Below are 57,671 nucleotides of genomic sequence, written 5' to 3'. Positions count from 1 at the left end.
ATTTATTGGGGGAGATCATTTACTTCAGCATATTAGTCCAAATCCAATCATGGAACCACCTTTAATTGGTGAGACTGAACGTCCAAAGCCTTTATTACAATATAGAAAAAACATAACAAAATGTCTTGATCTGGGTATTCGAGTGATACTACCAGGTCACGGTAAAATATTCTCTAATTTAGAAGAGGTTGTTGCTAGGCAAAGGGCGAAACAAGAGTCTCGGGCAACTAAGGTTTTAAGTCTGTTACGTAATTATTCACATACACCTTTCCAGCTATGTGAACAGATATTTCCTAGACAATATCAATTACAGCTAGATTTAACGATGTCCGAAACCATTGGACAATTGGATTATCTAGAGGATAAAGGACTAGTGACCAAAACAATAGAAGATGGGGTTTTCGTATATCATGCAATCTAAATTAACCGGAAAAAAGATAGTTGTTACAGGTGCCTCTAGTGGAATCGGAGAAATGTTAGTGAAACAAATTGCTTCTGCTGGCGGAACACCAATCATGCTTGCGCGTTCACTTGACAAGTTACGGCAACTTCAAAAGCAGTTAAAAGAGGAACACCAGATTCATGCATCATTTTATATGGTAGATTTAACAGATGAAGCAGATGTTTATAACGTAGTTAACACTGTTCTGAAGGAGCAAGGCACTATCCATGCCTTAATTAATAACGCAGGGGCAGGTGTCTTTCAATATGTTATCGATACGAGATGGGAAGATATCGAGCTTATGTACCAATTGAATGTTCTGGCAGTAATTCGGATAACAAAGCTGTTCCTACCTCACTTTATGGATAATAATGAAGGACATATTATTAACATTGCCTCTCAAGCGGGTAAGATTTCTACCCCTAAGTCTGCAGTATATGCTTCAACAAAGCATGCAATTTTGGGTTTTACAAATGCATTGAGACAGGAAGTAGCAAGGAATCAAATTCAGGTAACAGCGGTGAATTTAGGTCCAGTTCGAACTAATTTCTTTGCCCTAGCAGACCCTGAAGGTAATTATCAAAAAAATGTTGAGAAATATATGTTGGATCCAGGAAAAGTAGCAGAGAAAATTACAAAACATCTCTTAACGAATAAGCGGGAGATTAATGCGCCATTATGGATGGATATTGGAAGTAAATTTTATCAGCTATTTCCTGGTTTAACAGAAAAAGTCATGAAGAAGCAATTTAATAAAAAGTGATAAGGGGAAGAGAAGATGAGACTGTCCATTACAGATAAGGCTATGGAAAAGATATACGAAATTAATCAAAATCATGAAAACTATGTGATGTTAACGTACGATACGAAAAAGATGGGATGTGCGGTTAATGGCTTACCTACCTTTCGCTTAACAAACGCAGAAAATAGTAATCTCATCAAGATAGATAACCAACAATTTCCTACATTCATAAACGAAATGCAAGCAGTATTCTTTGCAGAAGAAATGAAGCTAGATTTTATTAATAGTATGTTTCGCCTGTCTAGTCCAGAGGGAATTCTGAATCCTTTTATCCCAGTAAATAGTGTATTAGAAAACGATTAAGAAGATAAAAGTGGCAAAGCTATGCCACTTTTATCATTAATATTTATTATTTCAATTGTACGTTTATATGTGTTCCTTGTATTCATTAGCTTTTGTTATCAATCGAAGCTCCTCATAAATGCTATCTTTGAGTTCGTAAGTTGTATCGAATGCTAGGTTTTCTTTCACTTGTTCAAGTGAACTAGCTCCAAATACTGCACTAGCTACTGCAGGGTGCTTTAGTACATATTGTAAAGCAAGCGCTTGGCGGTTTAGATAAGCGGAGAGCTTTGTATCAACCTCGACTAGTTCTTCATACGTATAATCTAAAAATCCTTCTTTTGCCTTTTTCATCATCTGATGCTTTCCATGGTTGCTCAATATGCCTTTTGCTAACGGACCACGAGCTAAAACACTTATTCCATGATTATGAAGGAGGTCAAAAATTTCCTTTTCGGGTCTGCGGTCTAAAAGACTATATTGCATCATTACACCATCAATAGAGGATTTCTCTACATATTCCCGTATGACGTTCGGTCTAATGGAGGAAATACCATAAGAACGAATAATACCTTCTTTTTTCAATGCTTCAAATGCTTCTATCGTCTCTTCAATCGGATCCTCAATTGTACCCCCGTGTAGCATATAGAAATCAATATAATCCGTTTTTAAGCGACGGAGACTTTCCTTTACTTCTTCTAGAATATACTTTTTCGATGGATCCCAAAACCAGTCCTTTTTTTCTTTATTAAAATGGTTACCAACTTTGGTCGTTATGATGATTTGGTTCCTTTTATCCTTAATTATTTCACCTACAATTTCTTCATTCATACCAAAATCATATAAATCCGCTGTATCAAGATGATTAATTCCCTTATCAAGCGCATAATCAATGATTAATCTTGCTTTTTCTATATCTGTTCCAATCGTCATGCATCCTAGTGTTAATGCACTAACTTCAAGTTCGGAATGACCTAATTTATTTTTTTTCATGTAAAAAACCTCCTACTCAGATTGTATGGTATGATAGGCTTTTATTTCAACTAAATCCCAATTCATTAACTTGTATCAATCCGTATGATATTATATTACTTAATAAAAGTAGGTGATAGTTCAATGAAAAAGTATGAGGAAAAAACGATAAAGACAGAAAAGATTTTTGAAGGTAAGGTCATAAAGCTTCAAGTAGATGATGTCCAACTTCCAAATGGAAAAAAATCAAAACGAGAACTTATTAAGCATCCTGGTGCTGTCGCTGTCATTCCAATAACAGATGAGAAAAAAATTATATTTGTCGAGCAATATAGGAAGCCGCTAGAGAAATCAATTATCGAGATTCCTGCTGGTAAATTAGAATGTGGGGAAAGCCCAGAAATTACTGCTATACGGGAATTAGAGGAGGAGACAGGCTATACAGCGAAAACATTGACGAAACTAACATCCTTCTATACTTCACCAGGATTTGCAGATGAGCTTATGCATATTTACCTAGCAACGGATTTACAAAAACTGGATCAGCCTCCTGCATTAGACGAAGATGAATTTATTGATATACTGGAATTAACTCTAGATGAAGCAAAACAGTATGTGAAGAATGAGAGAATTCATGATGCGAAGACAAATTACGCGGTATTATATCTTGAGTTGCAGGAGTTGTTATAAATGCTAAATGCTTATTTTGCAGATATGCACATCCATATCGGAAGGGATATCTTTGACAAGCCTGTTAAAATCACTGCTTCGAAAAACTTAACCATAACAAATATTTTAAAAGAATCGAGTAGAAATAAGGGGATTAATCTAATAGGTGTTATCGACTGTCAATCTCCAGCTGTACAACTGGAACTAAAAAGACTGATAAACGATGGATTAGCTTATGAATTAGAGGATGGTGGAGTTCGTTTTGAAGAGGTAACACTTCTTCTCGGTTCAGAAATAGAGGTTTATGATGACAACTGTCATGGCCCAATTCATGTATTATGTTTTCTACCAAGTCTAGTAGAGATGGAGCGTTTTTCAGAGTGGCTAGTTACAAGAATGAAAAATATTACACTCAGCTCCCAACGCTATTATGGATCCGCAAAGGATTTGCAATATAAGGTGAAGGAGCTAAGCGGATTATTTATTCCCGCTCATGTTTTTACCCCTTATAAAAGTCTTTACGGAAAGGGTGTACAACAGTCACTAAAAGAAGTGTTTGATCCAGATTTAATTGATGGTATTGAGCTAGGTTTAAGTTCGGATACCTTTATGGCAGACAAAATTCGCGAGCTACATCATTATACATTTGTAACGAATTCAGATGCTCACTCCCTTGCAAAGATTGGTAGGGAGTACCAGGAAATTCTCATGAAGGAACCATCTTTTAAGGAATTTAACTATGCATTACATCAAGTGGAAGGCAGACAGATTATCCGAAATTATGGAATGAATCCGCAGCTAGGAAAATATCACAAGACTGTATGTGACAAGTGTTTAACTCATATGGAACCAGATGTAACGGAATGTAAAAACTGTGGATCTAAAAAGGTTGTGAAAGGAGTAGCGGATAGGATTGAAGAATTAGCGGATTATACCGGAAAGGAGATTCCAAGACCACCATACTTGTACCAAGTTCCATTAGAATATTTACCAGGCTTAGGCCCAAAAACATTTAAAAAACTATTGGAACATTTTCACACAGAAATGAATATCCTTCACAACATACCATATGAGAGTCTGTTGGATGTAGTACCTGAAAAGCTTGCGAACTCTATTATTCAAATGCGAGAAGGAAAATTAGCTATCAACGCTGGCGGCGGTGGTAAATATGGTAGTGTAGCCACAACTGATTAATTATTTGATACAAAAAAGATAGATTTGATAGGAATGTTTCTATAGATATTCTCATAACGTTTACTATATAGGAATAGTGAATGGAGGATCTCTATGTTGAAACGTAGCATGCAATTAGTTGACCATCTGAAGGAATATGCAACCATCTACATTTTTATGATTATACTATTTTTATCAGGAATTATATTTGGTGCTATTATTGTTAATAGTATGGGATTTCAGCAAAAACAAGATTTGTTTTTCTATTTGGAGCGTTTTTTTGGTCATATTTCCAATGAACAGCCAATAGAAAAAACACAATTATTAAAGGAAAGTTTTTTTTATCATTTAAAATATATTCTCTTGTTATTTATTCTTGGGTTATCCGTAATTGGCTTACCAGTTGTGTGGATACTAATATTTTTAAAAGGGCTAGTGGTAGGATTTTCAGTTGGTTTTATCGTCAATCAGCTTGGAATAAATGGCTTTTTAGTAGCTACCTTTGGTATAGCACCACAGAATATAATCGTCATTCCTATCTATATCATTGCTGGAAGCATATCGATGATATTTACATTAGGCTTATTAAATAAACTATTTTCCAGAAAAACTTCTTTTTCACAGCCTGTGTTACATCCTTTCGTTAAATATGTGTCCGTTTTTGCAATATTAATTGCATTAACCGGTATACCAGCAGCAATAGAAGCATATATTGCGAACGATGCAATGGTCGGATATATCAAGTCGTTATACAAGTAAGAGAATCGTTCTTTTCAAATATTTGCTTTGACACTCCTATTCCGTGTGCATATAATAAAGGTGGGATATGAGGGAGGAGATCGCCATGGAACATCGAATTGATCGGATTAAGAAACAGCTTCATGCTCAAAGCTATAAGCTAACACCTCAACGTGAAGCAACGGTACGTGTCTTATTAGAACGGGAATCAGATCATTTAAGCGCTGAAGAAATATATCTATTAGTAAAAGAAAAAGCACCCGAGATCGGTCTTGCAACGGTGTACCGAACGTTAGAGCTGTTATCAGAACTAAAAATTGTTGATAAAATCAATTTTGGCGATGGCGTCTCCAGATACGATTTACGTAAAGAAGGGGCCGAGCACTTTCATCATCATCTTGTATGTATTGAATGCGGCTCCGTAGAGGAAATAATGGACGATCTACTCGGTGATGTAGAAAAAATAGTAGAAAATGAATGGGGATTTAAAGTACAAGATCATCGCCTTACCTTTCACGGTCTTTGCAAATCCTGTCAAAAAGCTGGAGTCGAAACGATTACTTCATAAAATTGCCTTTTCTTTTAGAGAAGGCTTTTATTATTTCATATCATTTAAACAAAAATTGGTGTAAAATAAAGGAAGCAACGCATCTATCAAATAATGGGACTAGTTTTCTAGTTATTATGTATAAAGTGATTCTTTTTTGGCATATCTTTTAATATTAACTTATTATTAAAGGAGAAATGCCGTATGAAAAGGATGGTATGGGATACTGTAAAAGTATTTATCATTTTCATAGCATGTACATTCATATTTTATTTCGGTTTGCAAATTATGCACTCCGAATATGAACAGTTCCATCGCTACGATACACCAGAGGGCCCTGCTGTCAAAGTTTTTAATAGTGAGCAAAGCTTTATGGATCGTCTAAATATATTTTTTCGATTAGGGGAGTAGAGAATGTTGAACCATGCGTATAATGATTATTTTCATTATTTGCAAATAGAGCGAGGGTTGGCTGAGAACACGTTAAAATCCTATAAGAGAGATTTAAAATCGTATATGGAATATATGCAAAAGAGTGATCATTCAACATGGAGTGAGATAACTAGAGCAGATATTTTGAAATTCTTGTATTCTGTAAAGGATGCTGGAAAGTCTTCAGCGACTATTGCTAGAATCATTACCTCTATCCGCCAGTTTCATCATTTCTTAGTTCGAGAACATATTGTTGAGCATGACCCAACATTACATATTGAAACACCAAAAAAGGAAAGAAAACTTCCTGATATCTTATCTGTTCAAGAAGTAGACAGGCTTCTTGATATTCAGGGGAATGCTCCGCTTGATATTCGAAACAAAGCGATGCTCGAATTAATTTATGCTACTGGATTACGTGTGAGTGAATTAGTTACATTAAAGGTCAGTGACTTACATTTAACGATGGGATTTGTTCGATGCCTTGGTAAGGGCTCCAAAGAACGTATTGTACCGTTAGGTGATATGGCCGAAAAGTCTATAGAGCTTTATTTACGTGATGCAAGGCGAAGTCTACTAAAGAAGAATAAAGATGAGAATATATTATTTTTAAATCAGCATGGAAGACCAATGACAAGACAGGGCTTTTGGAAAATATTAAAAAAAATAGCAAGCAGTGCCCATATAACTAAAGACATAACACCGCATACATTAAGACACTCCTTTGCAACCCATTTATTAGAAAATGGTGCTGATTTAAGGGCAGTTCAGGAGATGCTAGGCCATGCAGATATCTCTACAACACAAATTTATACACATGTAACAAAAACGCGACTAAAGGATATGTATAAATCATATCATCCAAGAGCATAGCTCTTGTTTTTTACTTTAAGTTGTCTGACATCCTACAACATTATGAAATAGACATAGAATCGGGGATTTAAGCCAACATAGACTTTAGGAGGTATTATCATGCGAAAATTTAACAGAGTATTTTTAATCGTGATGGATTCAGTTGGAATTGGGGAAGCACCGGATGCGGAGCAATTTAATGATAAGGGTGCAGACACGTTAGGACACATTGCTGAACAAATGGATGGCTTAAAAATGCCGAATATGGGGGCACTTGGACTGAGCAATATTCGTGAGCTAAAAGGTATTTCAAAGGCTGATAAGCCCATGGCGCATTATACAAAAATGCAAGAGGCTTCGAATGGAAAGGATACTATGACTGGCCATTGGGAGATCATGGGGCTTCGTATTGAACAGCCATTCCAAACATTTCCAGATGGTTTCCCAGATGAATTAATTCAAGAGCTAGAGAAAAGGTCAGGTCGTAAGGTCATCGGGAATAAACCAGCTTCGGGAACAGCTATATTAGATGAACTAGGTCCTCAGCATATGGAAACCGGTGCACTTATAGTTTATACCTCAGCAGATTCAGTACTACAAATTGCAGCACATGAAGAAGTGGTACCACTTGATGAGCTCTATAAAATATGTGAAATTGCTCGTGAGCTGACATTAGATGAGAAGTATATGGTTGGAAGGATTATTGCTAGACCATTTGTTGGTAAACCAGGTGCCTTTGAACGCACATCTAACCGCCATGACTATGCATTAAAGCCATTTGGAAAAACTGTAATGAATACCTTACAGGATAATAATTTTGATGTGATTGCACTTGGGAAAATTTCCGATATATACGATGGTGAAGGTGTGACCAAGGCGATTCGTACAAAAGATAATGATGATGGAATGACAAAGATTGTAGAGTCGATGGATGAGGACTTTACAGGAATTAGCTTCTTAAATTTAGTTGACTTTGATGCGAAATATGGTCACCGTAGAGATCCTATCGGCTATGGAAAAGCCCTTGAAGCATACGATGCACGTTTACCTGAAGTATTGGATAAGTTAAAGGATGATGATTTACTCATCATAACGGCAGACCACGGAAATGACCCTGTACATCACGGTACAGATCATACACGAGAATTTGTACCATTACTTGTATACTACAAAGGCATTGAGGAAGGTAGAGAGCTACAATTACGTAAAACCTTTTCCGATATTGGTGCAACAATTGCTGATAACTTCGAAGTGGAAATGCCAGAGCACGGTGTCAGCTTTTTACATGAAATTTAATTAGGGGGAAACGTTAATGGATTACGGAAAAATTAAGGAAGCCAGTAATTATATAGAAAATAAAATTAATGTAAAACCAGAGATGGGGCTTGTTTTGGGATCAGGGTTAGGGGTTTTAGCTGAAGAGTTAACAGATACTACTGTTATCCCTTATCAAGAAATTCCATACTTTCCTGAGTCAACCGTGTTTGGCCATAAGGGACAATTAGTCATTGGAATGTTAGAAGGAAGACAAGTTCTTGTCATGCAAGGTCGCTTTCATTATTATGAAGGCTATTCGATGCAGCAGGTAACCTTTCCAATGCGGGTTATGAAGGAGCTAGGTATAAAATCCCTATTAGTAACTAATGCTGCAGGAGGAATTAATGAATCCTTTCATCCAGGGGATTTAATGATTATATCTGACCATATTAATAATATGGGAACTAGTCCACTAATCGGTCCAAATGATGAAAAGCTAGGTGCAAGGTTTCCTGATATGTCGGAAAGCTATGACAAGGAATATATTCGTTATGCTTTGGAATGTGCTAAAGAAATCGGAATTCAAGTACAAACGGGTGTATATGTTGGAAATACTGGGCCAGCATATGAAACTCCGGCAGAAATTAGAATGCTAAGAACCTTAGGGGGAGATGCAGTAGGAATGTCTACTGTTCCAGAAGTCATCGTAGCAAATCATGCAGGAATGAGAGTACTTGGGATATCTTGTATTTCTAATATGGCAGCAGGTATTTTGGATCAGCCATTAACGCATGATGAAGTTATAGAGACTACGAATAAAGTGAAGCAGGACTTTTTAAATTTCGTGAAAAGGATTGTTCGTTCATTACCAACTACTAACTAGGAGGTGGAAACAATGAGGATGTATGACATAATTGAGAAAAAACGTGACGGTCATGAATTAAACGAGGAAGAAATTCGCTTTTTTATTGATGGATATACGAACGGGGATATTCCAGATTATCAAGTAAGTGCTCTTTTAATGTCGATCTATTTTCAAGATATGACAGAGAGAGAAAGAGCTACTCTGACAAAAGCGATGGTAGATTCCGGTGATAAAATTGATCTCTCGGGTATTTCTGGTATAAAGGTTGATAAGCATTCAACTGGTGGTGTTGGAGACACTACCACTTTAGTATTAGCGCCATTAGTAGCATCGGTAGGTGCTCCAGTTGCTAAAATGAGTGGACGTGGCCTTGGGCATACTGGTGGAACTATTGATAAGCTGGAGTCTGTACCTGGTTTCCATACAGAAATAAGCAATCAGGAATTCATCGATCTAGTTAATCAAAACAAAGTATCTGTCATTGGTCAAACCGGAAACCTAACGCCAGCAGATAAAAAATTGTATAGCCTTCGGGATGTGACAGCAACTGTTAATTCCATTCCGTTAATTGCCAGCTCTATTATGAGTAAGAAAATTGCTGCTGGCGCCGATGCTATTGTTCTAGATGTAAAAACCGGTGCTGGTGCATTTATGAAAAATTTGGATGATGCAAAGGAATTAGCTAAAGCAATGGTTTCGATAGGAAATCAAGTTGGGCGAAAAACGATGGCAGTAATCTCGGATATGAGTCAACCTCTTGGCTATGCAATAGGTAATGCGTTAGAGGTAAAGGAAGCTATTGAAACACTTCAAGGAAAAGGCCCGGAGGATTTAACAGAATTATGTTTAGTTCTAGGTAGTAAGATGGTATTACTAGCTGAAAAGGCAACCTCTCTTGAAGAAGCTAGAAAGAAATTAGAAGAGAATCTATCGAACGGAGCAGCCCTAGAACAGTTTAAAGTTTTCTTGGCCTCACAGGGAGGAGATACTTCGGTTGTGGATAATCCAGAACTTCTACCGAAGGCCTCTAAAGTAATAGATGTACCCGCCGGTAAGTCTGGTACAATTCAGACATTGATTGCTGATAATATTGGGACTGCTGCCATGATGCTAGGTGCTGGTAGAGCAACAAAAGAATCAGAAATTGATCTTTCAGCTGGTATCCTATTACATAAAAAAGTTGGGGATGCCGTACAAAAGGGCGAGCCTCTTTTAACGCTGCACACCAATATTGATTCTGTAGATGCCGTTTTAGATCTAATTGGAAATAGTATCGTTATTACAGAAGAAGAAGTTGATGCACCAGTATTAATTTATGGATCTATTACCGAATAATTATAAAATTCATCAAGGTAGCGCTAGAATATAGCGTTACCTTATTTTTTTGGGAACTAATTTTTTATTTAGTGGGCTGAGGTTATAAGTTTGTTTAATTTTGGCAATCCTAGAACTATATTGATTGCTGGAGGTAAAACAGAATGAAAAAGAATGTCCTAATAGTAGGTTTACTAGTATTAACCATTTTTTTATTTAATATTACTGTGTTTGCTGAGGAAAGTGGACATGGTAAGGATACATTTGATTTAGCACCTAGTGCGAAATCCGGCATTTTAATTGAACGTGATACAGGAAAGGTTATGTTTGAAAAGAAGGCACATGAACCTTTACCACCTGCAAGCATGACAAAAATCATGACAATGCTTTTAATTATGGAAGAAATAGATAAGGGTAACTTGAAAAAGAATGAAATGATCCGAATTAGTGAAAATGCAGCTTCCATGGGTGGATCACAAATATTTCTCGAGGCAGGAGAAGAGATGAGTGTTGATGATCTATTAAAAGGAATAGCTGTTGCTTCTGCAAATGATGCTAGTGTTGCCCTTGCAGAACGTATCTCCGGAAGTGAAGAAGCATTTGTGAAGCGTATGAATCAAAAGGTAAAGGAACTAGGCTTAAAAAATACTAAATTTCAGAATGTATCTGGTCTACCGGCAAAGGATCATTATTCTACCGCATATGATATGGCCATGATGGCAAAAGAATTATTAAGCCATGAATCTATTACGAAATACACCTCAATATATGAAGATTATTTACGAAAAGGTACGGATAACGAATTTTGGTTAGTGAATACAAATAAATTAGTTCGTTTTTATCCTGGAGTAGATGGTTTGAAAACAGGCTTTACTAGTGAGGCCAAATATTGTCTTACAGCTACCGCAAAAAAGAATGATATGCGTGTAGTAGCGGTCGTAATGGGTGCTGAAACACCAAAAGAACGCAATTCCACCATTTCAAATATGTTGGATTATGCATTTAATACGTATGAAACAAAGAAGCTATTTAATCAAAACGATAGAATAACGGAACTTAACGTATTAAAGGCAGCAAAAAGAAAAATAGATGTCGTTGCTAGTCAGTCCATTAGTATGGTGTTTAAAAAAGGTGAATCAATTGAAAAATTAACAACATCTGTTCAGCTTGATGAGGTTAAGCTTCCAATTAAAAAAGGGACAAAAGTTGGTACATTACATGTGAAAAATGGTGATAAATCGATTTCCGAAACACCATTAATTATTAATGAGGATGTGGACAAAGCATCTTATTTTACGCTGTTTAAACGCTCGATTCAAAAGCTGTCGAAAAATGATTAATTCCTTCTAATTTAACAGATTTTCTTCTTCTTTTGTCACAAAGCAGGAATTTACCCATTTAATAAAGAATTGATACTTACAAAGGAATGTAAGGAGGATATAAATGGGGCTAAAATATATGTTTGATGTAAAAGAAGACGTATTAGTTGTTCGTTTAGCTGGTGAATTAGATCATCATGAAGCAGAAGAGCTACGAGACCAGTGGAAGGACATGCTATATTTAAATCCAGTAAAACATGTGATTTTAAATCTTGAAAAGATAAGCTTTATGGATAGTTCAGGACTTGGAGTCGTTTTGGGTAGATACAAGGAAGTTCTCCAGTTAGGAGGGGAAATGGTAGTATGCTCTGTACCACCTTCAATCAAACGGTTATTTGAAATGTCTGGTATGTTTAAAATTATTCGTTTAGAGGAGAACGAGGAATTTGCTTTAGAAACTTTGGGGGTGGCTTCATGAAAAATGAAATGCATGTGGAATTTTCGAGTGTTAGTCAAAATGAATCATTTGCTCGTGTAACTGTTGGAGCATTTGTTGCTCAGCTTGATCCAACCATGGAGGAATTAACAGAGATAAAAACAGTTGTATCTGAAGCAGTAACGAATGCAATCATCCATGGTTATAATAGTGAGCCAGACCATAAAGTCCATATCTCTTGTATTTTACATGAGGATGGGGAAGTGGAGATAACAATTCGTGATAACGGTATTGGGATTGCTGATATCGATGAGGCAAGACAACCATTATTTACATCGAAGCCAGACTTAGAACGGTCTGGAATGGGATTTACGATTATTGAGAATTTTATGGACTCTGTAGAAGTTATTTCCAAGCAAGGTGAGGGTACCTCTGTTCATATGAAAAAGCAGTTAACAAATAGTAAAACGGTTTATAATTAGGATGCGATGCCTATGGATGTAAATGTAAAGCAATATAATCGGAGTGAGGCGCTATCTGACGAACAGGTGAAAGGGCTAATATTAAAGAGTCAACAAGGGGATAAGGAAGCCCGAGACTATTTAGTAGAAAAGAACATTCGTCTTGTTTGGTCTGTTGTTCAGCGTTTTATGAATAGAGGATATGACCCGGATGATCTTTTTCAAATTGGAAGCATAGGACTTATTAAATCAATTGATAAGTTCGACCTTTCGTATGATGTTAAATTTTCTACGTATGCCGTACCCATGATTATTGGAGAAATACAGCGATTTCTCCGCGATGATGGTAGTGTTAAAGTAAGCAGGTCTTTAAAAGAAGTGGGAAATAAAATTCGTAAAAAGAAGGATGAGCTGACGAAGAAATTTGGCAGATCTCCTACGATTAACGAAATTGCTTTAGAGCTAGAGATTTCTCCTGAAGAGGTAGTTCATGCGCAGGAAGCTGCAAAGGCACCACATTCCATACATGAAACAGTATTTGAAAACGATGGAGATCCTATTACATTACTAGACCAGATAGCAGATCAAGATTCGAATTGGTTTGATAAGCTATCATTACAAGAGGCAATTCGTGGATTAAGTGAACGAGAAAGGCTAATTCTCTATCTTCGTTATTATAAGGATAAGACGCAATCAGAGGTCGCGGAAAGGCTTGGAATATCTCAAGTACAGGTTTCTCGTCTAGAAAAGAAAATATTATATGATATGAAAAATAAAATGGACCCATAAGAGCCGTCATGAATGATGGCTCTTATGGTTTTTTTATTTTTACCTGCTTCTCCATACGTGCATTCATAATCTTATTAGCTTCTGTAAAAAACAATTATATTATTTCTTTTTAGACAAATACTAAGTAGTACCCAAATTGGTTTCTTGAGGTGACATCATAATGACAGATATGGTTTATTTACGCATGAAAAAGAAAATAGAAATCGATACCCAAAGAGAAATCAAGCTACAGGATATCGCCTTTGTTTCTTCTACCTCAAAAGAGCTAGTACAGGAGCTTTTAAAATTAAAAATTTATCGTGTCACAAAGGAAGATAAAGAAATTGTGATTATTGATAGCTTTTTAATTATCAAACACTTAAATGAGCTTTATCCGAACTTGGAAATTCAATTAACTGGTCCAGAGCAGACAATCGTAAAAGTGGATAAGTCGAATAAAAATCCAAATGTATTGGTTTTTATTTTTGTTTGGCTACTGCTATTTATCGGAACTGCCATGACCATCGTGAATTTTCACTATGACGTAAGTATGCAGGAGGTTCAACAGAAGTTGCACTTCTTATTAACTGGAGAAAAAAATGAATTTCCCCTATGGATACAAATTCCGTATTCCCTCGGCCTTGGAATAGGGATGATTTTGTTTTTTAACCACTGGTTTAATAAGCGATTTAATGAAGAGCCAAGCCCGTTAGAGGTAGAAATATACAAATACCAACAGTCCCTTGATGATTATGTAAATTATCACGAAAATAAACTAAATGATACAAGACCTCCTCATTAATTTTATTCAGATATTTATTGGGTTTTCTGGGGGACTAGCGGTTGGGTGTGGATTTGTGGCTTTTCTGACCTTATTAGGTATTATTCCAAGATTAATTCAGCTTAGTAAAAGCCTACACTTAGTGAAGGTATATACGGCATGTATAATCGTTGGAGCCTTATTTGGAACTTACCTTTCCTTTACAGTAGTTACTTGGAGCCAACCAAGAATTTTGTTAGCTATTTGGGGTGTTTTTCATGGGATTTTTAACGGTATGCTTGCAGCAGCATTAACAGAAGTACTTAATGTATTTCCAATCATTTCAAAACGGATTAATTTAGATAATAAAATCATTATTCTAATGATGGCAATCGTGTTTGGGAAAATAGTGGGATCATTATTTCAATGGATTGTTTTAGTGAGATAGAAAGTTTAAGGAGGGGTTACATTTGTCCAAGTATCCCATTTCAGCCAAGATTGATGAAAATTCTAGGTTTTTTAAAGAGAGAGTAGGAATTGATGTTTCCTATGATGTTGGCTTTCGCGAGGTAGTGCTATTAAAAACACGTATTCAGCTTTATTATGTAAATGGATTAGTGGATAGCTTAATCATACAGCAAATTCTTAAGGAATTAGTGGATCTAAATGAAAAAGAGCGTGAGCGTGATAAGGCAAGTGAGATAGTTAAAAACCGAATTCTCCACCAGCAGTTATCGACAATTAAAACATTAGATGAGGCAGTTGATCAGGTTCTATCTGGATTAATTGTCATTCTCATCGACGGTGAAAAATTTGGCTTTGCCGTAGACGTTAGAAGCTACCCTGGAAGACAGCCTGAAGAGCCAGATACAGAACGGGTTATACGTGGATCAAGAGATGGGTATACAGAAAATATTGTCCTCAATACTAGTTTAACGAGAAGAAGAATTCGTGATGCGAGATTACGCAATGAGATGCTGAAGGTAGGGGAACGATCTAAGACAGATGTTTGCCTAAGTTATATAAAAGATATTGCTGATGATGGCTTAGTCGACTTATTGAAGAAAAAGATTCGTAAAATTGATATTGATGGTATCACTATGGCTGAAAAACCGCTAGAAGAATTTTTTGTAGAGCGTAAGTGGAACCCATTTCCACTTATACGTTTTACAGAAAGGCCAGATGTTGCTTCTAATCATTTATTGGAAGGGCATGCTTTAATAACGGTGGATACCTCACCAAGTGTAATGGTTGTTCCAACCACATATTTTCATCATACACAGCATGCTGAGGAGTTTCGTCAAGCACCCATCATCGGTACTTTTATCCGTTGGATCCGCTTTTTAGCGATATTTTTATCATTGTTTTTGTTACCGACATGGCTACTGTTTGTGATGGATCCTACATTGTTGCCACCCGAGCTTTCATTTATTGGGCCGAATAAGGAAGGGAATATTCCAATTGTAGCTCAGTTAATCCTAGGCGTAGTTGGAATGGAATTTTTAAGAATGGCGGCTATTCATACGCCGACTGCGCTATCAACGGCTATGGGATTAATTGCTGCAGTATTAATTGGACAAATTGCAATTGATGTTGGGTTACTTAGTCCTGAGGTAATCCTCTATACTGCTATTGGTTCAATCGGGACGTATGTAACACCTAGTTATGAATTAAGTGTAGCGAATAAAATGGCAACACTATATTTGATAATTGCAACAGCATTATTCGGAATATATGGGTATGTCATTAGTATTACAGTTCTACTTTTATTCCTGATAAGTTTAAAATCCTTTAAGGCACCTTATTTTTGGCCATTAATTCCTTTTAATCCAAAGGCTATGGTACGGATATTATTTCGAGTTCCAACACCTTTTGTTCATACAAGACCATCCATTGTTCATCCGAAGAATGTATTTACGCAACCGCAAAAAGAATCGGTTAAATAAAATCCTCTCTGTGAGGGTTTTATTTTTGTTTTTAATTTGTTTATGATAAATTTTTTATAAGTATTCATGAAATGGGTGTGAAAGCATGCAAATGGAGAATTATCCGTACCGAATAAATGATTTAGGTCATCTAGAAATTGGTGGTATTGACAGTGTTGATTTAGTGAAAAAATACGGTACACCTCTATATGTGTATGATGTTTCAATTGTACGTAAAAATTGTCGTGCATTTGTTGAAGCTTTTAAGAAGTTAGGTGTTAAGGCACAGGTGACCTATGCTAGTAAAGCTTTTTCTTCCATTGCAATTCTTCAAGTTATCAAGCAGGAAGGATTATCGGTTGATGTGGTATCAGAAGGGGAACTGTATACCGCACTTCAAGCGGGAATAGCTCCACAGAAAATCCATATGCATGGAAATAATAAAAGTAGAAGTGAACTCGAGATGGCAATAGAGCATGAGATTGGCTGTATTGTCGTGGATAACTTTTATGAAATTGAGATTTTGACAGAGATATTACGTAAAAAGCAAAAGACAGCAGATGTTATTATTCGGGTTACTCCAGGGATTAATTCCGATACACACCAATATATTATGACAGGTAATGAGGATTCTAAATTTGGCTTTGATTTACATAATGGACAAGTAGATCAGGCATTTCAGCTTATACGTGAAAATAAATATCTAAACTTTAAAGGATTACACTGTCATATCGGTTCGCAAATTTTTGAAACGGACCGTTTTGTAACTGCAGCAAATATACTATTCCAAAAAATAGAAGAATGGAAAGGAACCTATGGATATACACCTGAGGTCATAAACTTAGGTGGGGGATTTGGAATTCGATATACGGAAAATGATCAACCAATTCCATTAGATGAATATGTATACCGATTAGTAGAAGTAATTCAAAATCATTGTTCTAGATTAAATATGGAGGTACCAGAAATTTGGATAGAACCTGGTCGGTCCGTTGTTGGGGATGCAGGAGTAACCCTTTATACTACAGGCTCTACTAAGGTCATACCCAATGTACGTGATTATGTTGCCGTTGATGGCGGAATGACTGATAATATTCGTCCTGCTTTATACCAAGCGAAGTATGTCGGTTTGTTAGCAAATAGAGCGAATCAAAAGGCGGATACGGTTGTTTCCATAGCTGGGAAGTGTTGTGAATCAGGAGATATGCTAATATGGGACTTACCTATTCCTAAGGTTAAAAAAGGAGATATTTTGGCAATTCTTTCAACCGGTGCGTATGGTTACTCCATGGCGAGTAATTATAATCGATTTGCAAGAGCGGCAGTTGTATTTATTGAGAATGGTATAGATAAATTAGTTATTCGTCGTGAAACAGTTAAGGATATTGTTAAAAATGACTTATCCTATGAATAAGATGCAGTATAAAATCTTTTAATAAAACGCTAGAAATGGTATGATTAATTTGATTGGCAAAAAGTTTTTATCAGAATAGGAGTTGTATAGTATGGCTAAAAAAGGCTATATTTTAATGGAAAATGGTAATAAAATTGAATTTGATTTATATCCAAATGAGGCACCAGGTACAGTTGCTAATTTTGAAAAACTTTCAAATGAAAATTTTTATGATGGATTAACGTTTCATCGCGTAATCCCTGGTTTTGTTAGCCAAGGTGGATGCCCAATCGGCAATGGTACAGGTAACGCTGGGTATACGATTAAATGTGAAACAGATAATAACCCACATAAGCATGTTGAGGGTACGTTATCTATGGCACATGCTGGAAGAGATACGGGAAGCTGTCAATTTTTCATTGTTCATGAACCACAACCACATTTAGATGGAGTTCATACCGTGTTTGGACAAGTTACTTCTGGTATGGAATATGTAAAGGAAATGCGCAATGGTGATGTCATGAAAGAGGTAAAAGTATTTAATGCCTAATTGATAAATACTTTTGAAAGAGCAAATGAGTGTCTATTTGTTGCTTTATCTTATCGTGTTTGTCGCACCAATTAGTAATCTAATTCATGAGATTGGCCATACAGTGGGTGCTAAGATCGCAAAGGCAAGCAATATCTTAATCAGTATTGGTAGGGGGAAAAGGATTATAAAGATTGTTTTCCCCAAGCTTGAAGTGCATGTTGGGCTATTGTTTTTTACAGCTGGTGTAACAGAGAGTACAAGAGAAAAGGACTATACTTCTTTTGAAAAACTATACATAACTTTCCTGGGTCCTTTTTTTAATGCTATTATTGTAGTCATCTTTTTTGGTATATATCAATTTACTTCCAATGAATTTATTTTAGTTTTCATGCTTTATAATAGCTGGTTGTTCCTGATGAATTGTGTTCCCTTTAAAATAAAGGAACAAGAATCAGATGGTTTCATAATGTTGAAAGAAATCATAGCGAAACGTACTAAATAAGGTAATTTTTGTCAATGCTAGTAAAGGATGAGTAATTTGAATCAACGAAAGAAAAATATCCTTTTATTTCTTGTATTACTTGTGCTTGCCATCATTTGGGGATTTGCATATTGGATGATATTTGTGCTTTAATCGTATTTGACAAATATAGATTAATAGGTCATAAATAGAACTATAATTCAATTATCCCGTAAGTTTATAGGAGTAAGATTCCTGCCTTTATTAATCTGAATTGCTGAGAAGTAAGGAAGGGTTTTAGCACTCAGTTCATGTTTTATTTAGGTCATCTTATGTTCGATAGTCGTGAGAAACATTACTGGTCGATGATTACTTTATCAAAATTATTTCATCTTAGACCAAAAGTATTTCACATAATGAGGGGTATATATGTTAAATCGCTACAAAAAAAATTCGGAAAAGATTGCAATGGGTTTATTGTCTTTTATGCCAGAAGGAAAAGATGTTAAAAACCTACTTCATACCATTAAGGAATATGAGACCAATCCAGACTGGCATCTTTATCTATGGAAGCAAGAAGATGATGTGATCGGTGCAATCGGTGTTCGGATTGATGGTGATCAAGCAATCATACAGCATATTTCTGTAAATCCATCCCATCGTAATTGTGGGGTAGGTAAACGAATGATTAAAGAAATTCGGAACCTTTACGATACAAAGTATAAGGTTAGTGCTGTTGATTCGATACAACAATATTTTATGCGTTGTATTCAAGAAGATTAACAAGAATTGAAGGGGAAGCATTTTACAGTAGAAAGTAATTTCTAAACAAAAATCAGCCCTGATTCTTCCATGGGCTGATTTTTATTTAAAATTTGGTTGTATGTTGATGGAATATACTTATCGTAGTTTCATGCTACTTTACAACCAAGCAGCACCAACAATAATTAAAAGAATAAATAATACTACGATTAAAGCAAATCCTCCACCGTAATATCCTGCACCTGCACTCATTCTAAATTCCTCCTTTTAAATACTTGAATAAATGTTTGGGTAACATTTATCTTACGTTAATAACTTATGTAAAACATGACGATGGTGTATAGGCGCTTATACAAGTTGAAACAAATATAATCGATGCTATATTGCTAAGAACTCTATAGATATAGAAAGGGCGACTTTTATGAATCAGGCATATCAGGTGAAAATAGAATCCTTTGAAGGACCGCTTGATTTATTATTACATTTAATAAATCACTATGAGATTGATATATATGATATTCCTGTAGCCCAAATTACTGAACAGTATATGAATTATATTCATACCATGCAGCATTTAGAGTTAAATATTGCTAGTGAATATCTTGTCATGGCTGCTACCCTTTTGGCAATTAAAAGTCAGATGCTTCTTCCTAAACAAGAAATTGAGGAAGAAATGGAAGAATATATGGAAGATCCACGAGAAGAGCTCATGCAGCGTCTGATTGAATATCGAAAATTTAAAGAAGCCGCCGAAGTTTTCAAGGAAAAAGAAATTGAAGCAAATCAGATATTTACTAGACCTCCAGTAATATTTGAAGACCTTCCAATTGAAAAAACTGTTGTTCAAGGAGATATTTCCATTTATGATATGCTTGGCGCCTTAGGAAAAATGCTTGAGCGCAAAAAATGGAAAGAACCACTTGAAACAAAAATACACAAGGCTGAAATTCCAATTGAGCAACGCATGGAAGAAGTATTAGATTCGGTAAAACGATCAAGGAAGAAAGGCATAACTTTTGACGAATTGTTTACCCACCGAACAAAATCACATATTGTAGTTACCTTCATGGCAATTTTGGAATTGATGAAAGTAAATCAAATAACCTGTAAACAAGAGAAGCATTTCGATACTTTGTATGTTTATTATTCGGGGGATGACGTGTAGGATGAAGAATGTAAAAGCGATCTTAGAAGGATTGTTATTTGCAAGTGGTGATGAAGGTATAACGATTAAAGAACTTGCAAATATCATGGAAATATCTGTTAAGGCAGTTGAGCATTTAATCGAAGAGCTAAAATATGATTATGAGCATGCGAGTCGTGGAATTATGATTATGCAAGCTAATGATGTCTATCATTTAACAACAAAGCCGGAGCATAGTGAATACTTTAAACGGTTCCTCGAGACTCCACATTTAAGTAGAATGTCACAAGCAGCACTAGAGACACTAGCTATAATTGCTTATAAGCAGCCAATAACTCGTTCGGAAATTGATGAAATAAGAGGGGTAAAAAGCGATCGCCCCGTGCAAACTCTACTTGCAAGGTCGCTGATTGAAGAGGTTGGTAGAAAAGAAGGAGTTGGGCGACCTGTATTATTTGGTACAAGTAAAGATTTTCTAACATTTTTTGGGCTAACATCGTTAGAGGAACTACCACCACTACCAGATAATATGGATGCTAGTGATATTGAGGATGAAGCAGATTTATTTTTTGATCGTTTCAGTGAGTTAGAGGAGAATAGTAATTAGACTTGTTGCCATTATATATAATAGTTTTTAAGGATGTTTGAAGAGTGAGTTCTTTTAAACATCCTTTTTTTTTATTTTATGAAGGCTAACTTCTATCCTTCACAGTAAATAAAAAAATGGTAAAATCACTCTACCATTTCTTTTTTTATCATAAGAAAGCTCCCTTTGCATAAAATGTATAGACAGATTTTTGGGGGAGGACAAACCATGCGTTTTATAGCAAAAACCCTAATGTTAATATTATTATTTACTATTGTATGTCCAATTATTGGACATGCCGATGAAGGTCCAGCTGTTTCGGCAAAAAATGCTGTGTTAATTGAACAGTCAACAGGAAGAATATTGTTCGAGAAAAATGCGCATGAGAAATCTAATATAGCGAGCATTACTAAGATAATGACTGCCATTATAGCGATTGAATCGGGAAAAATGAAGGAAAAGGCAACAGCTAGTAGAAAGGCCGTTTATACGGAAGGGTCATCGATTTATTTAAAACAAGGAGAAAAAATGACAGTGGAGGATCTAGTATATGGGTTAATGCTAAGATCCGGTAATGATGCAGCAATATCCATTGCGGAGCATGTTGGGGAAAGTGAAGAGGGATTTGTATATCTCATGAATGAAAAGGCGCAGTGGCTGGGCATGACGAATACACATTTTGATAATCCACATGGATTAGATTCTGAAACCCATTACTCATCAGCCTATGATATGGCCCTTTTGATGCAATATGCAATGCAAAATGAGGAGTTTCGTAAAATAACAGGAACCAAATTCTATCAGTCTTCTAATCGTGATTATGGCTGGAAAAATAAAAACAAATTATTAACAGCTTACTATAAATATTGCACAGGTGGAAAAACTGGATTTACGAAACAGACTGGTAGAACACTTGTCTCAACAGCATCAAAGGATGGGATGGATTTAATTGCAGTTACGTTAGATGCACCGAATGATTGGCAAGACCATACCGATATGTTTGAATGGGGCTTTAAGAACTTTACTATGGAAAAAATGGGTAAAAAAGGGCAAATCTCTATTTCATTAGATTCCGGGGAGGAAATGAGAGGCTATACACATGAGGATGCAGTATATCCACTATCAGAAGGAGAAAAAGGTTTGATTCGTAGTGATGTTATCCCAGTAGGGGAATCTCCTCCTGCACCTGACGCACAGGTTGTTGCCAAGCAAATCTACTACTTTAATAATGAACCTATTGTAGAGGTGAATATATTTCAAGAGAATCTAGCCGAAAAAGAAATATCATATTTAGTAGATTTTGTATCCGTATTGAAACAAATCTTTAGGATGGATTCCAATGGTTAATCTAATTTGGGCATTTATGGCCATTATCGGAATTGTTTTTGCCATGTTTAATGGAACGATGGAGGATGTTAACAAGGCAGTATTTGAAAGCGCCAATGAGGCTGTTACCCTTTCCATTGGCCTGATTAGTGTTCTAGTATTTTGGTTAGGTATTATGCGTATAGCTGAAGAAGCAGGAATTCTAAAAATTTTAGCAAGGCTGTTTCGACCTATTGTTGTACGGCTATTTCCAGAAATACCAAAGGACCACCCTGCAATTGGTTATATTCTATCGAATATAACAGCAAATATATTTGGGCTTGGGAATGCAGCTACACCTATGGGAATAAAAGCGATGGAGCAAATGAAAAAACTAAGTGGCTCAAATGAGGCATCTAGGTCCATGATTACATTCCTGGCAATTAATACTTCTAGCCTTACCTTGATTCCAACTACTATTATTGCAGTACGTATGCAGTATGATTCTGCCTCACCTACAGAGATTGTAGGCGCGACTATACTAGCAACGATTATTTCCACATTAAGTGCCATTATGATAGACCGACTTTTCTATTACCGAAGTATGTGGAGGAAGTAATATGGTTGTTATTTCACAAATAAGCATTTGGATTATTCCTTTATTTATTATGCTTGTTCTATTAACCGCTACCTGGAAAAAGGTACCTTCGTATGAAATGTTCGTTGAGGGAGGGAAAGAAGGGGTTAAAATGGCCTTTTCTTTACTTCCTTTTTTAGTAGGGATGATTGTCGCAATTGCTATATTTCGAAGTTCCGGTGCACTTGATGCATTAATTGGACTGATTGCTCCAGTGCTTAATTTCTTTGGTGTTCCTCCAGAAGTGGTACCCCTGGCACTTGTTAAGCCAATATCGGGCTCTGCAGCACTTGGGATTACGACCGAGCTTATTGCTACATATGGACCAGACTCTTTTATAGGGAGGCTAGCGTCGACCATGCAAGGTAGTACCGATACAACTCTTTATATCTTAACGGTTTATTTTGGTGCGGTAGGCATTCGAAAAATGGGATATGCGCTTAAGGTTGGTCTTTTAGCAGATTTATTTGGTATATTAGCAGCTATTGTTATCGTAACATTGGTATTTGGTTAGAGAAATAGTAATCAAGACGGTTTATATTGGAAGGAAGCTTATTGCCAGCGGATCATTCGGGAAAGTTAATTAACCGTAAATTTTAAGCATATCAAGAAAAAGTCGATTCCTTAGAATGAAGGAATTCGACTTTTTACTTGTTGAAACTTTTTAGCGTTTAATAAGATGGTTTAATTTGGCTTTATTTATTTTTGGCCATCTAAATTTTGGAACATGCTTTACCATTGTGTCAAATAGATATCCCCATTGTTGTTCCGATAAAGCAGCAACAGGAACCTCATCATTTAGTTTAAGATTTCTCTTTAGATGCTTCATTTGAGGTGGTGTAAATATACCTCTTAGTGCTAAATCGATAGGTAATTGTGGCTTTTTAAGTATGTGGTCGACAAGTCCCCAAAATATTAAATATTCGTTTACAGGTACAATTGGTTCCGTTTTTTTCTTAATTGTAACTATTGCAGAATCAACTCTTGGTGGTGGTGAGAAATTCTTTCTTGAAATGTCTTTTACATATCGGATATCAAACCACATTCTCCATGCTATTATATAAGGATCTTTTACAATAGTTGACGTAAATCTTTTTGCTGCACCTTTTTCCATCGTAATAACACCTCGTTGAAAACTGTTTGCTGGATTATTGAGAAGCATTTTCATAATAGCTGTAGTGATGGCATATGGAATATTTGACACAACTACAAAATGTTCTCGTGGTAATGAAATTTTTAATATATCCTGCTGGATTATCGCTGTATTTTTCATTTCAAGTTGTTTTAATTTATTTATAAACTTTTGATCGTATTCAACAGCAAGAACCTTTCTAGCTTTATTACTTAGGGCTTCCGTAATTGCCCCTTTTCCGGCCCCCAATTCTAATACTAAATCATTTTTTGAAATGCGAGCAATGTCCACAATATCTTTTACTATGCTTTTACTATGAAGCAAATGTTGCCCACTAAAATTTGGAGGATTTCCGGAAGTATATCTTTTATTCGTATCTTTTGTTCTTCTTTTTGTCATAATCATTCAAACCTTTCATTTCATATTGGATTTATGACTCTGATCGCAAAAAAAACCACAGACATAAGCGTCTGTGGCTTCCAGTAAACGGAATCATTAAGTTTGCAGTATGACATAAAAGTATCCTTGGCAAATAAAATGCAAAGACAACCCAAAATAGACTTTTCTTTATTTAAAAGTCAAATATTTTCTCATAACAATACAAAAGGAAAGATTGAAAAGTCAGTCTTTCCTCTTAATAATAGAAATTTATTTTCATGGAAGATTGTTAAAAATGGGCAGACTTATCCCGTTTACTCTGTAAGCGAAAACAGAGCCTTCGAACGTATTAAATTACTAGTTCAAAGCACGGAAAGTAATAATTACACCCATAATTTTAAGCAACCCTCCTTAGATTAGTTACAATAAACACAAGAGTATTATAATTTTAACTTTTGATAAAGTCAATGGGTACATGATTTATTACTAATAGTAGTTCAGGATGATATATATTTGAAGTTCCTCCCCGAAACCTCATCTAACCTCAATATTTTTGTTTTTCTCCATTCGAATGATATAATAGCAAGCGAAATCCAAATCCTATAAATAGCTGTAATTTCATTTAGTAAGCAATCTTTAAGTGTGTGCAAAAACACTTCATACATAAGTGGTTAGGCTAACCAAAGATTATCGCTATGATTATGGATAGGATTAAAAAAATTGAGGATAAATTGGTGATTTTATGTCGAATACAAATGAACGTTTACAAAAAGTAATTGCACAAAGTGGAATTACTTCAAGAAGAAAAGCAGAAATATTAATAGTAGAAGGTAAAGTTAAAGTCAATAATAAAGTAGTAACAGAACTTGGTACCAAAGTAACTCCTGAAGATAAAATTGAAGTAGATGGAGTTCCCCTTGAAAAGGAACAATCCGTTTATTATCTTTTTTATAAGCCGCGTGGTGTTATCTCTAGTGTAAAGGATGAAAAAGGAAGAAAGGTAGTTACTGATTTCTTTCCAGAGGTAGAAGAACGAATTTACCCTATTGGAAGATTAGACTATGACTCGTCTGGTGCACTATTATTAACCAATGATGGTGTGTTTGCAAATTTAGTTATGCATCCAAAGTATGGTGTCGAAAAGGTATATGTAGCAAAAGTAAAAGGCATCCCTTCAAAAGAGGATTTAAGAAAGCTCATCAAGGGTGTTAAGGATAAGGGTGAAGTATTAAAAGCCTTACGATTTCGAGTACTATCTACGGATAAAAAGAAAAATACTAGTCTACTGGAACTAACCTTAAGAGAAGGTAAGAATCGGCATGTTCGGCGTATGATGGAGCAGTTGGGCTATCCAGTTATAAAATTGAAGCGTGAGAAATATGGAATTCTGACCTTAGATGGTCTTCGAGTTGGAGAATTCCGTAAGCTAACACCGAAAGAGGTTAATCAAATGCGTAACCTTGCTTCTAAAAATGTTGAAGAATAGACATAATTTCAATGCCCAATAAATGGTATAATTGGGCGGGGAGTGGTGGTTGTGAGAATAGAGCAGGCAAGAGAGAATAAGGTTAAAAAGAAACGGAACCGCTTTATTTATCGTTCAGCTATATTAGTTTTATTAGTAATAGCAGTAGCCTACGCTTTAGTAGCAAATCTGAACAAGGATAAGGCTATTTACAGTGTAGGAGACGAGGCACCAGATTTTCAATTAAATCAAGTGAATGATCATAATGAATTAAAGACAGTGCGCTTAAGTGATTTTCGTGGCAAAGGTGTAATGCTTAATTTCTGGGGAACATGGTGTAAGCCATGTGAGTCGGAAATGCCTTATATGCAGAAGCTCTATCCTGAATATAAGGAAAAGGGAATAGAAATTATAGCAGTGAATCTTGATGCAACAGAATTTGTAGTTGATCAATTTATAAATAAATATAATTTGACATTCCCAGTTCCGCATGATACCAAAGACCAGGTCCGTGACTTATACAAAGTTGGACCAATTCCTAGCACTTTCTTTATTAGTCCGGAAGGGAAGATAGTAGAGGTTGTAAACGGTGCTCTCACACTTGAACGATTGGAAGGGTATTTACAAAAAATTGAACCAAGCGAATCATAAAACCATGAGAGGGATTTTTAATGAATCATATAAAATGTGAATGTGGTCACGTAAATCCAGAAGGTACAGTCCTTTGTGAAGCATGTGGAAAGCCTATCGCAGAGAATCAGCATATAGATGGTAACGATAAAAAGAAATTATTGAATATGCGTTACGAAGGTAGTGCAAGAAGATCAACTACATATAATAAGACGATTATAGATAAAATATGGAACTTTTTCTCCTCTGTAAAGGTTGGAGTTTGGTTAATCGTTTTGGCATTAATCGCTTCCGGTATTGGAACTATTTTTCCACAGGAGCAATACATACCGTCTGATGCTATTTCTCGAGATCCACAAATTTTTTATCCAGAGACCTATGGTATTTTTGGCAAGATTTTTTACCAATTAGGCTTTCATAACCTATACAGCTCATGGTGGTATCTAATTTTAATTGCACTAATCGGGGTATCACTAGTAGTTTGTAGTCTGGATCGATTTGTACCTTTGTATAAAGCGCTAAAACGTCAGAAGCCGAAGAGACATGAAACATTTATTAATAGACAGCGATTCTATAGTGAAACAGATCATGTTTCAAGTGAAGATTTGAATACAGTTAAAGAGCGTCTCTTGCAACAACGTTACAAAATAACAGAAGAAGACGGTCATATTGTAGCGGAAAAAGGACGCTTCTCGAGATGGGGTCCGTATGTTAATCATATTGGATTGATTATTATATTAATTGCAGCATTACTTCGGATAACACCATTTATGTATTTAAATGAATATTTATGGGTTAGAGAAGGGGAAGTAAAGGTAGTACCAGGAACGGATGGAGAGTATTATATCGAAAACAAGGAATTTGTTCTTGATACATATGCTGAGGATGATGAACGCTTTAAAGATGCCATTGCAAAACAGGGTAGGGTCATTCCAAGTAACTTCCAAACCAATGCCATTATTTATCAGGCAGAAGATCAAGAGGTTATCGGTGCAGAAACGAAGCTTAACAAAATAACGGATGACGAAATTAGTATGAACCATCCAGTTAAGTTTGGTGGTTATACATTGTATCAGCAAGGTTATCAATTAAACGAATTCTCAAAAATGACCTTTAAAATCTATGAAATGAATGATCCAGATGCTGATGTATTAGGAGAATTCACCGTTGATTTATTTAATCCGAAAACAGAATATAAACTAGATAATGGTTTTAAGGTTGAAGTAACGGAATATTATCCGGATTATATCATTACAGAAGATGGAATAAGTTCGAAAACAAAGGATTCCAATAATCCTGCATTTGTTTTTAAGCTATTCCCTCCAAACAGTGAAGAATCTGAAATTAGTTTTGTAGGTAACGTATTAGGAGCTGTAGAAGGTCTAGGAATTGATCCTACTGTAGTAGAATTACAACCTATGGGAAATGTTATTGGTTCCTTCGCTCCATCGGTTGACCCTACAGGTGAAAATAATTATCGAATACTTATTGATTCCATAGATTTTGATCGAAAGAGTGGACTTTCAGTAAAACGAGATAGAACACTTCCATTATTTATTATCGGTGCACTTATTTTTATGATTGGTGTTGTCCAAGGTATGTACTGGCAACATAGAAGAATATGGATACATCCGAAAAAACAAGGCATTCTATTGGCTGGTCATACGAATAAAAACTGGTTTGGCTTGAAAAAAGATATTGAAAAGGCTATTGAGAATACACCAATACAGATGGTAAAAGATCAAAATAATGAGTAAGTGGTTGTTTAAAGGAGGGAGCTCATGGAGAGCTTATTAAATACTAGTAGTACGATGCTATTTACGGCATTTATACTCTACTTGGTGGCAACATTTATATTTAGCTTTACGATAAAGGATAAAAATAAAGAACGAAAAAGAACTGAATTTGCTGGAAAATTAGCTATCACATTGACAATAATCGGATTTCTTAGCCAGCTAATTTATTTTATTACTAGATGGATGGCATCTGGACATGCTCCTGTTAGTAATATGTTCGAATTCGTAACATTCTTGGGTATGTGCTTAGTATTGGCTTTTATCATTATTTATTTTATTTACAAGCTTAATGTATTAGGTTTATTTGCACTACCAATTGCTATGATATTTATTGCTTATGCTAGCATATTCCCGACAGAAATTGCTCCACTAGTACCATCTTTAAAAAGCCACTGGCTTTATATTCATGTTACTACTGTTGCATTAGGCTCTGGAATACTATTCATTAGCTTTGTAGCTGGTTTGATTTACTTGATTCATGGAATTGATCAAAGCGTTCGATCGGCACGAACAATTTCACTTGAGATCGTTTTATATATTATTTTCCTTATTATCGGATTCATAGTAATTTCTTCAGTCTTTGGAGCTATGCATTATAATGCAAGCTTCGAATATCAATCAAATGGTAAAACACTACAATCCGAGTACCATTTACCACCTATAGCTGCACCACATGATGGTAAGCTTCTTACGGAAGATGCAATGAAGCCTTGGTTTGAAGTACCTACATGGATGCACGGTGCTGACGCTGGTAAAAAATTTAATACAGTGATTTGGTCGTTTTTAACAGGTACTGTATTGTATGCACTTGTCCGATTACTATGTAGAAAACGTATTGGGGCTGCTATTCAGCCACTGCTTAAAAATGTTAAACCTGATTTAGTCGATGAGATTAATTATCGTTCCGTAGCTATAGGATTCCCTGTATTTACACTCGGTGGATTAATTTTTGCATCCATCTGGGCTCAAGAAGCTTGGGGACGATTCTGGGGATGGGATCCTAAGGAAGTTTGGGCCTTGGTTACTTGGTTCTTCTATGCTGCTTACTTACATTTAAGACTTTCACGTGGCTGGCATGGAGAAAAGTCTGCATGGCTTGCAGTAGCTGGTTTTGGTATAATTTTATTTAACTTGATTGTTGTAAACCTTGTATTAGCAGGGCTACATTCTTATGCATAATTGAATGAAGAAAACATGGCAAAACAATTGTCATGTTTTCTTGTACATTGTTAAATGAAATCCGTTGACTGATATAATTGGTAAAGGGGAGATATTCATGGAGAAGCAATCTAGAGTATTAGTTGTTGATGATGAGGAAAGAATTCGTCGGCTAATTCGTATGTATTTAGAGCGAGAGGAATTTGAGGTCGAAGAAGCAGAGAACGGTAAAGAGGGACTTCAACTGGCACTAGAAAATGATTATGATGTTATTCTATTGGATATTATGATGCCAGAGATGGATGGAATAGAAGTCTGTGAGCAGCTAAGGAAAGAAAAGGATACTCCGGTTATCATGCTTACAGCAAAGGGTGAAGAGGCAAATAGAGTTCAAGGGTTTGAAGTTGGAACCGATGATTATATTGTGAAGCCATTTAGCCCTAGAGAGGTTGTTCTTCGTGTAAAGGCATTATTAAGACGTACAACTGCTACTAGTTATAATGGCAAGAATGCGCAAACGAAGGATCTATTAGTATTTCCTCACCTAACAATTGATCATGATGCACATCGTGTAACAGCTGATGGTACAGAAGTAGCTTTAACACCTAAAGAGTATGAATTATTATGTTACTTGGCAAAATCACCAGATAAAGTATTCAATCGTGAACAATTATTAAAGGATGTTTGGCAATATGAATTTTTCGGCGACTTACGAACAGTTGACACACATGTTAAACGGTTACGTGAGAAGCTTAATACCGTTTCCAAGGAAGCCGCAAAAATGATTGTGACTGTTTGGGGGGTAGGATACAAATTTGAGGTAGATGATGAATAATGTTTTGGCGTAGTGTAGTAGGAAAACTAGCAGTAACCATTTTATTGCTAGTTTGTTTTGTATTATTTTTATTAACGATATTTTTACTTGAGTTTTTTGAGAACTTTCATATTCAAGAGGCAGAAGAGGATTTATTACAAACCGCTACAAAGGTTTCCGTAATGGTAGAGAATCATGAAGACAGATCACTAATATATGAAACGACTGAGCGTGTAAAAGATCCAGCTAGTAAGGTAATTATCGAATTTTCCAATGGTGATATTTGGGCTTCTGATACTAATGACTCTAATCTTACTGCTATTAATGATAACTGGTTTACTAAAGAGATGTATATACAAGAGGTTTTAAATTCGCATGATCCGATTAAAAAGCAAATCGAAGTTCCTAATCAAGAATTAGGTGTGATGCTTGTTGGAGTGGCTGTACCTAATACAGATGCAGCAGTTCTTATCTATCAATCCCTAGCGATAGTGGATAAGACAAAAGCTGAAACTACGAAAATTATTCTTTTAGCAGCCGCAGTAGCTATCATTCTAACGACTATCTTTGCCTTCTTTCTATCGACGCGTATTACATCGCCACTAATCAAAATGAGAGAAGCAGCATTTGATCTAACTAGAGGTGAATTTAACACCAAAGTACCGATTTTAACACATGATGAAATCGGCGAACTAGCAATGGCATTCAATCACATGGGACGACAGCTGAAATTCCATATTAATGCTTTAAGACAGGAAAAAGAACAGTTATCTAGCATTGTTAATTCGATGGCAGATGGTGTGATAACATTAAGTCGTAGTGGTGAAATTATTGCAACGAATCGCCCTGCTGAAATGTTTATGGAAGCATGGGAGTTTGAGCAAAATATAGAAAAATCAGATGGTGTTCGGAAGCTGCCAAAGGAATTACTTGCACTATTTCAAGAGGTTATTGATGGTGAAAAAGAGGTTCTCGAAGAAATCACTATTCAAGGTAGAACCTGGGTTATGATTATGACACCATTATATGATCAGTCATATATCCGTGGTGCAGTTGCAGTAATGCGTGATATGACGGAAGAGAGAAGACTAGATAAGCTTCGTAAGGACTTTATCGCTAATGTATCACATGAGCTTCGAACTCCAATATCGATGTTACAAGGCTATAGTGAAGCTATTGTAGATGATATTGCCGAGACGAAAGAGGAAAAGAATGAATTAGCCCAAATCATTTATGAGGAATCCTTAAGACTTAGTCGCCTTGTTAATGAACTGCTTGACTTAGCAAGTATGGAAGCGGGTCATCTGACGCTAAAAACTGAAATGGTTGAAGTAGAGCCTTATGTTGATCGAATCTATCGGAAATTTAGAGGGGTTGCAGAGGAACATCATATCGAGCTTGTACTTACAAAGAATATGGCCGATTCTCAAGCAATTTTTGATCCAGACCGAATCGAACAAGTATTTACTAACCTAATTGACAACGCAATCCGACATACTAGTGAGGGTGGGTTTGTGAAGGTAAAGGTAGAAAATGACCAAAATGGATTATCTGTATCTGTTGAAGATAGTGGAAGTGGAATACCAGAAGAGGATTTACCATTTGTTTTTGAACGTTTTTACAAGGCAGATAAATCAAGAACGAGAAATAAACATGTGAAAGGTACAGGGCTTGGATTATCAATAGCAAAGAATATTATTACAAGTCATAAGGGAACAATTACCGTTAAAAGTAAACTCAATGTTGGTACGACATTCAATTTTCAGCTTCCTAAAACAGATGAAATATAACTTGTAATTTTAGAATGGTATGTTATCCTAATTAATAGAATTGAATACAAAATTGATGATGTTGGTGTTGTGAACTTAAAAGGGAATCTAGTGAAAATCTAGAACTGTCCTCGCAACTGTAAGTGATGACGAAATAAGCATAACCACTGTATATAATATATACGGGAAGGGCTTATAGTAGGCTATTAATCACAAGTCAGTAGACCTGCCAGTATTCATTTGTATCAATGATCCCGAGGATAGGACAATTGAGACAATCAAGTACATAAGAGTATTGATTACTTATTATGGTTATGAGACTGTCAAAAGAGCTAACCTTGTTACGGGGTTAGCTCTATTTTTATACACCCTGTTCTCAACAGATTAAGTTAATGGAGGAGAAATCATGAAATCTATTTTATTTAAGTTATTCTCAATGCTACTAGTAATAGTTGTTTTAACAGGATGTACGAATGATGAAAAGACGGAAAGCAACAACAATAGCGGGCAAAATAACGCAACGCAAAATGAAAAATCTAATACTTCCGCAAATTCAAAAGATGACCAAGAAGAGGCTAAGGTTACCATTATCTTATCAAAGGATAAAGAGGCCGAAGTAATTGATGAAAAAGAAGTTGTTATCAAAGATGGCGATAATTTATTAGCAGTTATGAAAGCAAACTTTGACATGGTTGAAGAAGGTGGGTTTATAAAAGCGATTGAAGGTATAGAGTATGACGAAGCGAACAAAATGTCATGGATGTTTTCGGTAAATGGTGAGCCATCCATGGTAGGTGCAGGCGATGTAAAACTAAACGATGGAGATACGGTTAATTTTGATTACCAATCTTGGGAATGATTTAATTGAATATCTATAAAATTACTCTACTAGCATTACTTGCCACACTTGCTGTAGTTGGACGTATCGCAGTTAATTATATACCAAATGTCCAACCCGTAACTTCAGTTATTATTATTAGTGGCATTTTTTTAGGACCGATAGCTGGTTTTATTTTAGCGTTTTTAGTAACGTTTTTATCCAATATGATTCTAGGAACTGGCATTTGGACAATTTGGCAAATTCTAGCATGGGGAATTATCGGTATCTTGAGTGGTTTGATGGGAAAGGCGTTCAAAAAGATTCCGTTCATAGTCATTGTTATTTTTAGTTTTTTCAGTGGTTACCTATACGGGATTATTGTTTCGCTAACTAATTATCAAGTAACTGGTCAAGGCTTTATCGTATATTATTTAGCTGGACTGCCCTTTGATACGTATCATGCGATAGGAAATGCAGTGTTTATGATGTTGCTGTATCCAACAATAGCCTACGTATTTAAAAAATATATTAACAATCATTTGCATACGATTAATTAATAAAAGGCTGACTTTATCCTTGTTATTGTTAAAGTCAGCCTGTTTTTTTCTATTCACCAAACTTTAATGGGTTACCATTAAACGGTTCTTCTGCAATCTTGATGGAGTTACTTGGACAACCCTCATAAGCATCTAACACATCATCCTCTTGTGATTCAGGAACTTCCTTATTTCCACTATTATGATCAATGGTTACATAAGCTAACCCTTCATCATCGTAATCAAAAATACCTGGACAAGTTAATCCACAAGCACCACAAGCAATACATGTTTCCTTATCAACTATTGTATACTTTATTCTCACAGCTGTTTTCCCCTTGTTACGTACTTTTTTGGTGCTCCACTATTATTTTAATAACTATCATTTTATAATTCAACCTTTGCCAACTGATGGTATGATAGAGATAGGATAGAAAGAGGTAGATTAGAATGTATTTCGAAGGGATAATATTAGATTGTATAACTGAAATTAATGAAAATAGAAGCATTTCTGGGATATTTCACCTATTAGTTGGAAAGAAATCGATACAATCTGTCCATGATGCAAGACTCTTTCAGCTAGAACAATATTACGGGATCTATCCAACATTACGTCGCATAGATTTACAAGCAATCGTTTCAAATTTACAACAGAAGAAATTAGTGGATAATGGGTCTAAGGATGGTTTTTATCAAATTACAGAGAAAGGAAGAAGGCATTTAATCAAATTTAAAAAGTCCCCATTGTACGCCTATTATAGAGGCTTATTATATAATGGTACAGATGTTTTGTTTTTTAAGAGACTACATTTATTAATCCAGACATACTCAAATATACGAATGAAAAATACCGCTTTTATTCCTGTTGTGGACGATGTAGATGTAGCAGGTTGGGTAAAAGCCTTTTATAAGAAAAACTGGAGCGTGACTGCATCTTTAATCCTTTACGAGGAGCTTCATAAACTATTACAAGGCCTTGAGGAAAAAGAAGCCGAAGTATTGGTGAATCGATTAAGTGGATACCATCACTACGGGATGAGCATGGATCAAATTGCTCTCAACTATCAATTACCGATACACGATGTTAATCTTCTTACAGTAGGAATAATTCATCAGATGATGTATCAGATTCATCGTCATAAAGAAGACTACCCAGTACTTTATCAGCTAATAAGAGAAAATAATAATAACAAGTTTATTACCAAAACAGCAAACCAAACCTATCAACTCTTACTTGAACGGTACAGTCCAGAAACAATTGCTAAAATAAGAAAACTAAAATTAAATACGGTGTATGATCATATTGTTGAAATTGCATTATACGATAAAGAATTCTCAATTGAGCCCTTTGTGGATACAAAAACAAGAAAAGAGATAGTTTCCGTTATTAATCGTTGTAAAAGTTATAAACTAAAGACAATTAAGGACAATTGCAATCCGTATATAAGTTATTTTCAAATACGATTAGTCTTAACAAGACTATAAGAAAGTTATTCAGAGGATGAGTTATATGAATAATACTTCCATATCCCTAGAACAAGTATTAGAAAGCAATTTTGGTTATAAAACATTTCGGATAGGGCAAAAAGAAATTATTATGGATATTTTAAATGGGAGCGATGTTTTAGGAATTCTCCCGACAGGTACAGGGAAGTCTATTTGTTATCAACTACCCTCTTTATTACTATCAGGAATAACGATTGTAGTATCCCCATTAATTTCTTTGATGATGGATCAAGTAAAACAATTAAAGTCTTCAGGATTTAAAGATGTTGTTGCTATTAATAGCTTTCTTGATTTTGACCAGAAAAGATATATTTATCAAACATTACAAGACTATAAACTAATCTTTGTTTCACCAGAGATATTACAACAGAAAGAACTGTTTCTTTATCTGAAACAACAAACCATTAGCTTATTTGTCATTGATGAGGCACATTGTATTTCTCAGTGGGGGCATGAATTTAGACCAGATTACCAAAAATTAAATAAGGTCTTAGAACAATTAGGAAATCCTCCTGTCCTTGCTCTTAGTGCAACAGCAACAAGAGAGGTACAACAAGACATCATAAAGTCTCTTGAAAGGCCAAGGATGGTAAAGCATATTTATCCTATGGATCGAGAAAATATTATGCTTACTATTCAAGAAGTAGAAGATCAAGACGAAAAGCTTGAAGTATTAACGAGATACCTGTCCAACTATAAGGTACCAACGCTTATTTATTTTTCTAGTAAAGTGTCTTGTGAGAGTGTTGCCTTACAATTATCGGTACGGCTACCTAATCAACGAATCGCATACTACCATGGTGGTATGGAACAGATGGATCGAATTAGCATACAGCAACAGTTTATGAATGAACAATTAGATGTCATTTGCTGTACGAGCGCCTTTGGAATGGGGATAAATAAGAATAATATTAGATTAGTATTTCACTATCACTTTCCCGGTCAAATTGAATCCTATATACAGGAAATAGGTCGTGCAGGCAGAGATGGGAAAGAGAGCTTAAGTGTTCTCCTGTATTGTCGTCGAGATGAGGCTCTGCCAAAACAATTAATCCAAAGCGAGCTTCCGCAGGATGAGGATTTACGAAGGGTTTTTCGTTATATCCAAAAAGAAGCCGATAAACTAACTTCACTTGATATATCTGATATTCAGACCTTATTTGAGATTAGTGAAACACAATGGAGGTTCATTTTAGTTCAGCTAGAAAAACATAGCATAAGCCTGGAAAATGTTTTAAAATATGACCAAGATAGATTAGATAGATTATTGATGAAAATACAACAAGTTCGTGATAAACGCTTTAAGCTAAAAATGTCTAAATATCATGAGATGCTAGCCTGGTTAAAGACAGAGAATTGTCTGCGAAAAGAACTATATACAAAGTTTCAGAATGACTACACTGTTTTAGAGCACCAATGCTGCAGTAATTGTGGAATAGCCTTAGACCTTTTTAATCCAGAACAATCCAATAGTAATCCAAGACTAGCCATCAACTGGGAGAAAAGATTACATCAATTGTTAGTAGGGGAAAATGATGAAACAAAGTGAACTACTTAAACATATAACAGATGATGAATTAAGGAAATCGGTTGTTTATTCACAATTTCTATTTTTAATTATTGGGCATGTATTAAGCGTATTCTTACTTGATGGGTTATTGGCTTGGACTAGCTTAATTCAATTGGATGTGAAGGAAGTAGTTTATTATGGTGTTCTTCCGGGAATTGGTATCATACTTATTGACCTTCTCCTTATGTACTTCCTTCCGATGGATTATTTTGACGATGGTGGAATTAATAAACGCGTATTTTCTAATCTCTCCATACCGAAAATAATCCTCCTAACAATGTTAATTGCTATAGCAGAAGAAGTACTTTTTCGCGGTATTATTCAAACGACATTTGGGTTTATTTTTGCAAGTCTTTTGTTTGCAGTAGTTCATGTGCGTTATTTAAAAAAGCCAGTATTATTAGCTTCTATCGTGCTTGTTAGTTTTTTACTAGGATTATTGTATGAGATTACTGAAAATCTACTTGTAACAATAGTTGCCCATTTTACTGTGGATGTATTGTCAGGATTATTAATTCGCTTTAAGTATCGGGGGGATTAGAATTGGAAGAAATTAAAAAAGAGTACGATGATCAGGCGAAAGAGCTTCGAGCGATAATTAACGAGCTACAAGAAAATACAGATGATTCATCCACTATTTTTTCAAGAGAGATACAGGAAGAAAAAGTGCCAGAACAGGACGTGGACACGGAAATGAATGTGTTAAATCTACCTCCTCGTAAAGAAGTCCACAGTCAAAAGAAAAAAAGGGCACGGATAAAATTTAGTAAGCCTTTTATTCGCTTAGTGATTGTTGTGGTACTAATAATTATTTTCGGGGTGCTGTTTTTCTTGAATAGCGATGTTTTTTAATACGGAAGGGTAACTCAGCTACTATACGGAGCTATTCCGTTTAAACTTGTATACCGTTCAACAATTGCAAAGTTGGCATATACTATATTAAACATTATCCATATTTGATTTCATTTTTGACTGGAATGAAAGATAGAGTTCTAATTACTGAGGAGGATGCTATGTGAGAGTAGAACGGGTGTCCAGCAGTCAATTTACAATTTTTTTAACGTTTGACGATTTAGTTGAACGTGGATTTAATAAAGAGGATTTGTTCTTTGATGCCTCAAGCATCCAAAATCTTTTTACGGAAGTTATGTATGAAGCCAGTACTGAACTTGGCTTTGAGCTTGAGGGTAAGCTTTTTGTGCAGGTTTATTTAATGCAGGCACAAGGTATGCATGTGATTGTCACACAGAACTCTGAGAATATAGATTGGGATGAGGATTTCATTGAAATGAAAGTAACACTTGATGAAAGCAAAGAACTGATTTTTTCTTTTGATGATTTCGAAAATGTCATTCGAGTTACCAATTATTTAAACACCTTAAATGTTCAAGGTGGTCAAGTGTTTTATATGGGAAATCGATATTATATGTTATTAAGACGTAATGATTTAAATGGAAATAATAAAGAAAATATTATTGCATTAATGTCTGAATTTGCCAGTCCTAGTATAGTAACCTCATATCGATTGAAGGAATACGGAAAGGTTATTATAAACGCAAATGCAATACAAACAATCATGGAGACATTCAATAAATAACTATATTTTTTAAAATAAAACTAGCATCTCTTGTAAAATAGGTATTCGTATGAAGCGCTTTCATTTTTTTGGAATTTTATGAGGGTTTTGTATTGCATATTTAGATTTAACGTGTATACTAATCTCTGAGAATAGCTATTATAAATATTTATTGATCCTTAGGAGGTAAATTCATGGTAGCCGAGAAAGCAGCAGATTCTACCAAAGAGGCAAAGAAACAAATGGATGTACTTAGTTCAACACAAGCTGTTGTTAAGAACGCACTGGAGAAATTGGGTTACCCTGATGAAGTTTATGAGTTATTAAAAGAACCGCTTCGTATGATGACTGTACGTATTCCAATAAAAATGGATGATGGTTCAACTAAAATCTTCACTGGTTATCGTGCGCAACACAATGATGCTGTTGGTCCTACAAAAGGTGGAATCCGATTCCATCCTGACGTGACTGAAACAGAGGTTAAAGCTCTTTCTATGTGGATGAGTTTAAAAGCAGGAATTGTTGACTTACCGTATGGTGGGGGAAAAGGTGGTATCATTTGTGATCCACGTGATATGTCTTTTCGCGAGCTTGAAGCATTAAGTCGTGGTTATGTCCGTGCAATTAGTCAGATAGTTGGTCCAACGAAGGATATTCCTGCTCCTGACGTATTTACAAACTCACAAATTATGGCTTGGATGATGGATGAATATAGTAGAATGGATGAATTCAATAGTCCAGGCTTCATCACAGGTAAACCAATTGTTTTAGGAGGCTCACACGGTAGAGAATCTGCAACGGCAAAAGGAGTTACTATCTGTATTAATGAGGCAGCTAAAAAGCGTAATATGAGTGTAAAGGGTGCGAAAGTTATTGTTCAAGGATTTGGTAATGCGGGAAGCTTCTTATCTAAATTCCTACATGACGAAGGTGCAATTGTAGTAGGTATCTCTGACGCTTATGGTGCATTGTATGATCCTGAAGGTCTAGATATTGATTATCTACTTGACCGAAGAGACAGCTTCGGAACAGTAACGAAATTATTTAATAATACAATTTCGAACAAAGAATTATTAGAGAGCGAATGCGATATTCTCGTTCCTGCTGCAGTTGAAAATCAAATTACTGAGGATAATGCACATAATATTAAGGCAAGTATTGTGGTAGAAGCAGCTAATGGTCCTACTACAATGGAAGCTACGAAAATTTTAACTGAGCGTGGAATTTTACTTGTTCCAGACGTACTTGCATCTGCTGGTGGTGTCACCGTATCGTATTTTGAGTGGGTGCAAAATAATCAAGGATATTACTGGTCTGAAGAAGAAGTTGAAGAGAAGCTTTATGCTACGATGATCAAGGCATTTAACGCGATATATGATACAGCTCAAACAAGACAAGTTGATATGCGTCTAGCTGCTTACATGGTTGGTGTTAGAAAAATGGCAGAAGCATCACGTTTCCGTGGCTGGGTATAAATTATAACATGAATATATGAAGAACCCTTATCTATTTTAGATGAGGGTTTTATAATTTTTAATTTATATAATTGATGCTATGATAAATGAAGAACATATAAAAGGTTCTCTAATGAGAATGCAAGGAATGAGAAAAGGAAGTGCAACAATGGAACAAAAAGAAAAAGTCATTATAGTTGGTGCTGGTCCTTGCGGTTTAGCAGCTGCAATTGCCTTACAAGAACAAGGGATTGATACGTTACTACTTGAAAAAGGAAATATCGCCAATTCTATATATAATTACCCAACCCACCAAACTTTTTTTAGTTCAAGTGATAAACTGGAAATCGGTGGTATTCCCTTCATTACTGAAAGACAGAAACCAGTTAGAAATCAAGCATTAGCATACTATAGAAATGTTGCTGAAAGAACAGACTTACGTATTAATTCTTTTGAAAAAGTAACAGCTCTTAAGAAAATAGGCAATAAATTTAAGGTAACTTCTGAAAAAATTTCTGGTGAAGCAGGCTATTACTTAGCTGATTTTGTCATCATTGCTACTGGATATTATGATCAACCAAACTATATGCATATTCCTGGTGAAAATTTACCGAAAGTAATGCATTTCTTTAAAGAAGGACACCCATATTATAAGAAAAATGTTGTCATAATTGGTGGTAAAAATTCAGCTGTAGATGCAGCATTAGAACTCCATAAAGCAGGAGCAATTGTTACTGTACTATATCGTGGAGACTCTTATTCTAAAAGCATAAAGCCATGGATATTGCCTGATTTTGACTCATTAGTGAGAAAAGGGAGCATCCAGATGGTATTTAATGCAGAAGTTACGAATATCACAAAGCATTCAGTTTGTTATACGGCAAATGAGGAAAAATTTGAAATAGATAATGATTTTGTCTTTGCCATGACAGGCTATAGACCGAATTTCGCATTAATAAAGGAACTAGGAGTTCAATTCAATTCAGAAAACGGTAAGCCTTTTTATGATGAGGATACGTACGAAACCAATATTGAAGGCGTCTTTATAGCAGGTGTTGTTGCTGCTGGAAATAATAATAATGAGATTTTTATTGAGAATGGTAGATTTCATGGAGAAAAAATTGCAAATGCCATAGTGAAAAGGTAAAACTATACTCCGTGTACCGATAAAGCAATATTCATAAGTAATAATTAAGAAGCCTGGTTTTCAGGCTTCTTTCCATTACATTTACATTTATGACTCGTTTTCAAATATCTCCTGTATTACGTGGTGATCTGTCGTGTTTTCCAGGGAGATTAGTAACTTAAGTCTTGCTTTTGGCCCGGTTAGTCCATTGGAAAAGATAATCCCTAAGTCTTGTAATTGTTTTCCACCGCCCTCATAAGCATATGTAGGCTGCACTATGCCGCGAAAACTTCTTGATACTAATACGATAGGAATTTGATCTGCTAGAATTCTTTTTATTGCTGGTAGTGTTTCTTTTGGCAGATTCCCTTGTCCAAGTGCTTCAACGACAATTCCGTCTGGTCGCCCATGATGAATGGAATCAAAAATCTGGCTATCCATACCAGCATATGCTTTTAGTAAAAAGACATTTTTCGAAATGTTATCAACAGGATAGGTTGTTCTCGAAACCAATTGGTGATGAAAAATGATCGACTCTTTTGTAATTATTCCTAATGGTCCATATTGCGGACTTTGAAATGTTGCAATATTACTAGTAGACGTTTTGGTAACATTTATGGCACTGTGAATTTCATCATTCATCACAACCAAGACACCTTTCGAATATGCATCCGGACTAAGCGTAACTCGAATGGAGCTGATGAGATTATACAATGCATCTGAACCAATTTCATTACTAGAACGCATTGCCCCTGTAATAATTACCGGTTTTTCCGTATCTAACACTAAATCTAAGAAGTATGCCGTTTCTTCCAAAGTATCTGTTCCATGTGTAATTACTATTCCATCAAATTCAAGCAGTAAATTCTCAACTGTTTTTGCTAGGCTAAGCATATGTTGTGGGGTAATATGTGGTGATGGTAGTGAATATGCGTTGTATTCATCTATTGTCACATCATCACCGAAATTATATGGGATATTTGCAAGTGGATGTTCACCACCTGTAATATTTACTTCGCCGGTTTCTTTATTTTCAAGCATGGAAATCGTGCCGCCAGTATGAACGATCATTATCTTTTTCATTCATAACACCTACAATTCTGTAATATTATGTATTTCCAATCCTTCTATTAAATGGTACCATGGAAATAGAACAAGGGGAAAGGGAATATTTATGCTGGCAATTATAACTTCGGGAGTAGCTCCAGCACTAGCTCTTTTGTCTTTTTTCTATTTAAAGGACAAAATTACCGAGCCACTTCCACTCATTATTCGTACCTTTATATCTGGTTGTTTAATCGTTTTTCCAATCATGTTTATTCAATATGCATTTCAAAGTGATCAAATTGGGAATTTATTTATCCAATCTTTTTTTGTAGTCGCTTTTTTAGAAGAATTTTTTAAATGGTTTTTATTTTTATATTTAATTTATCAGCACACAGAATTTGATGCACACTATGATGGTATCGTTTATGCTGTGTCAATTAGTTTGGGATTTGCTTCTATCGAAAATATTCTTTATCTATTAGTGAATGGAATTCAATATGCATTCACAAGAGCCTTATTCCCAGTTTCCTCCCATGCGTTATTTGGTGTTATTATGGGATATTATTTTGGAAAAGCAAAAATGAACAATCATTATGTTGGTGGGAATATCTTCTTAGCCTTAATAATTCCAATAATATTACATGGAATTTATAATTTTATATTAGGAACAGTACATGAAAATTGGGCATTATTTGCTGTTCCATTTATGATTATTCTATGGTTTTTCGGTTTACATCGAATGAAGATTGCAATTACCGCATAATAATATAATTTTTCTTAAGAAGACTGTGTCAGCCTTAAAAGGTTATGTTCACAGTCTTTTTTTATTAAAATATGAACGTTTAATTCGCATACCTTATTAAAAAATGGATTCTCATGCATAAAATGATTGATTCATCGAAAAATAGATACTACTAGATAATCAAGAAAGCGAGAGGAATCCAGATGAATTCTAAAAAATTCTTCCTTTTACTTATTATATGTTTACTTGTGATTGGACTTCAAGGAACTAGTCATCCTAATAGTGTAGATGCCTTTACAAATCAGGTTATCCAACGCGGTGCGGTTGGAAATGATGTTATTGAATTACAAGCAAGGCTTCAATACATTGGCTATTATCGTGGAAAAATAGATGGCGTTTTTGGTTGGGGCACATATTGGGCACTTCGAAACTTTCAGAATGATTATGGACTAGATATTGATGGTCTTGCTGGACTAAAGACAAGACAAAAGCTAGTTAGTGTCAGTAGGTTTGATGGGAAATGGGTTCACACGCAAATAGCGAAGGGTAATGATTTTACCTACTATGGTGGGACCGATTTAAATAAACAAGTAAAACCGAAGAGAAACACTGGAGGCAGAGCAAATACTACTCCATCAAAGCAACAACCTAAAACACCGACACCTAATACAGGTAATAATACTGCAAATACCCCTCAAACGACCCCAGCAGTTAATGTACCACAAGGATACTCTCAAAATGATATCAACCTGATGGCCAATGCGGTACATGGGGAATCACGTGGAGAACCCTATGAGGGACAGGTTGCAGTAGCTGCTGTCATATTAAATCGCGTTGAAAGTGCTTTGTTTCCAAATACCGTATCAGGCGTGATTTTTGAGCCTAGAGCATTCACAGCGGTTGCAGATGGCCAAATTTGGTTAACACCTAACGAACAATCGAAGCAAGCAGTTCTTGATGCAATTAATGGTTGGGATCCAACTGGAGGTGCGATATATTATTTTAACCCAGAAACAGCTACATCAAGCTGGATTTGGGGCAGACCGCAAATAAAACAAATCGGAAAGCATATTTTCTGTAAATAGAGGTGAGAAAGCATGTTACGATGGATTTCTATTGTTGTGTTAGTTATCGGTGTTGCCGGAACTGCTGCGTGGGGTTATAAAGAGCATCAAGAAAAAAATGCAATCTTATTGCAAGCAGAAAATACGTATCAAAGAGCCTTTCACGAGCTCTCATACAATATGGATTTAATGCATGATAAAATTGGAACTGCAATTGCCATGAATTCTAGAGAACGTTTGTCACCACAGCTCGCAGAAATTTGGCGATTAACTTCCGATGCGTTATCCAATGTCGGGCAATTACCACTAACCCTTTTACCATTTAATAAAACAGAGGAATTTTTGTCCAATATCGGAGACTTTACGTATCGTACAGCAGTTCGAGATTTGAAAAAAGATCCTTTAACAGATAAAGAATTAGACACCTTAAATAATTTATACACGCAAGCTGGAGAAATTAAAGACGAGCTTAGACAGGTGCAATATGCGGCAATGGAAAATAATCTTCGCTGGATGGATGTTCAGCTAGCATTGGCTACAGATGATGAGCAAGCTGATAATACAATAATTGATGGGTTTAAAACAGTTGAAAAAAAGGTTGAGGGATTCTCTGAAGGAACAGTGGATCCTACTACCCCTGGAAGTTCCTCAGAAAATCATCAATATGAAAATGTAAAGGGTAAGAAAATAAGTCAAAAAGACGCAATCAAATATAGTAGGCAATTATTTAATGTGAATGGGACTAAAGATTTAAACGTAACGAAGACAGGTGATGGAGCAACCATTCCTTTATATAGTATTTCTTATTCAGATGGAAACAAGCGAGCTTATTTAGATCTCACGCAGCAAGGTGGCAATCCAATTACGCTGATAGTGAATAGACCAGTTGGTGAGAAAAAGATTAGTCTTAATGAAGGCTTTGTCCAGGCCGAAAAATATATCAAAAAGCATGGATTTGAGAATATGGAACTTCTGAATAGTAGTCAATATGATAACATAGGTAACTATACGTTTGTTTATAATCAAAATGGTGTTCGAGTTTTCTCAGATGCAATTGAAGTCAAGGTTGCACTTGATAATGGCGAAATACTCGGCTTAACAGCGAATAATTACTATATGAATCATCATAAACGAGATATTCCAAAACCTTCTATTGATAAGGAAGAGGCAAAGGATTTCGTTAACCCAAATGTTGAGATACAGGAAGAGTTCCTTGCTGTTATTACGAATGATTTGGGAGATGAAGTTTTAACCTATGAATTCCTAGGTATTCTCGGCAATGACACATACCGGATATTCATAAACGCGATGGATGGAACAGAGGAAAAAGTTGAAAAACTTAATGGAAAAGAAATTAATTACGCAGGAATTTAATTTGGGAAAGGTATTTGTCCTTTCCCTTTTTTCATTTTTTTGTGATAATGGAATAGAGAGTGTATCTTTCAGTTGAGATATAATGTGGGGGATAAGCATGAAGATAGGCAGTTTTTTAACTCTTGAAGCATTTGAACAAGAATTGGGCGATTATGATAAGTATCGTTGTAAAGTAGTGGATATAAATGAACAATATGTTTATATCGATTATCCAGTACATGTAAAAACGAAAAGAACATCTACGTTTCGAATTGGCACACATATAATTGCTGAATATATAGGAGAAGACCAATCCGTATATCGGTTTAATACGGTAATAAAAGAAAAGCGTAAGGGAAAAATACCAACACTTGTAATTGAATTACCAAAGGAAGACGAGATTAAACGTGTACAACGAAGACAATATGTAAGAGTTGAAGCTTCTGTCGATGTTGCCATTCATAGCGCTAGCCAAAAATTTTCTCCTTTTACTACGGTATCTACTGATATTAGTGGTGGAGGACTTTCTATTGTTGTTCCTAAACATATAAGTATTGGGGAAAGCGAGGAAATATATCTCCATCTTGTTCTTCCTATGCATTCTGGTAAATACTATTATCTTCATTTATCAGGTGAAATTGTAAGAGTTATAAAGAATGAATCTTCAGCAAATACCGCATCAATCAAATTATTATCATTAAGTGAACAGGATAAACAGGTTATAATCCTATACTGCTTCGAAAAACAACGTGAAGCAAGGCAAAAAGAAACACTGTAAAGTTAGGTCAACGGTTTAGATGAGGGGAATGATTGGAACTTATGAACAAAAAAATAGCCATAGCGATTGATGGTCCTGCAGCGGCTGGTAAAAGTACAGTAGCAAAAATAGTAGCCGCAAAGCTTTCCTATATTTATATTGATACAGGTGCAATGTATCGTGCTATTACGTTAAAGGCTTTGGAAAAATTGGTTGATGTTCATGATGAAAGTGCATTAGAGGAATTACTTAAGTCTACTGACATCCAACTGATCCAGAAAGCTGATGGTCAGCGTGTATACTTAGATGAACATGACGTTACTATGGATATACGTTCCAAGGAAGTAACAAATAATGTTTCCTATGTGTCCCAGCATCCAAAAGTAAGGGGAGAAATGGTAGCTCGACAGCAAAAACTTGCTGAACGGCGTGGTGTAGTTATGGATGGGCGTGATATCGGTACCAAGGTAATCCCAGATGCAGAAGTGAAGATTTTTCTAGTAGCTTCGGTTAAAGAACGGGCAAAAAGGCGTCATGAAGAGAATTTGTCTAAAGGTTTTTCCTCTGATTTAGAGGAATTGAAAAAAGAAATAGAAAAACGAGATTTAATAGATTCAAAACGTGAAGCTTCACCATTAGTAAAAGCAGAAGATGCAATAGAAATTGACACCACTTCATTAACTATTGAAGAGGTTGCAGACTGTATTCTACGTGAAGTGAATAAATTTAATCAATAAATAAATGATAATGATGAATAGTTTAATGCATTGCAATGATTATCTCGCTTGACAAATAAATGCAAATATTAGAAGTTATTAAAAGAGGGTCTATGATGCAGGCGGAACGTTTTATTTCACCCTTGCGTCTTTCGTATTTATGGAATAGGAGGAATTGGAATGAGTGAATTAAACCAAGATAATCTAAATGTACAAGTTGGGGATCAAGTGACAGGAAAAGTAGTTAAGATAGAGGAAAAACATGTTCTTGTTGACTTTGGGTATAAAACGGAAGGAATCATACCTATAAGTGAACTATCGAATCTTCACATCGAGACGCCTAATGAAGTAGTGAATGTTGGTGATGAATTAACATTATCCGTAAAAAAAGTGGAAGATGATGAAGTTATACTTTCCAAAAAAGTAGTAGATCGCGAGCTTGCTTGGGAGGATTTAGAGAATAAATACGAGCAAGGAGAAGTTTTTAATGTTCAGGTTAAGGAAGTAGTAAAAGGTGGACTAGTGGCAGATATAGGTGTTCGAGGCTTTATTCCTGCATCACTAGTTGAAACGTTTTTTGTTGATGATTTTTCCGATTACCAGGACAGAACTTTGGAAGTTAAGATAGTTGAATTAGATAAGGAGCAAAACCGTGTCGTTCTTTCCCATCGTGCTGTTGTGGAAGAAGAACAGGCAAATGAAAAAGCAAAAGTTCTAAAAACAATTGAAGCGGGTCAAGTGTTAGAAGGAACTGTTGAACGAATTACAGATTTCGGGGTATTTGTTGATTTGGGTGGTATTGACGGATTAGTACATATCTCACAATTAGCACATGAACATGTTCGCAATGCTGCTGACGTAGTTGCAGTAGGTGAAAAGGTGAAGGTTGAAGTACTATCAATTGATCGTGATAATGAACGTATTTCTTTATCCAGAAAGAAACTTCTTCCTGGACCATGGGCAGGCGTTGAAGAAAAAATTAAACCTGGACAAGTGGTTGAAGGTACGGTTAAGCGATTAGTTAGTTTTGGAGCGTTTATTGAGGTTTTACCAGGTGTTGAGGGTTTAGTTCATATTTCTCAAATCGCTAATCGACATATCGGCACACCTCAGGAGGTTTTAGAGGTTGGACAAAAGGTTGATGTAAAAGTTCTAGATATGAACGAAGAAGAAGAAAGATTGTCTTTAAGTATTAAAGAACTTGAAGCAGAACAAGAATCTGTAGAATTTAAGCAATACGAAAAAGTTGAAGAACAATCTCACTTCCAATTTGGTGAATTAATTGGCGATAAATTAGATAAATTTAAACAACAATAAATAGTCAATGCTCCTTTCGCGAGTAAGCGGAAGGAGTTTTTTTATGTGAGAACGTATTATAGCTTTTTCAAGCTGTTCATATAACCACTTCTAGCGAATAAATTAAGCTTGTAGTAGTTAATCCATACTAGGAGAATTACAGTCCTATTGAAATAAAGCTAAGGATTAAAGTGAATATGCTTGAAGATAGTCAAATTTAAATTTTTTTAGGAGAAGAAGAGAGAATTCCAGCATGGAATGGTGTGTAGAAAGTTGTAACCTGTTGAAGGTGAAGGATAATAGTAAACCTCTTCATTCAACAGGATGTTTATTTTATTGTTAATTGCTTTCTACGATTTTATTAGAATATGATATGATGAAAAGACTAGTTTACTATAGAAAAGCTAAAACTTTCTGTAGAAGTTATTAGAAAAGGAGGGGGAATCGAAATGATATACATAGGACTAACAGGCTGGGGAGATCATGATTTACTTTACACACATGACATAAAACCTAAAGATAAATTATCCGAATATAGCAGTCATTTTCCTGTTGTTGAAGTCGATGCCTCCTTTTATGCAATACAACCATTACATAACGCATTAAAATGGGTAAAAGATACACCTGATAATTTTCGATTTGTGGTAAAAGCTTATCAAGGAATGACTAGACATCAACGGTCTGAAGGGTTTTATAAGGATTATGGAGAGATGTTTCAAGCATTTATTGCATCATTGAAGCCTTATCAGGATGCAAATAAGTTAACGATGGTCTTGTTTCAATTTCCACCGTGGTTTGATTGTAACAGGGAAAATGTAAGCTATTTACGATACTGTAAAAGTATGATGGGAGATATTCCAGTCGCTTTAGAATTTCGAAATCAAACCTGGTATCATGAAAAATACCGCGAAAGCACCATTGATTTTATGAATCAAAATGGTTGGATTCACGGGATTGCGGATGAACCACAGGCGGGTAACGGTTCAATTCCGATAGTTCCAGTGGTTACAAATAGCGACCTTACATTAATTAGAATGCACGGTCGCAATGTCCATGGATGGACAAGGCCGAAAAATGCAGATACAAATTGGCGTGATGTCAGATATCTATATAGTTACAACAAAGAAGAACTACTGGAGTGGAAAGAAAGAGTTCTAAAGATATCGAAACAATCGAGAGATGTAATCGTAATATTTAATAATAATTCAGGTGGCGATGCCGCCAACAATGCTAAGCAATTTCAAGAAATACTTGGCATTGAATATGATGGACTAGCACCGAGACAACTGGATTTATTTTAATCCTATTCAGAACCTAATAGTGACTTCAGGCTAATAAAGCACATTTGGATAAGTAACTTTGAAGTAGATGAAGTAGCGTATTGGAAATGAGGATAGGTTAATGATGGATATAATTTCAGGAGGATTAGGTTTTTGATGCTAACCTCCTGTTTTTTATTGGGATTATAATAAGATTATTTCAAATTATAGATTTACCACTTTTTGTTACATCTTTCCTATGTTACTCATAGTTTTCTTCACTTCCATATCCAGAGTCAATGAATAGAGATGTTGGTAAATGTCTTAATCGCAGTTCCAGCTGACATGCTTTTATATTTCTTTTATTTCCAATGTTTTTCGACTTTAGTAAATATAACATTGGAAAATTAGAAATTAGAACTGTTTTATCCTTATGTATTCTGTAAAAAAGTATGTATCTATTTATTAATCAGAAAACCTATAGGAAAAGTTTAAAAAACGGTGAACAAACCCATAATATGGATGGGTGAAGGATAGATGGATGGAATATTTTTTTATTGGTTTTGTTGGATGATTTGGGTCGTTGTTACTTTTCTAATGCCAAAGGAAAAAACTCGAACAATGATGGCGGTATGGATACTACTGACACTTACGTTTTCTAATCTTTACATTTCTGTATACAATGTAGAGGTTTCGATGGCGTATGTTTGTGTTTTTTTAGGTAGTATCTTATACATTAAAAGTCTCAAACCTTTAAGCTATCATCTTTTTTCTGCGATGACCATTATGATTGGTTATTCTAGTATATTAATATGGGAATCGATTGCACCAGTATGGTTATTCATGCCTCGACTAATCATTATTCCAGTCCTTTGTGTACTATTAACCTTGGTCTTGACAAAAGGATTATCCAGTAGACTTGCTATCAGCACATTAGGGTTATGTGGTGGAGAGCTATTGTATTGCATTTTGTTAACGAATCTATCCATGCCAGACATTGTTGGAGAGCTTTTGTTCCTAGATACCCTTCTGATTGTTTTGCTACTTCTCGGTAGTATAGAAATATACCAAATAGGTAAAAATAAGTTCTTCCTCTATTTATCAAAAGTTATACCAAAAGGCCGTTAAATTTTGAAAAAATCAAAGCCATACTTAAGACTAATTAGGGTTCTGTATGTTTGAAAGAATAACAGTATTTAGTAATACAAGATGTGACTAACCTTTGGCCAACAGAAAAGAATTTATCATAGAAAACATTAAACATTGTTAATCTTACTATCTTTTGCTAGAATAAATAAAGTTATGGAAGGGTATGGTAGTAAATTTACATAAATATGTTATATAGAGAGGATGTTCCTTTCGATGAGGAATTCAGTAGTAGCAATTGTAGGCAGACCAAATGTAGGTAAGTCTACTATTTTCAATAGATTAGTCGGAGAGAGAATCTCTATTGTAGAAGATATTCCAGGTGTTACAAGAGACAGAATTTATGCACAGGCAGAATGGTTAAATACGCGTTTTAACTTAATTGACACAGGTGGAATTGAAATTGGAGATGAACCATTACTAGTACAAATGCGTGAACAAGCACAGGTTGCTATCGATGAAGCAGATGTTATTGTGTTTATTGTGAACGCAAAAGAAGGCATTACCGCTGCTGATGAAGAAGTGGCCAAATTACTATTTAAATCGAATAAACCAGTAGTTCTTGCAGTAAACAAGGTTGATAACCCTGAAATGCGCGCTGAAATTTACGAATACTATTCATTAGGCTTTGGGGAACCGTTTCCAATTTCAGGTGCACATGGACTTGGACTAGGTGATCTTTTAGATGAAGTTGTCAAACATTTTCCAACATTCTCTGAGGAAGAGGAGGATGAGGATACCATCTACTTTAGTTTAATTGGTAGACCGAATGTCGGTAAGTCTTCTTTAGTGAATGCATTGTTAAATGAGGACCGTGTCATTGTTAGTGATATTGAGGGTACTACAAGAGATGCAATAGACACTCATCTTAAACGAGATGGACAGAATTATGTCATAATTGATACAGCAGGTATGAGAAAGCGTGGTAAAGTTTACGAAACAACTGAGAAATATAGTGTGCTTAGAGCTTTAAAGGCTATCGAGCGGTCTGATGTGGTACTAGTATTAATTGATGCGGAAACGGGTATAAGAGAGCAGGATAAAAAAATTGCTGGTTATGCACATGAAGCTGGCCGAGGAATAGTAATTGTTGTCAACAAATGGGACACAGTTGAGACCGATGAGAAGACGATGAAAGAGTACGAAGAAAAAATTAGAGCCCATTTTCAATATTTGGATTATGCTCCTATAGTCTTTTTATCTGCAAAAACAAAAAAACGAATTCATACCTTACTACCAATGGTGAAAGAAGCAAGTGAAAACCATGCGAAGCGAATTGCTACAAATGTATTGAATGATGTGATTATGGATGCAATTGCTATGAATCCAACACCAACAGTTAAAGGAAAAAGGTTAAAGGTATTATATGCGACACAGGTCGCTGTAAAACCACCAAGCTTTGTAGTCTTTGTCAATGAACCAGAGTTGATGCATTTTTCATACCAACGTTTTTTGGAAAATAAAATACGTGATGCATTCGGATTTGTAGGTACGCCTATAAAAATATTTGCACGTAAACGTAGTTAGGGGAGGCATACATCATGAAAAAAGTAGCTGTTTTAGGTGCTGGAAGCTGGGGAACCGCACTTAGTATTGTGTTATCTGATAATGGACATGATGTACGTCTATGGACACATCGGAAGGAACAGGCAGAGTTAATAAACTCTACACATAAAAACGAGCATTATTTGGAAATTATGATACCAGAAAAAATAGTCGCATTTCATGACATGAAAGAAGCGTTACAAGATGTTGATGTAGTACTAATCGTAGTCCCAACTAAAGCGATACGAGAAGTATGTCTTCAGCTTGAAGCAAATTTAACACACCAACCTGTTATTATCCATGCTACCAAAGGAATTGAGCCTGGTACGTTGAAACGTGTTTCTCAAATGATTGATGAAGAAATGCCTTCCGTTCAATATGAGGATATTGTCGTTCTGTCGGGTCCTAGTCATGCAGAAGAAGTTGCTATGCGACAACCAACAACAGTAACAGTTGCATCTCTCAATGAGGAATATGCAAAAATCAGCCAAGATCTATTCTTTAATGAGGTATTTCGTGTATATACATCCAATGATGTTATAGGTATTGAACTTGGAGGTGCATTGAAAAACATCATAGCTCTAGGTGCAGGTATTTCCGATGGGCTTGGCTATGGCGATAATGCAAAAGCAGCCCTAATCACTAGAGGACTAGCAGAAATTACTCGACTTGGTACGTATCTAGGGGCAAATCCCTTAAGTTTTTTAGGATTGCCTGGTGTAGGTGACCTCATTGTTACTTGTACGAGCGTACATAGTAGAAACTGGCGAGCTGGGAATTTATTAGGTAAAGGAAAGCAATTAGAGGATGTTTTAGAGCATATGGGTATGGTAGTGGAAGGTGTAAGAACTGCTGAAGCTGCTCACCAATTTGCTGTCGCGGAACAAGTCGAAATGCCTATTACTTCTGGCATTTATGCAATCATCCACAATCAAAAGAAACCGAAAGAGATTGTTGAGGAATTAATGAAACGAGATAAACGGGAAGAAATGGATGACCTTGCCTCATTATTAAAGAACCGTTATGCTCGCTAACACACTATTTAGCACCTTGCATATACTATTTTGAAGTATCTAGCAGCAAGGAGGCGAGCGTGTGGGCAATAAAAGCAATAATCCCTTTGACAAAATTCAGCAAAGCGCAGGTATTAGTCCTAGCGAGATATATAAAGTTGCTGACTCGGTTAAAAATGCAAATTTTTCGGATGAGAGAACAGTAAGAAAACTAGTTCGACAATTAGCAAGAATGGCAAATAAACCAATCTCAAAAGAAAAAGAAGACAAACTTGTTCAATCCATTACAAATAACAAAATTCCATCAGATCTCAACTCGCTGAGTCAGTTATTTAAAAAGTAGCTAAAAGCTGGGCAGGTGAGGATACAACCTCGCGTCTACTCGCATAAAATGAAACGCACAAGCATTCATAGATAGAGCCTGCTGTGGGTATTATTTAGTCAACCGGGATGAAGACGGCCCCTCTTCATCCCGGGTTTTTCTGTTTAAGCAACAATTTACTTTTCCATTAAACGGAACTGTCGCCTTGTTAAAGTAAACAGATACTTCGAATTTACAATGTAAGCTATACTTGAATAGATAGATTAATTGTAACTTTTACCATATTCAATGCCGGAAAATAATGTATATGTTATAATACCACTTGCAGGAACAAAGGATTAGTCTTAAAAAGGGTGAATAAAGTTGTCAGAATCAATGTTAAATATGTGGATATCGATTGGCGGAATGGTCTTTTTAATTTTATCAATCGGATTAATTGCTTTCAGTAGATATAAATTAAAAGGTGTATTTGCCATTATCGTATCTATATTAGCCTATATTTGCTTGTTTATTGGTGGTATTACTGTTCTTTACATCGTATTTAGAGGACCGACTATTTAAAGCAAGTGGAGGTAGAACAATGAAGCATACATATATACTAGTTTTTTTGATTTTTGCGATGATTTTTCTATCAGGATGTCTATATCCCGATAATGAGTTATCCAAGAACCAAATTTCTAATGAAACACAGCTAGAACTGGTGCAATCAGCAATTGAAAACTATCAAGACAAAACGAATGGATTACTACCTATTCGCACGAAGCCAAGTGATACACCAATTTTTGAAAAATACTTAATTGATTTTACGTTATTAAAAGAACAGGGTAGTATTGCAGAAATACCTGGAAATGCCTATGAAAATGGTGGGATTTATCAGTATGCTATCTTGAATCCAGAAACAGATCCTAAAGTAAAATTAATAGACTTACGGATTACAGAAGCTTTGCGAAGTGTTAATGTTAGAATAGATTCGTTCCGTAACAAACATATTTATCCGCCCTTTGGTGAACGTATTGAGGGTGATATTTTTGCCATAGACTATAAGAAAATAGGATTGGAATCTCCTCCGGTAATCGAAAGCCCTTATTCTGATGCTTTACTGCCCATAGTATTGGATGCTACGGGTAAAACCTATATAGATTATCGAATAGATCTGAATAATGCTTTAAAAGAGTACAAAAATAGCTATCAGGATGGGGATGATATCCGTTACCTTTTAGCGGAAAATACACCATTCTTACCAGTCTATTCGTTACCTTATACTATTAAGGATAATGAGCCAGTGTTTATGGTTGAATAATTTTAAACATATATTTCATATATATTCCCTTGCAGCATATATTTGTTGCAGGGGTTTTTTATTTTTTGCTCTAGTGATACTAAAATACCAAACTGCGAAGAACGATTATTCATTTAATTAAATTCTTTTGCATATATTAAGTCATAATTTGATAGGACAACATCATAGAATTGTAATGTCAATTATTCGTAGTTTGTTCATTAATATTGTAGTGATCGGGAGGGGATCGTTTGAAAAAGGTAGATATTTTTAAAGATATTTCAAAGCGTACGAACGGCGATATATACTTAGGCATCGTTGGAGCTGTTCGGACTGGAAAATCAACCTTCATCAAAAAGTTTATGGAGTTAGTTGTGCTTCCAAATATTGAGAATGAGAGTGAGAGGGTTAGAGCACAGGATGAATTGCCCCAAAGTGCTGCTGGTAAAACAATTATGACGACAGAACCAAAATTTATTCCTAATCAAGCTGTAAACGTTACAGTCGAGGAAGGATTAGATGTAAACATTAGACTTGTTGATTGTGTTGGATATGCCGTTAAGGGTGCTAAAGGCTTCGAGGATGAAGATGGCCCTAGAATGATTAATACACCTTGGTACGAGGAACCAATTCCATTCCATGATGCAGCAGAAATTGGAACAAGAAAGGTTATACAGGAGCATTCTACAATCGGTGTTGTAGTCACTACGGATGGCACTATTGGTGATATTGAACGGGGAGATTATGTTGACGCAGAAGCAAAGGTAGTAGAAGAATTAAAAGAAGTCGGAAAACCGTTCATTATGGTCGTTAACTCAGTTCAACCTACTAGACAAGAAACAGAGCTTTTACGTCAAGAACTAGCCGAAAAATACGATATTCCTGTTCTATCTATGAGTGTGGAATCCATGACCGAACATGATGTATATAATGTCCTCAGAGAAGCGCTTTATGAATTCCCGGTACTTGAAGTTAATGTAAATCTACCTAGCTGGGTAATGGTACTTAAAGAGGACCATTGGCTTCGTGAAAGCTACCAAGAAGCTATTCAATCAACGGTTAAAAATATAAAGAGATTACGTGATGTTGATACTATTGTAGGTAATTTTGCAGACTATGATTACATTGACAAAGCAAACCTTGCTGGAATGGAAATGGGTGAAGGAATTGCTGAAATCGATCTACATGCACCTGATTATTTATATGATCAAGTATTAAAGGAAATAGTAGGTGTAGAAATTAGAGGAAAGGATCATCTATTGGAACTAATGCAAGATTTTGCCTATGCAAAGCGCCAATATGATCAAGTATCAAGTGCTTTACAGATGGTAAAACAAACTGGTTATGGAATAGCTGCTCCGACCTTAGAGGATATGGAGCTTGATGAACCAGAAATTATTCGTCAAGGCTCCAGATTTGGAGTTAGGCTAAAAGCAGTTGCACCATCGATTCATATGATCAAAGTAGAGGTAGAATCAGAGTTTGCTCCAATTATCGGTACGGAAAAGCAAAGTGAAGAATTAGTACGTTACTTAATGCAGGATTTTGAAGAGGACCCATTATCTATCTGGGAATCAGACATATTTGGCAGATCGTTAAGCTCCATCGTCCGTGAGGGAATCCAAGCAAAAATATCTTTAATGCCAGAAAACGCACGATATAAACTTAAAGAGACATTAGAAAGAATTATAAATGAGGGTTCTGGTGGTTTAATAGCCATAATCCTTTAGGAAAAATAGCAGCTAATTGCTGCTATTTTTCTATTTTGAGGACATTTTTTGAAATAACAGGTGTTTTTAAGAAGGATATGTACATATAGTAGCGAATAGTATTGATATGTATTACAATTAGAATAGCTTAAATCCAAATAAAAAAATGGATAAAAATAACATAAAACCCCTTGAAATCTAATAAAATATGAAAAAATAGTAATTTTTTGTTGAATTTTAAAGGAATCTCGTTTAATATTAGCCTTGTCACTATTGATTATAGGGGCAATCAAGTATAAAAGATGGTAAATTGGTTAACAAATGATGAATAGAAATCTTTGTACCAATGTGACCCGAAATTTTTTGGGAGGAGGTGAATGTCATGAATAAAACAGATTTAGTTAATGCAGTTGCTGAAAAAAGCGAACTTTCTAAAAAAGATGCTACAAAAGCTGTTGATGCAGTTTTCGAAGCTGTCATGGATTCACTTAAAAAAGGTGAAAAAGTACAATTAATCGGTTTCGGTAACTTCGAGGTACGTGAGCGTTCTGCACGTAAAGGTCGTAACCCACAAACTGGAGAAGAAATCGAAATCCCTGCAAGCAAAGTTCCTGCTTTCAAACCAGGTAAAGCCCTTAAAGACAGCGTAAAATAATACGTACATAGGGTTGAAGGGTGCGTTCATTCGCACCCTTTTTTCTTTTAACTCCATAAAATTCGCTTTTATCTTGGATCAAAAAGTATAAGGAAGCACCGTTTTTCTTAATATTATTCCTTGAATATGCGGTATACTAAAAGAAAAATATGAAGGAGTGATTCCTGTGTATAATAATACAGATTTCTTTGTAATCAAAGCTCTAGAGGATGGTGTAAATGTAATCGGATTGACTAGAGGATCTAACACCAAGTTCCATCATTCTGAAAAGCTTGATAAAGGGGAGGTCATGATTGCACAATTCACAGAACATACATCTGCTGTAAAAGTTAGGGGAAAAGCAATCATTCAAACTTCTCATGGGGAAATTACGAACAGCTAATACATACATATAATTTTAATCGTTATCGAATATCTATAATTATGTTATAATGGCATAGGCATAGAGAAAAGGCTTGAAAGGGCTAAGGTGATAAAATTGTACACAACGGAGAGGGAAATACGACAACTTAAGGATTTGATTGATGACAAACTTCGACAAACCGTTTTGATTGAGTATATAGAGCGTCCAGTAATTGATGAGTATAAGCTTTTCTTTCTCGATTATTTGTTCAAGACAACATCACTAGCCCAAAGGACAAAGGAAAAACTGCTAGTCTCCGTTATGCTTGTACAGATAGCTCTTGATATTCATGAAGATATTCCTAATGATGAGGATATAGAAGTTTTCGGTGTGAATCAGCAACTATCCATTCTGGCTGGAGACTATTATAGTGGTCTTTACTATTATTTACTAGCAGAAATAGAGGAACATGATTTTATAACCGTGTTAGCTTCTGCAATCAAACATATTAATGAACTAAAAATGAAGCTTTATTTTCATAAAAACCACACATTACTAGATAATGTAGAAATCATTAAACAAATTCATTCACTCTTGATTCATTATGTCGCGGATTTTGTTAAGGTGACTACTGAGGTACCTGTTATCGAAGAATTTTTATTCTTAACTCTTTTGTTAAATAGACCGATTAATCCGTTAAATCAAGAGGAAATGCAGCACTTACTTGATATTCAGATACAAAAAACTAAAGGTATGATAGACGGTCTTCCAGAAGAAAATAACGTGTTTAAAAATGCTTTATCTCATTTATTTGAAACTACTCTATATCAGAATACCGCTTGGGAGAAGGATTGAAGATGGA

General features: G+C 35.5%; 66 protein-coding genes and 1 riboswitch (2 of these 67 cut by a window edge). Of the genes, 61 read left to right on the top strand and 5 right to left on the bottom strand.

Annotated features, from left to right (window positions below; genetic code table 11):
• The 3 genes in view from KI338_RS15760 to KI338_RS15750 are tightly spaced (at most 15 nt apart) and all read left to right on the top strand, a layout consistent with a single transcriptional unit that may run on beyond the window.
• Positions 1-421, top strand: the 3' end of a protein-coding gene (locus KI338_RS15760) for an MBL fold metallo-hydrolase (RefSeq protein WP_212921982.1). 542 nt of this gene lie to the left of the window's left edge; only the last 421 of its 963 coding nucleotides appear in the window; the start codon falls outside the window, past its left edge; it ends in the stop codon at positions 419-421.
• Positions 411-1,205: an SDR family NAD(P)-dependent oxidoreductase gene (locus tag KI338_RS15755; RefSeq protein WP_212921981.1), complete on the top strand. Its 795-nt coding sequence runs from the start codon at positions 411-413 to the stop codon at positions 1,203-1,205. The genes KI338_RS15760 and KI338_RS15755 overlap by 11 nt, the downstream gene beginning before the upstream one ends.
• Positions 1,206-1,220: 15 nt before the next feature.
• Positions 1,221-1,547, top strand: a complete 327-nt coding sequence (locus tag KI338_RS15750; RefSeq protein ID WP_212921980.1) for an iron-sulfur cluster biosynthesis family protein — start codon at positions 1,221-1,223, stop codon at positions 1,545-1,547.
• Positions 1,548-1,610: 63 nt separating this feature from the next.
• On the opposite strand, the gene KI338_RS15745 is transcribed toward KI338_RS15750, so the two are convergent.
• The gene (locus KI338_RS15745; protein WP_212921979.1) at positions 1,611-2,519 is read right to left on the bottom strand and encodes an aldo/keto reductase; all 909 of its coding nucleotides are present in this window, start codon (positions 2,517-2,519) and stop codon (positions 1,611-1,613) included.
• A gap of 123 nt (positions 2,520-2,642) precedes the next feature.
• Here KI338_RS15745 and KI338_RS15740 point away from each other — a divergent pair, with 123 nt between their 5' ends.
• The 20 genes from KI338_RS15740 (at position 2,643) to KI338_RS15645 (ending at position 19,182) form a co-directional block, all read left to right on the top strand.
• Positions 2,643-3,188: an NUDIX hydrolase gene (locus tag KI338_RS15740; protein WP_212921978.1), complete on the top strand. Its 546-nt coding sequence runs from the start codon at positions 2,643-2,645 to the stop codon at positions 3,186-3,188.
• Complete coding sequence (locus KI338_RS15735) at positions 3,189-4,361, top strand: endonuclease Q family protein (RefSeq protein WP_212921977.1); 1,173 nt, start codon at positions 3,189-3,191, stop codon at positions 4,359-4,361.
• Positions 4,362-4,454: 93 nt separating this feature from the next.
• Positions 4,455-5,099 (top strand): stage II sporulation protein M, encoded by a 645-nt coding sequence (gene spoIIM / locus KI338_RS15730; RefSeq protein ID WP_212921976.1) that lies wholly within the window; start codon positions 4,455-4,457, stop codon positions 5,097-5,099.
• An 85-nt stretch (positions 5,100-5,184) separates the two neighbouring features.
• On the top strand, positions 5,185-5,646 hold the full coding sequence (gene fur, locus KI338_RS15725; RefSeq protein ID WP_212921975.1) for a ferric iron uptake transcriptional regulator: 462 nt from the start codon (positions 5,185-5,187) through the stop codon (positions 5,644-5,646).
• Positions 5,647-5,829: 183 nt separating this feature from the next.
• The gene (locus KI338_RS15720; RefSeq protein ID WP_212921974.1) at positions 5,830-6,036 is read left to right on the top strand and encodes a YqzK family protein; all 207 of its coding nucleotides are present in this window, start codon (positions 5,830-5,832) and stop codon (positions 6,034-6,036) included.
• A 3-nt stretch (positions 6,037-6,039) separates the two neighbouring features.
• A complete protein-coding gene (xerD, locus tag KI338_RS15715; protein WP_212921973.1) occupies positions 6,040-6,930 on the top strand; it encodes a site-specific tyrosine recombinase XerD in 891 nt (296 codons plus the stop codon).
• A 99-nt stretch (positions 6,931-7,029) separates the two neighbouring features.
• Positions 7,030-8,205 (top strand): phosphopentomutase, encoded by a 1,176-nt coding sequence (deoB, locus tag KI338_RS15710; RefSeq protein WP_212921972.1) that lies wholly within the window; start codon positions 7,030-7,032, stop codon positions 8,203-8,205.
• Positions 8,206-8,221: 16 nt separating this feature from the next.
• On the top strand, positions 8,222-9,049 hold the full coding sequence (locus tag KI338_RS15705; RefSeq protein ID WP_212921971.1) for a purine-nucleoside phosphorylase: 828 nt from the start codon (positions 8,222-8,224) through the stop codon (positions 9,047-9,049).
• A 12-nt stretch (positions 9,050-9,061) separates the two neighbouring features.
• The gene (locus tag KI338_RS15700) at positions 9,062-10,366 is read left to right on the top strand and encodes a pyrimidine-nucleoside phosphorylase (RefSeq protein ID WP_212921970.1); all 1,305 of its coding nucleotides are present in this window, start codon (positions 9,062-9,064) and stop codon (positions 10,364-10,366) included.
• Between the two features lie 143 nt (positions 10,367-10,509).
• Positions 10,510-11,685: a D-alanyl-D-alanine carboxypeptidase family protein gene (locus KI338_RS15695; protein ID WP_212921969.1), complete on the top strand. Its 1,176-nt coding sequence runs from the start codon at positions 10,510-10,512 to the stop codon at positions 11,683-11,685.
• Between the two features lie 103 nt (positions 11,686-11,788).
• Complete coding sequence (gene spoIIAA / locus KI338_RS15690) at positions 11,789-12,142, top strand: anti-sigma F factor antagonist (protein ID WP_212921968.1); 354 nt, start codon at positions 11,789-11,791, stop codon at positions 12,140-12,142.
• Positions 12,139-12,582 (top strand): anti-sigma F factor, encoded by a 444-nt coding sequence (gene spoIIAB / locus KI338_RS15685; RefSeq protein WP_212921967.1) that lies wholly within the window; start codon positions 12,139-12,141, stop codon positions 12,580-12,582. Before spoIIAA ends, spoIIAB begins: the two co-directional genes overlap by 4 nt.
• A 12-nt stretch (positions 12,583-12,594) precedes the next feature.
• Positions 12,595-13,350 carry an RNA polymerase sporulation sigma factor SigF gene (gene sigF, locus KI338_RS15680; protein WP_212921966.1) on the top strand — a complete coding sequence of 252 codons (756 nt, stop codon included), beginning with the start codon at positions 12,595-12,597 and terminating at the stop codon, positions 13,348-13,350.
• A gap of 160 nt (positions 13,351-13,510) precedes the next feature.
• The gene (locus KI338_RS15675; protein WP_212921965.1) at positions 13,511-14,131 is read left to right on the top strand and encodes a stage V sporulation protein AA; all 621 of its coding nucleotides are present in this window, start codon (positions 13,511-13,513) and stop codon (positions 14,129-14,131) included.
• Positions 14,109-14,537, top strand: a complete 429-nt coding sequence (locus KI338_RS15670; protein ID WP_212921964.1) for a stage V sporulation protein AB — start codon at positions 14,109-14,111, stop codon at positions 14,535-14,537. Before KI338_RS15675 ends, KI338_RS15670 begins: the two co-directional genes overlap by 23 nt.
• Before the next feature lie 22 nt (positions 14,538-14,559).
• Positions 14,560-16,035, top strand: a complete 1,476-nt coding sequence (locus KI338_RS15665; RefSeq protein WP_212921963.1) for a spore germination protein — start codon at positions 14,560-14,562, stop codon at positions 16,033-16,035.
• Between the two features lie 85 nt (positions 16,036-16,120).
• Positions 16,121-17,428, top strand: coding sequence for a diaminopimelate decarboxylase (gene lysA / locus KI338_RS15660; protein ID WP_212921962.1), 1,308 nt, complete (start codon positions 16,121-16,123; stop codon positions 17,426-17,428).
• Between the two features lie 91 nt (positions 17,429-17,519).
• A complete protein-coding gene (locus tag KI338_RS15655; RefSeq protein WP_212921961.1) occupies positions 17,520-17,957 on the top strand; it encodes a peptidylprolyl isomerase in 438 nt (145 codons plus the stop codon).
• 25 nt (positions 17,958-17,982) lie between these two features.
• Complete coding sequence (locus tag KI338_RS15650; RefSeq protein WP_212921960.1) at positions 17,983-18,441, top strand: site-2 protease family protein; 459 nt, start codon at positions 17,983-17,985, stop codon at positions 18,439-18,441.
• Positions 18,442-18,828: 387 nt separating this feature from the next.
• A complete protein-coding gene (locus KI338_RS15645) occupies positions 18,829-19,182 on the top strand; it encodes a GNAT family N-acetyltransferase (protein ID WP_212921959.1) in 354 nt (117 codons plus the stop codon).
• A 138-nt stretch (positions 19,183-19,320) separates the two neighbouring features.
• Here the strand turns inward: KI338_RS15645 and KI338_RS15640 are convergent, their stop codons facing one another.
• Positions 19,321-19,413, bottom strand: a complete 93-nt coding sequence (locus tag KI338_RS15640; RefSeq protein ID WP_212921958.1) for a YjcZ family sporulation protein — start codon at positions 19,411-19,413, stop codon at positions 19,321-19,323.
• A 169-nt stretch (positions 19,414-19,582) separates the two neighbouring features.
• Between KI338_RS15640 and KI338_RS15635 the strand changes: the two genes are divergently transcribed.
• The 5 genes from KI338_RS15635 (at position 19,583) to KI338_RS15615 (ending at position 23,347) form a co-directional block, all read left to right on the top strand.
• Entirely contained in the window at positions 19,583-20,326 is a 744-nt protein-coding gene (locus tag KI338_RS15635; RefSeq protein ID WP_212921957.1) for a segregation/condensation protein A, read from the top strand.
• A 1-nt stretch (position 20,327) separates the two neighbouring features.
• The gene (gene scpB, locus KI338_RS15630) at positions 20,328-20,912 is read left to right on the top strand and encodes an SMC-Scp complex subunit ScpB (RefSeq protein WP_212921956.1); all 585 of its coding nucleotides are present in this window, start codon (positions 20,328-20,330) and stop codon (positions 20,910-20,912) included.
• Between the two features lie 207 nt (positions 20,913-21,119).
• Entirely contained in the window at positions 21,120-22,238 is a 1,119-nt protein-coding gene (locus KI338_RS15625) for a D-alanyl-D-alanine carboxypeptidase family protein (protein ID WP_212921955.1), read from the top strand.
• Positions 22,231-22,815, top strand: a complete 585-nt coding sequence (locus tag KI338_RS15620) for a nucleoside recognition domain-containing protein (RefSeq protein WP_212921954.1) — start codon at positions 22,231-22,233, stop codon at positions 22,813-22,815. Before KI338_RS15625 ends, KI338_RS15620 begins: the two co-directional genes overlap by 8 nt.
• A gap of 1 nt (position 22,816) precedes the next feature.
• A complete protein-coding gene (locus tag KI338_RS15615) occupies positions 22,817-23,347 on the top strand; it encodes a spore maturation protein (protein WP_212921953.1) in 531 nt (176 codons plus the stop codon).
• Between the two features lie 150 nt (positions 23,348-23,497).
• Here the strand turns inward: KI338_RS15615 and erm are convergent, their stop codons facing one another.
• On the bottom strand, positions 23,498-24,364 hold the full coding sequence (gene erm, locus KI338_RS15610) for a 23S ribosomal RNA methyltransferase Erm (RefSeq protein WP_212922045.1): 867 nt from the start codon (positions 24,362-24,364) through the stop codon (positions 23,498-23,500).
• A 721-nt stretch (positions 24,365-25,085) separates the two neighbouring features.
• Here erm and KI338_RS15605 point away from each other — a divergent pair.
• From KI338_RS15605 to KI338_RS15570, 8 genes are all read left to right on the top strand, one after another.
• Positions 25,086-25,829, top strand: coding sequence for a pseudouridine synthase (locus tag KI338_RS15605; RefSeq protein ID WP_212921952.1), 744 nt, complete (start codon positions 25,086-25,088; stop codon positions 25,827-25,829).
• Between the two features lie 51 nt (positions 25,830-25,880).
• Positions 25,881-26,459, top strand: a complete 579-nt coding sequence (resA, locus tag KI338_RS15600) for a thiol-disulfide oxidoreductase ResA (protein WP_212921951.1) — start codon at positions 25,881-25,883, stop codon at positions 26,457-26,459.
• A gap of 20 nt (positions 26,460-26,479) precedes the next feature.
• Positions 26,480-28,195 (top strand): cytochrome c biogenesis protein ResB, encoded by a 1,716-nt coding sequence (gene resB / locus KI338_RS15595; RefSeq protein ID WP_212921950.1) that lies wholly within the window; start codon positions 26,480-26,482, stop codon positions 28,193-28,195.
• 24 nt (positions 28,196-28,219) lie between these two features.
• Entirely contained in the window at positions 28,220-29,413 is a 1,194-nt protein-coding gene (ccsB, locus tag KI338_RS15590) for a c-type cytochrome biogenesis protein CcsB (protein ID WP_212921949.1), read from the top strand.
• Between the two features lie 97 nt (positions 29,414-29,510).
• On the top strand, positions 29,511-30,227 hold the full coding sequence (locus tag KI338_RS15585; protein ID WP_212921948.1) for a response regulator transcription factor: 717 nt from the start codon (positions 29,511-29,513) through the stop codon (positions 30,225-30,227).
• On the top strand, positions 30,227-31,996 hold the full coding sequence (locus KI338_RS15580) for an ATP-binding protein (RefSeq protein ID WP_212921947.1): 1,770 nt from the start codon (positions 30,227-30,229) through the stop codon (positions 31,994-31,996). The genes KI338_RS15585 and KI338_RS15580 overlap by 1 nt, the downstream gene beginning before the upstream one ends.
• A 45-nt stretch (positions 31,997-32,041) precedes the next feature.
• A riboswitch (cobalamin riboswitch) is annotated at positions 32,042-32,223 on the top strand.
• A 158-nt stretch (positions 32,224-32,381) separates the two neighbouring features.
• On the top strand, positions 32,382-32,834 hold the full coding sequence (locus KI338_RS15575; protein ID WP_212921946.1) for a DUF4430 domain-containing protein: 453 nt from the start codon (positions 32,382-32,384) through the stop codon (positions 32,832-32,834).
• Between the two features lie 5 nt (positions 32,835-32,839).
• Positions 32,840-33,352 (top strand): ECF transporter S component, encoded by a 513-nt coding sequence (locus tag KI338_RS15570; RefSeq protein ID WP_212921945.1) that lies wholly within the window; start codon positions 32,840-32,842, stop codon positions 33,350-33,352.
• A gap of 49 nt (positions 33,353-33,401) precedes the next feature.
• Here KI338_RS15570 and KI338_RS15565 read toward each other — a convergent pair whose 3' ends face one another.
• Entirely contained in the window at positions 33,402-33,650 is a 249-nt protein-coding gene (locus tag KI338_RS15565; RefSeq protein WP_244853693.1) for a ferredoxin, read from the bottom strand.
• A gap of 131 nt (positions 33,651-33,781) precedes the next feature.
• On the opposite strand from KI338_RS15565, the gene KI338_RS15560 reads away from it, so the two are divergent.
• The 7 genes from KI338_RS15560 (at position 33,782) to KI338_RS15530 (ending at position 40,584) form a co-directional block, all read left to right on the top strand.
• Positions 33,782-34,816, top strand: a complete 1,035-nt coding sequence (locus KI338_RS15560; RefSeq protein WP_212921943.1) for a YpbB family protein — start codon at positions 33,782-33,784, stop codon at positions 34,814-34,816.
• Positions 34,817-34,841: 25 nt separating this feature from the next.
• Positions 34,842-36,386, top strand: coding sequence for a RecQ family ATP-dependent DNA helicase (locus KI338_RS15555; RefSeq protein WP_244853688.1), 1,545 nt, complete (start codon positions 34,842-34,844; stop codon positions 36,384-36,386).
• Entirely contained in the window at positions 36,370-36,948 is a 579-nt protein-coding gene (locus KI338_RS15550; protein ID WP_306345323.1) for a CPBP family intramembrane glutamic endopeptidase, read from the top strand. The genes KI338_RS15555 and KI338_RS15550 overlap by 17 nt, the downstream gene beginning before the upstream one ends.
• Before the next feature lie 2 nt (positions 36,949-36,950).
• Entirely contained in the window at positions 36,951-37,259 is a 309-nt protein-coding gene (locus tag KI338_RS15545; protein ID WP_212921941.1) for a hypothetical protein, read from the top strand.
• Positions 37,260-37,422: 163 nt separating this feature from the next.
• Positions 37,423-38,004, top strand: coding sequence for a genetic competence negative regulator (locus KI338_RS15540; protein WP_212921940.1), 582 nt, complete (start codon positions 37,423-37,425; stop codon positions 38,002-38,004).
• A gap of 173 nt (positions 38,005-38,177) precedes the next feature.
• Positions 38,178-39,458: a Glu/Leu/Phe/Val family dehydrogenase gene (locus KI338_RS15535; RefSeq protein ID WP_212921939.1), complete on the top strand. Its 1,281-nt coding sequence runs from the start codon at positions 38,178-38,180 to the stop codon at positions 39,456-39,458.
• Positions 39,459-39,606: 148 nt separating this feature from the next.
• On the top strand, positions 39,607-40,584 hold the full coding sequence (locus tag KI338_RS15530) for a YpdA family putative bacillithiol disulfide reductase (protein ID WP_212921938.1): 978 nt from the start codon (positions 39,607-39,609) through the stop codon (positions 40,582-40,584).
• A gap of 87 nt (positions 40,585-40,671) precedes the next feature.
• Here the strand turns inward: KI338_RS15530 and KI338_RS15525 are convergent, their stop codons facing one another.
• Complete coding sequence (locus KI338_RS15525) at positions 40,672-41,646, bottom strand: asparaginase (RefSeq protein WP_212921937.1); 975 nt, start codon at positions 41,644-41,646, stop codon at positions 40,672-40,674.
• Between the two features lie 91 nt (positions 41,647-41,737).
• Between KI338_RS15525 and prsW the strand changes: the two genes are divergently transcribed.
• The 18 genes from prsW to KI338_RS15435 all read left to right on the top strand — a co-directional run.
• Positions 41,738-42,373, top strand: a complete 636-nt coding sequence (gene prsW / locus KI338_RS15520) for a glutamic-type intramembrane protease PrsW (RefSeq protein WP_212921936.1) — start codon at positions 41,738-41,740, stop codon at positions 42,371-42,373.
• Between the two features lie 182 nt (positions 42,374-42,555).
• Positions 42,556-43,437, top strand: a complete 882-nt coding sequence (gene sleB, locus KI338_RS15515) for a spore cortex-lytic enzyme (RefSeq protein ID WP_212921935.1) — start codon at positions 42,556-42,558, stop codon at positions 43,435-43,437.
• 12 nt (positions 43,438-43,449) lie between these two features.
• The gene (gene ypeB / locus KI338_RS15510) at positions 43,450-44,790 is read left to right on the top strand and encodes a germination protein YpeB (RefSeq protein ID WP_212921934.1); all 1,341 of its coding nucleotides are present in this window, start codon (positions 43,450-43,452) and stop codon (positions 44,788-44,790) included.
• A gap of 97 nt (positions 44,791-44,887) precedes the next feature.
• Positions 44,888-45,547, top strand: a complete 660-nt coding sequence (locus KI338_RS15505) for a flagellar brake protein (protein WP_212921933.1) — start codon at positions 44,888-44,890, stop codon at positions 45,545-45,547.
• A 41-nt stretch (positions 45,548-45,588) separates the two neighbouring features.
• Complete coding sequence (cmk, locus tag KI338_RS15500) at positions 45,589-46,263, top strand: (d)CMP kinase (RefSeq protein WP_212921932.1); 675 nt, start codon at positions 45,589-45,591, stop codon at positions 46,261-46,263.
• A gap of 159 nt (positions 46,264-46,422) precedes the next feature.
• Positions 46,423-47,559, top strand: coding sequence for a 30S ribosomal protein S1 (rpsA, locus tag KI338_RS15495; RefSeq protein ID WP_212921931.1), 1,137 nt, complete (start codon positions 46,423-46,425; stop codon positions 47,557-47,559).
• Positions 47,560-47,987: 428 nt separating this feature from the next.
• Entirely contained in the window at positions 47,988-48,839 is an 852-nt protein-coding gene (locus KI338_RS15490; RefSeq protein ID WP_212921930.1) for a DUF72 domain-containing protein, read from the top strand.
• 495 nt (positions 48,840-49,334) lie between these two features.
• Complete coding sequence (locus KI338_RS15485; protein ID WP_212921929.1) at positions 49,335-49,925, top strand: YphA family membrane protein; 591 nt, start codon at positions 49,335-49,337, stop codon at positions 49,923-49,925.
• A gap of 234 nt (positions 49,926-50,159) precedes the next feature.
• Positions 50,160-51,470, top strand: a complete 1,311-nt coding sequence (gene der, locus KI338_RS15480) for a ribosome biogenesis GTPase Der (protein WP_212921928.1) — start codon at positions 50,160-50,162, stop codon at positions 51,468-51,470.
• Positions 51,471-51,484: 14 nt separating this feature from the next.
• A complete protein-coding gene (locus tag KI338_RS15475; RefSeq protein WP_212921927.1) occupies positions 51,485-52,522 on the top strand; it encodes an NAD(P)H-dependent glycerol-3-phosphate dehydrogenase in 1,038 nt (345 codons plus the stop codon).
• Positions 52,523-52,583: 61 nt separating this feature from the next.
• Positions 52,584-52,844 carry a stage VI sporulation protein F gene (locus KI338_RS15470; protein WP_212921926.1) on the top strand — a complete coding sequence of 87 codons (261 nt, stop codon included), beginning with the start codon at positions 52,584-52,586 and terminating at the stop codon, positions 52,842-52,844.
• A gap of 342 nt (positions 52,845-53,186) precedes the next feature.
• Positions 53,187-53,384: a DUF2768 domain-containing protein gene (locus KI338_RS15465; protein WP_212921925.1), complete on the top strand. Its 198-nt coding sequence runs from the start codon at positions 53,187-53,189 to the stop codon at positions 53,382-53,384.
• Positions 53,385-53,403: 19 nt separating this feature from the next.
• Positions 53,404-54,123 (top strand): YphF family lipoprotein, encoded by a 720-nt coding sequence (locus tag KI338_RS15460; protein ID WP_212921924.1) that lies wholly within the window; start codon positions 53,404-53,406, stop codon positions 54,121-54,123.
• Between the two features lie 230 nt (positions 54,124-54,353).
• The gene (spoIVA, locus tag KI338_RS15455) at positions 54,354-55,832 is read left to right on the top strand and encodes a stage IV sporulation protein A (RefSeq protein ID WP_212921923.1); all 1,479 of its coding nucleotides are present in this window, start codon (positions 54,354-54,356) and stop codon (positions 55,830-55,832) included.
• A 361-nt stretch (positions 55,833-56,193) separates the two neighbouring features.
• The gene (gene hbs / locus KI338_RS15450; RefSeq protein WP_010095921.1) at positions 56,194-56,466 is read left to right on the top strand and encodes a non-specific DNA-binding protein Hbs; all 273 of its coding nucleotides are present in this window, start codon (positions 56,194-56,196) and stop codon (positions 56,464-56,466) included.
• 166 nt (positions 56,467-56,632) lie between these two features.
• The gene (gene mtrB / locus KI338_RS15445) at positions 56,633-56,848 is read left to right on the top strand and encodes a trp RNA-binding attenuation protein MtrB (RefSeq protein ID WP_212921922.1); all 216 of its coding nucleotides are present in this window, start codon (positions 56,633-56,635) and stop codon (positions 56,846-56,848) included.
• A gap of 96 nt (positions 56,849-56,944) precedes the next feature.
• Positions 56,945-57,664 (top strand): heptaprenyl diphosphate synthase component 1, encoded by a 720-nt coding sequence (locus tag KI338_RS15440; protein WP_212921921.1) that lies wholly within the window; start codon positions 56,945-56,947, stop codon positions 57,662-57,664.
• Positions 57,665-57,666: 2 nt separating this feature from the next.
• Positions 57,667-57,671 carry the 5' portion of a demethylmenaquinone methyltransferase gene (locus tag KI338_RS15435; RefSeq protein ID WP_212921920.1) on the top strand. The gene runs 700 nt beyond the window's last position, so 5 of the gene's 705 nt are visible here — the first part of the coding sequence; its start codon is at positions 57,667-57,669; its stop codon lies beyond the right edge, outside the window.

The sequence above is a fragment of the Ornithinibacillus bavariensis genome, from assembly GCF_018333235.1.
In the GTDB taxonomy this organism is placed as follows: Bacteria; Bacillota; Bacilli; order Bacillales; family Amphibacillaceae; genus Ornithinibacillus; species Ornithinibacillus bavariensis.
The sequence above is the reverse complement of the archived record's forward strand: the minus strand, read 5'-3'. Positions and strand labels throughout refer to the sequence as shown.

What these genes read in the sequence shown, in the direction of transcription:
- KI338_RS15755 (WP_212921981.1), top strand. Translation starts at nt 411, where the DNA reads ATGCAATCTAAATTAACCGGAAAAAAGATAGTTGTTACAGGTGCCTCT.
- KI338_RS15750 (WP_212921980.1), top strand. Translation starts at nt 1,221, where the DNA reads ATGAGACTGTCCATTACAGATAAGGCTATGGAAAAGATATACGAAATT.
- KI338_RS15745 (WP_212921979.1), bottom strand. Translation starts at nt 2,519, where the DNA reads ATGAAAAAAAATAAATTAGGTCATTCCGAACTTGAAGTTAGTGCATTA.
- KI338_RS15740 (WP_212921978.1), top strand. Translation starts at nt 2,643, where the DNA reads ATGAAAAAGTATGAGGAAAAAACGATAAAGACAGAAAAGATTTTTGAA.
- KI338_RS15735 (WP_212921977.1), top strand. Translation starts at nt 3,189, where the DNA reads ATGCTAAATGCTTATTTTGCAGATATGCACATCCATATCGGAAGGGAT.
- spoIIM (WP_212921976.1), top strand. Translation starts at nt 4,455, where the DNA reads ATGTTGAAACGTAGCATGCAATTAGTTGACCATCTGAAGGAATATGCA.
- fur (WP_212921975.1), top strand. Translation starts at nt 5,185, where the DNA reads ATGGAACATCGAATTGATCGGATTAAGAAACAGCTTCATGCTCAAAGC.
- KI338_RS15720 (WP_212921974.1), top strand. Translation starts at nt 5,830, where the DNA reads ATGAAAAGGATGGTATGGGATACTGTAAAAGTATTTATCATTTTCATA.
- xerD (WP_212921973.1), top strand. Translation starts at nt 6,040, where the DNA reads ATGTTGAACCATGCGTATAATGATTATTTTCATTATTTGCAAATAGAG.
- deoB (WP_212921972.1), top strand. Translation starts at nt 7,030, where the DNA reads ATGCGAAAATTTAACAGAGTATTTTTAATCGTGATGGATTCAGTTGGA.
- KI338_RS15705 (WP_212921971.1), top strand. Translation starts at nt 8,222, where the DNA reads ATGGATTACGGAAAAATTAAGGAAGCCAGTAATTATATAGAAAATAAA.
- KI338_RS15700 (WP_212921970.1), top strand. Translation starts at nt 9,062, where the DNA reads ATGAGGATGTATGACATAATTGAGAAAAAACGTGACGGTCATGAATTA.
- KI338_RS15695 (WP_212921969.1), top strand. Translation starts at nt 10,510, where the DNA reads ATGAAAAAGAATGTCCTAATAGTAGGTTTACTAGTATTAACCATTTTT.
- spoIIAA (WP_212921968.1), top strand. Translation starts at nt 11,789, where the DNA reads ATGGGGCTAAAATATATGTTTGATGTAAAAGAAGACGTATTAGTTGTT.
- spoIIAB (WP_212921967.1), top strand. Translation starts at nt 12,139, where the DNA reads ATGAAAAATGAAATGCATGTGGAATTTTCGAGTGTTAGTCAAAATGAA.
- sigF (WP_212921966.1), top strand. Translation starts at nt 12,595, where the DNA reads ATGGATGTAAATGTAAAGCAATATAATCGGAGTGAGGCGCTATCTGAC.
- KI338_RS15675 (WP_212921965.1), top strand. Translation starts at nt 13,511, where the DNA reads ATGACAGATATGGTTTATTTACGCATGAAAAAGAAAATAGAAATCGAT.
- KI338_RS15670 (WP_212921964.1), top strand. Translation starts at nt 14,109, where the DNA reads ATGATACAAGACCTCCTCATTAATTTTATTCAGATATTTATTGGGTTT.
- lysA (WP_212921962.1), top strand. Translation starts at nt 16,121, where the DNA reads ATGCAAATGGAGAATTATCCGTACCGAATAAATGATTTAGGTCATCTA.
- KI338_RS15655 (WP_212921961.1), top strand. Translation starts at nt 17,520, where the DNA reads ATGGCTAAAAAAGGCTATATTTTAATGGAAAATGGTAATAAAATTGAA.
- KI338_RS15650 (WP_212921960.1), top strand. Translation starts at nt 17,983, where the DNA reads ATGAGTGTCTATTTGTTGCTTTATCTTATCGTGTTTGTCGCACCAATT.
- KI338_RS15645 (WP_212921959.1), top strand. Translation starts at nt 18,829, where the DNA reads ATGTTAAATCGCTACAAAAAAAATTCGGAAAAGATTGCAATGGGTTTA.
- KI338_RS15640 (WP_212921958.1), bottom strand. Translation starts at nt 19,413, where the DNA reads ATGAGTGCAGGTGCAGGATATTACGGTGGAGGATTTGCTTTAATCGTA.
- KI338_RS15635 (WP_212921957.1), top strand. Translation starts at nt 19,583, where the DNA reads ATGAATCAGGCATATCAGGTGAAAATAGAATCCTTTGAAGGACCGCTT.
- scpB (WP_212921956.1), top strand. Translation starts at nt 20,328, where the DNA reads ATGAAGAATGTAAAAGCGATCTTAGAAGGATTGTTATTTGCAAGTGGT.
- KI338_RS15625 (WP_212921955.1), top strand. Translation starts at nt 21,120, where the DNA reads ATGCGTTTTATAGCAAAAACCCTAATGTTAATATTATTATTTACTATT.
- KI338_RS15620 (WP_212921954.1), top strand. Translation starts at nt 22,231, where the DNA reads ATGGTTAATCTAATTTGGGCATTTATGGCCATTATCGGAATTGTTTTT.
- KI338_RS15615 (WP_212921953.1), top strand. Translation starts at nt 22,817, where the DNA reads ATGGTTGTTATTTCACAAATAAGCATTTGGATTATTCCTTTATTTATT.
- erm (WP_212922045.1), bottom strand. Translation starts at nt 24,364, where the DNA reads ATGACAAAAAGAAGAACAAAAGATACGAATAAAAGATATACTTCCGGA.
- KI338_RS15605 (WP_212921952.1), top strand. Translation starts at nt 25,086, where the DNA reads ATGTCGAATACAAATGAACGTTTACAAAAAGTAATTGCACAAAGTGGA.
- resB (WP_212921950.1), top strand. Translation starts at nt 26,480, where the DNA reads ATGAATCATATAAAATGTGAATGTGGTCACGTAAATCCAGAAGGTACA.
- ccsB (WP_212921949.1), top strand. Translation starts at nt 28,220, where the DNA reads ATGGAGAGCTTATTAAATACTAGTAGTACGATGCTATTTACGGCATTT.
- KI338_RS15585 (WP_212921948.1), top strand. Translation starts at nt 29,511, where the DNA reads ATGGAGAAGCAATCTAGAGTATTAGTTGTTGATGATGAGGAAAGAATT.
- KI338_RS15580 (WP_212921947.1), top strand. Translation starts at nt 30,227, where the DNA reads ATGTTTTGGCGTAGTGTAGTAGGAAAACTAGCAGTAACCATTTTATTG.
- KI338_RS15575 (WP_212921946.1), top strand. Translation starts at nt 32,382, where the DNA reads ATGAAATCTATTTTATTTAAGTTATTCTCAATGCTACTAGTAATAGTT.
- KI338_RS15560 (WP_212921943.1), top strand. Translation starts at nt 33,782, where the DNA reads ATGTATTTCGAAGGGATAATATTAGATTGTATAACTGAAATTAATGAA.
- KI338_RS15555 (WP_244853688.1), top strand. Translation starts at nt 34,842, where the DNA reads ATGAATAATACTTCCATATCCCTAGAACAAGTATTAGAAAGCAATTTT.
- KI338_RS15550 (WP_306345323.1), top strand. Translation starts at nt 36,370, where the DNA reads ATGATGAAACAAAGTGAACTACTTAAACATATAACAGATGATGAATTA.
- KI338_RS15535 (WP_212921939.1), top strand. Translation starts at nt 38,178, where the DNA reads ATGGTAGCCGAGAAAGCAGCAGATTCTACCAAAGAGGCAAAGAAACAA.
- KI338_RS15530 (WP_212921938.1), top strand. Translation starts at nt 39,607, where the DNA reads ATGGAACAAAAAGAAAAAGTCATTATAGTTGGTGCTGGTCCTTGCGGT.
- KI338_RS15525 (WP_212921937.1), bottom strand. Translation starts at nt 41,646, where the DNA reads ATGAAAAAGATAATGATCGTTCATACTGGCGGCACGATTTCCATGCTT.
- prsW (WP_212921936.1), top strand. Translation starts at nt 41,738, where the DNA reads ATGCTGGCAATTATAACTTCGGGAGTAGCTCCAGCACTAGCTCTTTTG.
- sleB (WP_212921935.1), top strand. Translation starts at nt 42,556, where the DNA reads ATGAATTCTAAAAAATTCTTCCTTTTACTTATTATATGTTTACTTGTG.
- ypeB (WP_212921934.1), top strand. Translation starts at nt 43,450, where the DNA reads ATGTTACGATGGATTTCTATTGTTGTGTTAGTTATCGGTGTTGCCGGA.
- KI338_RS15505 (WP_212921933.1), top strand. Translation starts at nt 44,888, where the DNA reads ATGAAGATAGGCAGTTTTTTAACTCTTGAAGCATTTGAACAAGAATTG.
- cmk (WP_212921932.1), top strand. Translation starts at nt 45,589, where the DNA reads ATGAACAAAAAAATAGCCATAGCGATTGATGGTCCTGCAGCGGCTGGT.
- rpsA (WP_212921931.1), top strand. Translation starts at nt 46,423, where the DNA reads ATGAGTGAATTAAACCAAGATAATCTAAATGTACAAGTTGGGGATCAA.
- KI338_RS15490 (WP_212921930.1), top strand. Translation starts at nt 47,988, where the DNA reads ATGATATACATAGGACTAACAGGCTGGGGAGATCATGATTTACTTTAC.
- KI338_RS15485 (WP_212921929.1), top strand. Translation starts at nt 49,335, where the DNA reads ATGGATGGAATATTTTTTTATTGGTTTTGTTGGATGATTTGGGTCGTT.
- der (WP_212921928.1), top strand. Translation starts at nt 50,160, where the DNA reads ATGAGGAATTCAGTAGTAGCAATTGTAGGCAGACCAAATGTAGGTAAG.
- KI338_RS15475 (WP_212921927.1), top strand. Translation starts at nt 51,485, where the DNA reads ATGAAAAAAGTAGCTGTTTTAGGTGCTGGAAGCTGGGGAACCGCACTT.
- KI338_RS15460 (WP_212921924.1), top strand. Translation starts at nt 53,404, where the DNA reads ATGAAGCATACATATATACTAGTTTTTTTGATTTTTGCGATGATTTTT.
- hbs (WP_010095921.1), top strand. Translation starts at nt 56,194, where the DNA reads ATGAATAAAACAGATTTAGTTAATGCAGTTGCTGAAAAAAGCGAACTT.